At 70.4% G+C, this 42,706-nt stretch carries 37 protein-coding genes and 1 pseudogene; 14 read left to right on the top strand and 24 right to left on the bottom strand.

Features of this window, described 5'->3' with window-relative positions:
* Both D7X99_RS44540 and D7X99_RS31110 read right to left on the bottom strand, forming a co-directional pair.
* A pseudogene (locus D7X99_RS44540) lies at positions 1-4,532 on the bottom strand (DUF4388 domain-containing protein); the annotation flags it as partial.
* A 34-nt stretch (positions 4,533-4,566) separates the two neighbouring features.
* Positions 4,567-5,070 carry a tRNA (cytidine(34)-2'-O)-methyltransferase gene (locus tag D7X99_RS31110; RefSeq protein WP_120600063.1) on the bottom strand — a complete coding sequence of 168 codons (504 nt, stop codon included), beginning with the start codon at positions 5,068-5,070 and terminating at the stop codon, positions 4,567-4,569.
* Between the two features lie 17 nt (positions 5,071-5,087).
* On the opposite strand from D7X99_RS31110, the gene D7X99_RS31105 reads away from it, so the two are divergent.
* Entirely contained in the window at positions 5,088-5,456 is a 369-nt protein-coding gene (locus tag D7X99_RS31105) for a DUF192 domain-containing protein (RefSeq protein ID WP_121780940.1), read from the top strand.
* Positions 5,457-5,600: 144 nt separating this feature from the next.
* A complete protein-coding gene (locus D7X99_RS31100) occupies positions 5,601-6,365 on the top strand; it encodes a Stp1/IreP family PP2C-type Ser/Thr phosphatase (protein ID WP_120566850.1) in 765 nt (254 codons plus the stop codon).
* 78 nt (positions 6,366-6,443) lie between these two features.
* Here D7X99_RS31100 and D7X99_RS31095 read toward each other — a convergent pair whose 3' ends face one another.
* On the bottom strand, positions 6,444-7,472 hold the full coding sequence (locus D7X99_RS31095) for an NDP-sugar synthase (protein WP_121780939.1): 1,029 nt from the start codon (positions 7,470-7,472) through the stop codon (positions 6,444-6,446).
* A gap of 4 nt (positions 7,473-7,476) precedes the next feature.
* Positions 7,477-8,517, bottom strand: coding sequence for an aminoglycoside phosphotransferase family protein (locus D7X99_RS31090; RefSeq protein ID WP_121780938.1), 1,041 nt, complete (start codon positions 8,515-8,517; stop codon positions 7,477-7,479).
* 295 nt (positions 8,518-8,812) lie between these two features.
* Between D7X99_RS31090 and D7X99_RS31085 the strand changes: the two genes are divergently transcribed.
* Complete coding sequence (locus tag D7X99_RS31085) at positions 8,813-10,180, top strand: pyridoxal-phosphate dependent enzyme (RefSeq protein WP_121780937.1); 1,368 nt, start codon at positions 8,813-8,815, stop codon at positions 10,178-10,180.
* A 98-nt stretch (positions 10,181-10,278) separates the two neighbouring features.
* On the opposite strand, the gene D7X99_RS31080 is transcribed toward D7X99_RS31085, so the two are convergent.
* The 7 genes from D7X99_RS31080 to D7X99_RS31050 all read right to left on the bottom strand — a co-directional run bounded on the left by D7X99_RS31080 (position 10,279) and on the right by D7X99_RS31050 (position 16,214).
* Positions 10,279-10,680: a hypothetical protein gene (locus D7X99_RS31080; protein WP_121780936.1), complete on the bottom strand. Its 402-nt coding sequence runs from the start codon at positions 10,678-10,680 to the stop codon at positions 10,279-10,281.
* Between the two features lie 3 nt (positions 10,681-10,683).
* Positions 10,684-11,082 (bottom strand): hypothetical protein, encoded by a 399-nt coding sequence (locus D7X99_RS31075; protein WP_120578606.1) that lies wholly within the window; start codon positions 11,080-11,082, stop codon positions 10,684-10,686.
* A 151-nt stretch (positions 11,083-11,233) separates the two neighbouring features.
* Positions 11,234-11,692, bottom strand: coding sequence for a hypothetical protein (locus D7X99_RS31070; protein WP_121780935.1), 459 nt, complete (start codon positions 11,690-11,692; stop codon positions 11,234-11,236).
* A gap of 115 nt (positions 11,693-11,807) precedes the next feature.
* The gene (locus D7X99_RS31065) at positions 11,808-12,257 is read right to left on the bottom strand and encodes a MaoC family dehydratase (RefSeq protein WP_121780934.1); all 450 of its coding nucleotides are present in this window, start codon (positions 12,255-12,257) and stop codon (positions 11,808-11,810) included.
* A 70-nt stretch (positions 12,258-12,327) separates the two neighbouring features.
* Positions 12,328-14,157 (bottom strand): discoidin domain-containing protein, encoded by a 1,830-nt coding sequence (locus tag D7X99_RS31060; protein WP_121780933.1) that lies wholly within the window; start codon positions 14,155-14,157, stop codon positions 12,328-12,330.
* Positions 14,158-14,243: 86 nt separating this feature from the next.
* Entirely contained in the window at positions 14,244-15,389 is a 1,146-nt protein-coding gene (locus tag D7X99_RS31055) for a cystathionine gamma-synthase (protein WP_120578610.1), read from the bottom strand.
* 63 nt (positions 15,390-15,452) lie between these two features.
* Entirely contained in the window at positions 15,453-16,214 is a 762-nt protein-coding gene (locus D7X99_RS31050; RefSeq protein WP_121780932.1) for a crotonase/enoyl-CoA hydratase family protein, read from the bottom strand.
* A 51-nt stretch (positions 16,215-16,265) separates the two neighbouring features.
* Between D7X99_RS31050 and D7X99_RS31045 the strand changes: the two genes are divergently transcribed.
* On the top strand, positions 16,266-17,252 hold the full coding sequence (locus D7X99_RS31045; protein ID WP_121780931.1) for a class I SAM-dependent methyltransferase: 987 nt from the start codon (positions 16,266-16,268) through the stop codon (positions 17,250-17,252).
* A 17-nt stretch (positions 17,253-17,269) separates the two neighbouring features.
* On the opposite strand, the gene D7X99_RS31040 is transcribed toward D7X99_RS31045, so the two are convergent.
* On the bottom strand, positions 17,270-18,478 hold the full coding sequence (locus D7X99_RS31040) for a Dickkopf N-terminal cysteine-rich domain-containing protein (protein WP_121780930.1): 1,209 nt from the start codon (positions 18,476-18,478) through the stop codon (positions 17,270-17,272).
* Between the two features lie 235 nt (positions 18,479-18,713).
* On the opposite strand from D7X99_RS31040, the gene D7X99_RS31035 reads away from it, so the two are divergent.
* Positions 18,714-19,382, top strand: coding sequence for an RNA polymerase sigma factor (locus tag D7X99_RS31035; protein ID WP_120578614.1), 669 nt, complete (start codon positions 18,714-18,716; stop codon positions 19,380-19,382).
* Positions 19,369-21,285 carry a FecR family protein gene (locus D7X99_RS31030; protein ID WP_121780929.1) on the top strand — a complete coding sequence of 639 codons (1,917 nt, stop codon included), beginning with the start codon at positions 19,369-19,371 and terminating at the stop codon, positions 21,283-21,285. The genes D7X99_RS31035 and D7X99_RS31030 overlap by 14 nt, the downstream gene beginning before the upstream one ends.
* Here the strand turns inward: D7X99_RS31030 and D7X99_RS31025 are convergent.
* Together D7X99_RS31025 and D7X99_RS31020 are read right to left on the bottom strand one after the other, a co-directional pair.
* A complete protein-coding gene (locus tag D7X99_RS31025) occupies positions 21,257-21,823 on the bottom strand; it encodes an FxsA family protein (protein WP_121780928.1) in 567 nt (188 codons plus the stop codon). The genes D7X99_RS31030 and D7X99_RS31025 overlap by 29 nt on opposite strands.
* 92 nt (positions 21,824-21,915) lie before the next feature.
* Positions 21,916-22,416 (bottom strand): hypothetical protein, encoded by a 501-nt coding sequence (locus D7X99_RS31020; protein ID WP_147476307.1) that lies wholly within the window; start codon positions 22,414-22,416, stop codon positions 21,916-21,918.
* 110 nt (positions 22,417-22,526) lie between these two features.
* Here D7X99_RS31020 and D7X99_RS31015 point away from each other — a divergent pair, with 110 nt between their 5' ends.
* From D7X99_RS31015 to D7X99_RS31005, 3 genes are all read left to right on the top strand, one after another.
* The gene (locus tag D7X99_RS31015) at positions 22,527-23,861 is read left to right on the top strand and encodes a class I SAM-dependent rRNA methyltransferase (protein WP_199756386.1); all 1,335 of its coding nucleotides are present in this window, start codon (positions 22,527-22,529) and stop codon (positions 23,859-23,861) included.
* Positions 23,862-23,925: 64 nt separating this feature from the next.
* On the top strand, positions 23,926-24,420 hold the full coding sequence (locus D7X99_RS31010; protein ID WP_120597968.1) for a YkgJ family cysteine cluster protein: 495 nt from the start codon (positions 23,926-23,928) through the stop codon (positions 24,418-24,420).
* An 82-nt stretch (positions 24,421-24,502) separates the two neighbouring features.
* Complete coding sequence (locus D7X99_RS31005; RefSeq protein WP_121780926.1) at positions 24,503-25,618, top strand: glycerate kinase; 1,116 nt, start codon at positions 24,503-24,505, stop codon at positions 25,616-25,618.
* A gap of 18 nt (positions 25,619-25,636) precedes the next feature.
* Here D7X99_RS31005 and D7X99_RS31000 read toward each other — a convergent pair whose 3' ends face one another.
* Together D7X99_RS31000 and D7X99_RS30995 are read right to left on the bottom strand one after the other, a co-directional pair.
* On the bottom strand, positions 25,637-26,605 hold the full coding sequence (locus D7X99_RS31000) for a nicotinamidase (RefSeq protein ID WP_121780925.1): 969 nt from the start codon (positions 26,603-26,605) through the stop codon (positions 25,637-25,639).
* A gap of 42 nt (positions 26,606-26,647) precedes the next feature.
* Positions 26,648-28,093, bottom strand: a complete 1,446-nt coding sequence (locus D7X99_RS30995; protein WP_121780924.1) for a nicotinate phosphoribosyltransferase — start codon at positions 28,091-28,093, stop codon at positions 26,648-26,650.
* A 199-nt stretch (positions 28,094-28,292) separates the two neighbouring features.
* Between D7X99_RS30995 and D7X99_RS30990 the strand changes: the two genes are divergently transcribed.
* Positions 28,293-28,955: an MmcQ/YjbR family DNA-binding protein gene (locus D7X99_RS30990; protein WP_121780923.1), complete on the top strand. Its 663-nt coding sequence runs from the start codon at positions 28,293-28,295 to the stop codon at positions 28,953-28,955.
* Between the two features lie 83 nt (positions 28,956-29,038).
* Here the strand turns inward: D7X99_RS30990 and D7X99_RS30985 are convergent, their stop codons facing one another.
* From D7X99_RS30985 to epmA, 3 genes are read right to left on the bottom strand one after another with little or no spacing between them, the layout of a single operon-like run.
* Entirely contained in the window at positions 29,039-29,773 is a 735-nt protein-coding gene (locus tag D7X99_RS30985) for an inorganic pyrophosphatase (RefSeq protein ID WP_121780922.1), read from the bottom strand.
* Entirely contained in the window at positions 29,770-30,507 is a 738-nt protein-coding gene (locus D7X99_RS30980) for a 1-acyl-sn-glycerol-3-phosphate acyltransferase (RefSeq protein WP_233597283.1), read from the bottom strand. The genes D7X99_RS30985 and D7X99_RS30980 overlap by 4 nt, the downstream gene beginning before the upstream one ends.
* Positions 30,507-31,520: an EF-P lysine aminoacylase EpmA gene (gene epmA / locus D7X99_RS30975; RefSeq protein WP_121780921.1), complete on the bottom strand. Its 1,014-nt coding sequence runs from the start codon at positions 31,518-31,520 to the stop codon at positions 30,507-30,509. The genes D7X99_RS30980 and epmA overlap by 1 nt, the downstream gene beginning before the upstream one ends.
* Before the next feature lie 29 nt (positions 31,521-31,549).
* Between epmA and D7X99_RS30970 the strand changes: the two genes are divergently transcribed.
* On the top strand, positions 31,550-33,283 hold the full coding sequence (locus D7X99_RS30970) for a chromosome segregation protein SMC (RefSeq protein ID WP_121780920.1): 1,734 nt from the start codon (positions 31,550-31,552) through the stop codon (positions 33,281-33,283).
* A gap of 64 nt (positions 33,284-33,347) precedes the next feature.
* Positions 33,348-33,890 carry an FHA domain-containing protein gene (locus D7X99_RS30965; protein WP_120597959.1) on the top strand — a complete coding sequence of 181 codons (543 nt, stop codon included), beginning with the start codon at positions 33,348-33,350 and terminating at the stop codon, positions 33,888-33,890.
* Between the two features lie 68 nt (positions 33,891-33,958).
* On the opposite strand, the gene D7X99_RS30960 is transcribed toward D7X99_RS30965, so the two are convergent.
* From D7X99_RS30960 to D7X99_RS30945, 4 genes are all read right to left on the bottom strand, one after another.
* Entirely contained in the window at positions 33,959-35,005 is a 1,047-nt protein-coding gene (locus tag D7X99_RS30960; RefSeq protein ID WP_121755252.1) for an SPFH domain-containing protein, read from the bottom strand.
* Between the two features lie 195 nt (positions 35,006-35,200).
* Complete coding sequence (locus D7X99_RS30955; RefSeq protein WP_120579436.1) at positions 35,201-36,001, bottom strand: ABC transporter permease subunit; 801 nt, start codon at positions 35,999-36,001, stop codon at positions 35,201-35,203.
* Positions 36,002-36,003: 2 nt separating this feature from the next.
* A complete protein-coding gene (locus tag D7X99_RS30950) occupies positions 36,004-36,963 on the bottom strand; it encodes an ABC transporter ATP-binding protein (RefSeq protein ID WP_121780919.1) in 960 nt (319 codons plus the stop codon).
* The gene (locus D7X99_RS30945) at positions 36,960-39,272 is read right to left on the bottom strand and encodes a glycosyltransferase family 39 protein (RefSeq protein WP_121780918.1); all 2,313 of its coding nucleotides are present in this window, start codon (positions 39,270-39,272) and stop codon (positions 36,960-36,962) included. Before D7X99_RS30945 ends, D7X99_RS30950 begins: the two co-directional genes overlap by 4 nt.
* Positions 39,273-39,569: 297 nt before the next feature.
* Here D7X99_RS30945 and D7X99_RS30940 point away from each other — a divergent pair, with 297 nt between their 5' ends.
* The gene (locus D7X99_RS30940) at positions 39,570-40,865 is read left to right on the top strand and encodes a hypothetical protein (protein WP_121780917.1); all 1,296 of its coding nucleotides are present in this window, start codon (positions 39,570-39,572) and stop codon (positions 40,863-40,865) included.
* Between the two features lie 7 nt (positions 40,866-40,872).
* Positions 40,873-41,730 carry a hypothetical protein gene (locus D7X99_RS30935; RefSeq protein WP_121780916.1) on the top strand — a complete coding sequence of 286 codons (858 nt, stop codon included), beginning with the start codon at positions 40,873-40,875 and terminating at the stop codon, positions 41,728-41,730.
* A gap of 9 nt (positions 41,731-41,739) precedes the next feature.
* Here D7X99_RS30935 and D7X99_RS30930 read toward each other — a convergent pair.
* Positions 41,740-42,706 (bottom strand): tetratricopeptide repeat protein (locus D7X99_RS30930; protein WP_368667810.1); only part of this gene is annotated, 967 nt, incomplete at its 5' end.

The following is a 42,706-nucleotide window of genomic DNA, read 5'->3' as shown; positions in this document are numbered from 1 at the left end:
CGCCGGGGGAGTGAGGGCGGATGGGCGGGCTTGCCCTGTTCGGACAGGCGCTGGGCTTCGGCGGCACGGGCCTCTTCGGCGAGGCGGGCGGCTTCGGCGAGGCGCTGGGCTTCGGCTTCGGCGCGAACGCGAGCTTCTTCGGCAAGCCGGGCGGCTTCGATTCGAGCGGCCTCTTCGGCAAGGAGGGCTTGCTCCTCTGCGCGAAGGCGGGCCTCTTCGACCAAGCGGGACTCTTCCGCGAGCCGAGCCTCTTCCTCCGCACGCAGGCGCGCTTCTTCGGCCAGACGCGCTTCCTCAGCGAGTCGAGCCTCTTCCGCGAGCCGGGCCTCTTCCGCGAGGCGGGCCTCTTCGACCAGTCGCGCCTCTTCCGCGAGACGGGCCTCTTCCTCCGCACGAAGGCGGGCTTCTTCCGCGAGCCGAGCCACTTCCGCGAGGCGGGCGGCTTCGGCCAGTCGCGCCTCTTCGGCTAGGCGAGCCTCCTCCGCGAGCCGTGCCTCTACCGCCGCACGAAGACGAGCTTCCTCTGCAAGCCGAGCCTCTTCTTCAGCACGAAGGCGAGCTTCCTCGGCGAGGCGAACTTCCTCGGCGAGGCGAGCTTCCTCGGCGAGGCGAGCTTCCTCGGCGAGGCGAGCTTCCTCGGCAAGCCGAGCCTCTTCTTCAGCACGAAGGCGAGCTTCCTCGGCGAGCCGAACTTCCTCGGCGAGGCGAGCTTCCTCTGCAAGCCGAGCCTCTTCTTCCGCACGAAGGCGAGCTTCCTCGGCGAGGCGAGCTTCCTCTGCAAGCCGAGCCTCTTCTTCAGCACGAAGGCGAGCTTCCTCGGCGAGGCGAACTTCCTCGGCGAGGCGAGCTTCCTCGGCAAGCCGAGCCTCTTCGGCGAGGCGAGCTTCCTCCGCCGCACGCAGGCGCGCTTCTTCAGCCAGACGCGCTTCCTCAGCGAGTCGAGCCTCTTCAATCGCGCGAAGCCGAGCCTCTTCGGCCAAGCGCGCTTCTTCCGCCAGCCGGGCCTCTTCCTCTGCACGGAGTCGGGATTCCTCCTCCGCGCGAAGCCGCGCTTCCTCCAAGAGGCGCGCCTCTTCATCTGCACGGAGTCGAGCCTCTTCGGCGAGTCGGGCCTCTTCCTCTGCGCGCAGGCGCGCCTCTTCTGCCAGGCGAGCTTCTTCCGCGAGCCGGGCCTCTTCGGCCAAACGCGCCTCTTCTACAGCACGAAGCCGAGCCTCTTCCGCGAGCCGAGCCTCTTCTTCCGCACGCAGCCGAGCCTCTTCGGCCAGCCGAGCCTCTTCCGCGAGCCGAGCCTCTTCTTCCGCACGCAGCCGAGCCTCTTCCGCGAGGCGGGTCTCTTCGGCGAGACGTGCCTCCTCGGCAAGGCGAGCCTCTTCCTCCGCCCGAAGCCGGGCCTCTTCGGCCAGACGCGCCTCTTCGGCCAGACGCGCCTCTTCGGCGAGTCGTGCCTCTTCGGCACGAAGCCGTGCCTCCTCCGCGAGCCGAGCCTCTTCCGCGAGGCGGGCCTCTTCCTCTGCACGCAGGCGGGCTTCTTCCGCGAGACGAGCCTCTTCGGCTAGGCGAGCCTCCTCCGCAAGCCGAGCCTCTTCTTCCGCACGAAGGCGAGACTCCTCTGCGAGTCGAGCCTCCTCCGCAAGCCGAGCCTCTTCGGCGAGGCGAGCCTCTTCCTCAGCACGAAGGCGAGCCTCCTCTGCGAGCCGAGCCTCTTCCTCCGCGAGAAGGCGGGCCTCCTCCGCCAAGCGAGCTTCTTCTTCGGCACGAAGCCGGGCCTCTTCGGCGAGCCGAGCCTCTTCGGCCAGACGTGCCTCTTCTTCACGAAGGCGCGCTTCCTCGGCGAGGCGGGCCTCCTCGGCGAGCCGGGCCTCCTCTTCGGCGCGTAGGCGCGCCTCTTCCGCGAGCCGGGCCTCCTCTTCCGCACGCAGCCGAGCTTCTTCGGCCAGACGCGCCTCTTCTGCCAGACGCGCTTCCTCCTCAGCGCGAAGACGGGCCTCTTCCGCGAGCCGGGCCTCCTCTTCCGCACGCAGCCGAGCTTCTTCGGCCAGACGGGCCTCTTCCGCAAGCCGCGCCTCTTCAGCGAGTCGCTCTGCCTCAATGCGTGCCAGCTCCGCGAGCCGGGCTTCTTCCTCTGCTCGCAGCCGGACTTCCTCGGCGAGGCGTGCTTCCTCTGCCTGTCGAGCCTCTTCAGCAAGGCGCGCTGCTTCGATTCGAGCGGCTTCCTCGGCAAGGAGGGCCTCTTCGGCGAGCCGTGCCTCCTCTTCCGCAAGCAGCCGAGCCTCTTCCGCGAGCCGAGCCTCTTCTTCCGCACGCAACCGCGCCTCTTCCGCGAGCCGGGCCTCCTCGATCGCGCGAAGGCGAGCCTCTTCTGCGAGCCGCGCCTCTTCCTCAGCACGAAGGCGGGCTTCCTCCGCGAGGCGTGCCTCTTCGGCAAGGCGTGCCTCTTCGGCAAGGCGTGCCTCTTCGGCCAGACGTGCTTCCTCTTCCGCACGAAGACGCGCCTCTTCCGCGAGCCGAGCCTCCTCTTCCGCACGCAGCCGCGCCTCTTCGGCCAGACGCGCCTCTTCCGCCAGACGAGCTTCCTCCTCCGCGCGGAGTCGAGCCTCTTCCGCGAGTCGGGCCTCCTCCGCAATGCGGGCTTCCTCTATCGCCCGGAGACGTGCCTCTTCCGCGAGTCGGGCCTCTTCCTCAGCACGAAGCCGTGCCTCCTCCGCGAACTGGGCCTCTTCTGCAAGGCGGGCTTCCTCCTCTGCACGAAGGCGTGCTTCTTCGGCCAGCCGAGCCTCTTCCGCGAGCCGCTCTGCTTCGAGCCGCGCCTCCTCCGCGAGCCGAGCCTCCTCCGCGAGTCGCTCTGCTTCGAGCCGCGCCTCCTCCGCGAGCCGGGCCTCCTCCGCGAGTCGCTCTGCTTCGAGCCGCGCCTCCTCCGCGAGTCGCTCTGCTTCAACGCGAGAAAGCTCCGCGAGCCGAGCTTCTTCGGCCAGACGTTCAGCTTCAATGCGCGCCAGTTCAGCCAACCGCGCCTCTTCGGCGAGTCGCTCGGCTTCAATGCGCGCCTCTTCGGCGAGTCGAGCCTCCTCCGCGAGTCGCTCGGCTTCAATGCGCGCCAGTTCCGCAAGCCGAGCCTCTTCGGCGAGTCGCTCCGCTTCGAGCCGAGCAAGCTCTGCCAACCGGGCCTCTTCCGCGAGCCGCTCCGCTTCATTGCGCGCCAGCTCCGCGAGCCGGGCCTCTTCCGCGAGCCGAGCCTCCTCCGCCAGCCGCTCCGCCTCCAGCCGTTCCGCTTCAATGCGCGCCAGCTCCGCAAGCCGGGCCTCTTCCGCGAGCCGAGCCTCCTCCGCCAGCCGCTCCGCCTCCAGCAGCTCCGCTTCGATGCGCGCCAGCTCAGCAAGCCGGGCCTCTTCCGCGAGCCGAGCCTCCTCCGCCAGCCGCTCCGCCTCCAGCAGCTCCGCTTCGATGCGCGCCAGCTCAGCAAGCCGGGCCTCTTCGGCGAGCCGCTCCGCCTCCAGCCGAGCCAGCTCCGCCAGCCGGGCCTCTTCGGCGAGCCGCTCCGCTTCAATGCGCGCCAGTTCCGCGAGCCGGGCCTCCTCCGCCAGCCGCTCCGCCTCCAGCCGCGCTTCCTCCTCCGCCCGAAGCCGTGCCTCCTCCGCCAGCCGTGCCTCTTCCAGCGCCTGGAGCCGAGCCTCTTCCTCCAGCCGCTCCGCCTCAATGCGCGCAAGCTCCGCGAGCCGGGCCTCTTCCGCGAGCCGAGCCTCCTCCGCCAGCCGCTCCGCCTCCAGCCGCGCCAGCTCCGCGAGCCTCGCCTCCTCCGCGAGCCGCTCCGCCTCCTCGCGCCGGCGCGCCTCCTCGATGGCCCAGGCCTCCTCCTCCGCCTGCCGCAGCGCCTCCTCGCGCCGCAGCCGCTCGCGCTCCTCCCACTCCTCCACCGACAGGGCCTCGATGCGGCCCTCGCGCTCCAGCACCCGCAGCAGCGCCTGCTGTGCCCCCGTCAGCGACTCCGGCCTTCGGAACGCCCCCAGCGTCTCCAACAGGCTCCGCTCCGACGCATCCGTCAGCCACGGCTCGCACGCCGCCACCTCCGGGCAGCGGTAGACCCTCGCGGGCACGGGCTCACTGGGCGCCGGCTCCAGCGCCGCCCGCACCACCCGCACCCCCGCGATGGGCGCGAAATCCCCCACCGCGTCCACCGACTCCGCCTCGAAGTCCGCGCGCTCCGCGAGCTCGCTCAGCCGCCGCACCTGCGCCAGCACCTGCTGCTCGTGCACCACCGCGGGCCGCAGCCCGCTGTCCTCCAGCAGCTCCTCGTCCGGCGCCGCCGCCCCACCCCGCGCCCACAGCGCGTCCAGGGCGTCCACTCCCAGCAACCCGTTCTGGAAGAGCGCCTGCGCCGGCGTCTGATAGCCGAAGCCCAGCTTCGCGCCCACCAGGTCGCCCTCGCGCAGCCACAGCGCGGACTCGCGTCCACCGGCGTGCAGCGTCAGCCGGCCGGTGGCTCGGGACTTGTGGGCGGCATACAGCGCTTCGGCGACCTGCGAGGCGGACATTCGGCCACGGAGTGTAGCCCGTCCCGCTCGCCCCTCAATTCGACGGCGGTGCCTGCCTGGCCGCCATCCCCAGCTGCACCTGCCGCAGCGCCTCGTAGGCGCCAATCCCCACCGAGGTCGAAAGATTCAAGCTCCGGCGCTCCGGCAGCATCGGGATGGTCACCGGCGTCCCCGTCCCCCCCTCCATCACCTCCGGCAACAGCCCCGTCACCTCCGAGCCGAACACCAGGTGGTCCCCCGGCTCGAACCGCGCCGCGTACAGCGACGTCTCCGCCCGGGCGGAGAACAGCCACCGCCGGGCCTGGGGGTACTCCGCGACATAGGCGTCGTAGGTCGGGTACAGCTTCAGGAACACCTTGTCCCAGTAGTCCAGCCCCGCCCGCTTCAGGTTCCGGTCGTCGATGGAGAACCCCAGGGGCTCCACCAAAATGAGCCGGCACCCCGTCACCGCGCACAGCCGGGCCACGTTGCCGGTGTTGGGCGGAATCTGAGGGGAGACGAGGACCAGGTGCAGGGGGGACGCCAGGGGCTCAAGCATGGGATAGAACACCGGACATGCACTGGAGGGTGACCAACGAAACGCGGCAGCGGCTGCTCGCGGACCGCGCCGAACGCGCCGAGTCCTTCGTCCAGCGCTTCCAGGGGCTCATGGGCCGCGCCTCGCTGCCCATGGGGGGCGGGATGCACATCGAGCCCTGCAACTCCATCCACACCTTCTTCATGCGCATCCCCATCGACGTCGCCTTCCTGGACGCGGAAGGGCGCATCGTCAAGCAACTGTCCGCCATGCCTCCCTGGCGGACCTCGTCCATCTACTTCAAGGCCCGCTCCGTCCTGGAATTGCCCGCCGGGGTCCTCCTGGCCAGCGGCACCCAGGAGGGCGACCGCCTGCTCTTTGCCCCGGGAGAGCCCCCGGGCGCCTAGGGGGCCAGGGGCCCGTGCCTTCCCACCCACCCGTACCCGCAGGGGGGAATGCTGGGACAGACGAGAGGTTTTTGACCCCTTTTGGAGCGCTTTGTTAACGTCGCGCCCCGATTTTCACGCCTCTCCCCGGAAGAGTCCCTTCGCATGCGCATCGAGGTCGCCGGCAGCACCCACGTCGGGATGAAGCGGAACCACAACGAGGACAACTACCTCGTGCTCCCCGAGGAGAACCTCATGGTCGTGGCGGACGGCATGGGCGGTCACTCGTCCGGGGAGATCGCCAGCCGCATCGCGGTAGACGAGCTGGGTGAGTTCTTCCGCCTCACGTCCAAGGACCAGGACGCCACCTGGCCCTTCAAGATGGACAAGCAGCGCAACTACGACGAGAACCGCCTGGCCACCGGCATCAAGCTGGCGAACGCGCGCATCTTCGAGCGCGCCACGGTGGACACCAAGTACAAGGGCATGGGCACCACCATCGTGTCCGTGCACTTCGCGGAGAACGGCGTCTACGTGGGCCACGTGGGCGACAGCCGCGTGTACTTCTTCCGCGGCGGCATCCTCCAGCAGGTGACGGAGGACCACTCGCTGCTCAACGACTACCTCAAGGCGAAGAAGCTCACGCCGGAGGAGATCGAGAACTTCCCCCACAAGAACGTCATCGTCCGGGCTCTGGGGATGAAGGAGCAGGTGCAGGTGGACGTCACCCGCGTGGATCCGCTGGAGAACGACGTCTTCCTGCTGTGCTCGGACGGACTGAGCGGCATGATCACCGACGCGCAGATGCAGGACATCCTGTCGCGCACGCCGGAGCTGGAGAAGGCGTGCGGCCAGCTCATCGACCTGGCCAACGCGGCGGGCGGCAACGACAACGTCACCTGCGTGCTCGCGCGCTACCACGCCGCCTGAGGCACCCGTCCCTTCCGGACGCGTGAAGGCCCGTGCTCCCCAAGGAGCGCGGACCTTCAGGCGTGCGTGGGGCCGGGCTCAGCGACCCGCGAGCGGCGCGGGCACCCGGTGCGGGCCCCACGCGAGCACCTCGGTGAGCGACTCACCGGGTGACACCTGCGTCTCCTCGAACACGGCGCAGCGCTCCAGCTTCGCGCCCTGCCCCACCCGCGCTCCCGGGCCCACCGACACGCCCGGGCCCACGGTGGCTCCCGCGTCCACCACGCTGCCCGCGCCCACGTACACGGGCCCGCGCACCGTTCCCGCGATGCGGGCCTCCGGGTGCACCCAGGCGCTGTCCGCCCCGGCCTTCAGCCCCGCGAGCGGTGAGTCCTTCCCCAGCGCCTGCAACGGCACGCGCCCTTCGAGCACGTCCCGCACCGTGGCCAGATAGCGCGACGGCATGCCCAGGTCGGACCAGTACGCCTCCACCGCGTGGCCACGCACCTGGAGCCCCGCCTGCATCACCCGCACGTAGACCTCGCGGTTGATGTCCTCGGGGCCTTCCGCCGTCATGAAGTCGAACACGCTGGGGGACATCACGTGCACGCCCGTGAAGTGCCACGGCTTCAGGCCATCGCCGCCCGGTCCGTACCCCGCGATGCGGCGCACCTGCCCGCCCGCGTCCGCCTCCACCGCCGCGTACTTCTCCCCCTCCGGCATGGGCAGCAGCACCATCGTCGCCACCGCGCCGGACTCGCGGTGCGCCGCGACCACCGGCTTCAGGTCCACCGGGAAGAGGATGTCCCCGTTGAACACGAGGAAGTCCTCTCCGGAGAGGAAGTCGCGCAGGCCGCGGATGCCTCCGCCCGTGCGTTGGATGACGGGCTCGTGCACCACATGCAGCGGCAGCCCCGCGCGCTCACACTCCTCGCGAGCCACCGCCGCCATCGTGTCCGGCAGGTGGTGCGTGTTGATGCCCACCGCCGTCACGCCCGCCGCCTTCAACACCGCCAGGTGGTAGCGCAGCAGCGGCTGCCCGAGGAACGGCATGGCCGGCTTGGGCCAGCGCTCCGTGAGCGGGCGCAGGCGCGTGCCCAGGCCCGCGCAGAGGACCATCGCTTTCATGTCTTCAGGCCGCCAGCTCGGGCACGTACTTCGCCACCAGCTTCTGCAGCGGCGCCAGCTCCGGCCGGCGCGCGAACGCGGCCTTCACGTAGCGCAGCGACGCCGGGATGGACACCAGGAAGCCCGGGTTGCCCTTCACGCGGTTGATGAACTCGAAGCGGCCCGCGTCCTTCAGCTTGCGCTGGATGGTGAGCAGGTCGAAGAACGCCTTGAACTCCCTGGCGTCGATCTTCTCCCCGCTCTCCTGCTCGAACGTGGCGATGTAGCGATCCAGCATCGTGTCCACGAAGTCGCGGTCCAGCTCCACGTAGCTGTCGCGCAGGAGCGCCACCAGGTCGTACTGGCGCGGCCCCTGGAGCGCGTCCTGGAAGTCGATGACGACGAGCTCGCCCTCCTTCACCATGATGTTGCGGCTCTGGTAGTCGCGGTGCGTGAAGCCTCGCGGCGCGGCGGCCAGCTGCTTCGCGATGTCCCGGAACGTGGCGTCCAGCTCCGCGCGCTCCGCGTCCGTGGGCAGCTTTCCGCTCCAGGCCTCCAGGCCCCACTCGCGGAAGTGGTGCAGCTCCCAGTCGTACAGGTCCTCGTCGAAGGCGCGCGTGAAGGCCAGGCACTCCGGGTCGCGCTGCTTCTCCGCCTGTACGCGCAGCTTCGCCAGCAGGTCCACCGCGCGCGTGTAGAGCGCCTGGTTGTGGCGGCCCCCCTCCAGCGCGGACTCGAAGGTGATGTCGCTCAGGTCCTCCAGCACCATGATGCCGGCGGGCTCGTCGTAGCGGAGGATTCGCGGCACGCGCACGCCCAGCTTCTCCAGGTAGCGGTGGACGTTGACGAAGGGCAGCTCCTTCGGGGGCTCGCCCTTGGTGGCCTCCTCGCTCGTCTTCGTCGCGTCCGGCGGCATCACCATCAGCACCCAGCTCTCCGGGGGCGTGCCGACGCGGTAGTAGGAGCGGTTGCTCGCGTCGCCCTTAAACTTCTTGATGGGGGCATCGGGGACGGGACGGCCAATGGCCTGTCCCACCTGGTCGCGAAGGGCGGCCTCAAGTTCCATGGGGGGCGGGTACTCCAGAGGGGGAAGGGAAAGACGCCCGCGAGTATCGGAGGCACGGCGCGACGGGTCAAAGCCCGCGTGGGCCACACGCCCGGCGGACGCCTGCCCTGTCGCCTACGCGACGAGGAGCCTCGCCCCTACATCCAAGGGGACCTGCCCTGGAGAGGCCGGGGAAACGCCCACCCGGTCGCGGCATCCTGCGTCAGGAAGGGGCCCGCCTTCGGGCATGTTCCCCCTGACAGGGCGGAGAACATATAAGGCCCCGACCCTCACTTTTTTCGGGAAGCCACGCACGATGGACATCCAACAGAACATCCTCACCGCCATTGGCCACACGCCGCTGGTGAAGCTCAACAAGCTCGTCGGTCCGAACGACGCCACCGTGCTCGTGAAGTGCGAGTTCATGAACCCCGGCGCGTCCATCAAGGACCGCATGGCGCTCTACATCATCGAAAAGGCCGAGCGGGAGGGGAAGCTCAAGCCCGGCGGCACCATCGTGGAGAACACGTCCGGCAACACCGGCATGGGCGTGGCGCTGGCCGCGGCGGTGAAGGGCTACAAGTGCATCTTCACCATGCCGGACAAGATGTCCCTGGAGAAGATCAACCGCCTGAAGGCCATGGGCGCCCAGGTCGTCGTCACGCCGACGAACGTTCCGGCGGAGGACCCTCGCAGCTACTACGAGACGTCCAAGCGCCTGGCCAAGGAGACGCCGGGCGCGTTCATGCTGAACCAGTACCACAACCCGGACAACATCGAGGCGCACTACCACACGACGGGTCCGGAGATCTTCCAGCAGACCGAAGGCAAGTTCGACTACTTCGTGTCCGGCCTGGGCACCGGCGGCACCATGAGCGGCGCCGGCAAGTACCTCAAGGAGAAGATCCCCGGCCTGAAGAACGTCGGCGTGGATCCGGAAGGCTCCGTCTACGAGGGCTACTTCAAGACGGGCAAGCTCACCGAGCCGCACGTCTACAAGGTCGAGGGCATTGGCGAGGACATGCTCTGCGGCGCCATGGACTTCAAGGTCGTGGACGACGTGCGCCAGGTGGATGACCGCATGTGCTTCAACGCCGCTCGCCGCCTCGCGCGCGAAGAGGGCATCTTCGCGGGCGGCTCGTCCGGCGCGGCGGTGCACGTGGCGGTGCAGCTGGCGAAGGAGGTCGGCAAGGGGAAGACCATCGTGGTCGTCCTGCCGGACTCTGGCAGCAGCTACATCAGCAAGTTCCACTCCGACGAGTGGATGCGCGACAACGGCTTCATGCAGGAGAAGGGCGCCGGCACGGTGCGCGACATCATCGGTGCGAAGCCCCGCGACCTGAAGACGGCCCAGCGCGGTGACCGCGTGGACCGCGTGGTGGAGACCATGCGCAGCCACGGCATCAGCCAGATGCCCGTGGTGTCCGACGACGGGCGCGCAGTGGGCATGGTGCACGAGTACGACCTGCTCAACGCCCTGGTCGCCAACAAGGTGAAGTTCCAGGACGCCATCGACCCCATCGTCGCCCCGCTCCAGGGCGCCGTGTCCGCCGACGCCAGCATCGACCGGCTGCGTGAAATCTTCGCGCGCGACAACGTGGCCGTGGTGAAGGACGGCGAGACCGTCATCGCCATCGTCACGAAGATCGACCTCATCGACCACCTGCACCGCACGGCCTCTTAAGGCCGCGGGCGCGAGCGCCTGAAACACCGCGGGCCCGGAAGGAGGAGGACATCCTCCCTTCGGGCCCGTCGTGTTTCTTGAGCGGTGCTGCGGGTTCTTCAGAGTCCCGCGGGGTCCGGCTTCGTCAGGTCCAGGGCCACCATGTGGTAGCCCGGCCCCACGTGCATGAAGCCGAAGCGCTCCGCGCGGTTCTTGATGGCGTCCAGCTGCGAGTAGCCCAGCAGCAGCTTGAAGCCCTGTTTCCGGGCCTCGTCGCGGACGGCGGCGACGATGGCGTTGACGGCTTCGTTGCGGTCCTCCTTGGTCAGCCCGGGCGCGGCGATGATGCCTTCAATCAGCGCCACCGAGCTGTCCGTGCGGTACAGGAAGCCCGCCGCCTTCTCCGGCACCACGAAGCCGTATTCCGGCAGGGCCTCCGGCGTCATCGTCTCATCCCACGGCTTGCGCCACAGGTTGAGCAGTTCGTGGTGGACCTTGGGGTCGAAGCGGACGGCCTTCATGGACTAGGAGAGGAACGTGGACATCTTCTGGGCGGCGAGCTCGGTCGCGTTGTTCATGCCCAGGTTGGTGAGCGGGTTGCTCTTGGTGGCCTTGAACAGGTCGCCGACGATGTCGGTGACCTTGCTCTTGCCCTTCGCCAGGTTCAGCGCGCCGGACAGCAGGCTGTTGCCGCCCGCGCCATCCATCAGGCCGGAGCCGGCGAAGGCCCCCAGCGCGTTCTTGAGCACGCCGCCGCCCGGGATGAGGTCGGTGGCCGCGCCCAGCAGCGCCTGGAGGGGGTTCTTGCCCTGCATCAGACCGCTGGCGAAGCCCATCGCCGCGCCGAGCAGCGGGTTCACCGCCGACACGAACGGCTTGACGATGTCCATCACCTTGCCGAGAGCCTTGCCGATGCCACCCATGGTCTGATCCTTTTCGTGGAGGGCCGCGCGGGCCCTCGAAGTGAGACTGACAGTGGGATTCTCGGAGGAACGCCGGAGAAGTTGCCGGTTCCGGGATTATCCGAGTGACCCACCCCAAAGCCCTGTGATTCCAGGGCCTTGGAAGTACGGCTCAGCCCCGGATGGGGCCCTTCTTGGCCTCCGCCGGATCCACGGCGGCCCCAGGCTTGGGGGCCACGGTCTGGCCGGGCTTGGCGGTGGCGCCCAGCGCGGCGCTGTAGCGCTGCTCGTGGCTCTTGTCGCTGCTGAAGCCGTCGCGCTGCTGGGCGGGGCTGATGGAGATCTCCCCGTCGATGATCTTCTGCAGGTGGGTGCCAATCTCATCCACCGTGGGGATCTTCGGGTCGCGCGCCTTCAGCTCCTCGTCGGGGATGATCTCCAGCTGGGGCGGCTTGTCCGGGTGGATGGCGTAGTCGAGGATCTTCTCCACGTACTGCGCGACGGGGATCTTCAGCATCTCCGCCTGCTGCTGCACGTCGGCATCCGCCAGCAGCTCCGCGCGCACCACTTCCACGGGGCGCTTCAGCCGGCTGGGCGCCGGAGGAGGAACGACCTCATTGGTATTGGACATGGGCTTCTCCTTTGGGCGTATTGGTAACCCAGGTCAGCCCCGGAACTCAAAATGGCCGCCACGATTCTCGAAGCCCGCTGTGTCGCGGACCGCACCGTGAAGGTGGACTGAACCGTCAGGGGGACGGCGGGCGGCGGGCGAAGAGGGCGTTGGCCACCTCCGTCATCACCACCTCGCCATTCTGGTTCACGACCTCCAGGCGCAGCTTGAGCGCGCCGCGGTCCGGCTTGCTCGTGGAGGGCCTCGCCTCCAGCGTCTCGATGCGGATCCGGAGCGAGTCACCGGGACGCACCGGCTTCTTCCAGCGCAGTTCGTCCAGGCCCGGTGAACCCATGCCGGCGGCCTGGCCCAGCAGGCCCTCCACCATGAGCTTGTGGCAGATGGCGGCGGTGTGCCACCCGCTGGCGATGATGCCGCCGTAGATGCTCTTGCCGGCGGCGTCCTCGTCGATGTGGAAGGGCTGGGGGTCGAACTGGCGCGCGAACGCGATGATCTCCTCGCGCGTCACCACGTACGGCCCCCGCTCCATGATTTCGCCGACGGGGAAGTCCTCGAAGTAGCGCATGGTGTCCCTTCCGTTGGTGCCGGGCCCGCCGGCGGTTCAGCCCTTCCCTACCCTCCGGCGGGTCTCGCGGCTACTGCGGAAGCGGCTCTTCAGGGTCGGCCACGGACTCCGGCGTGTCCGCGGGAGGAACGGGGCCACGCAAGGCCGGCTCCGCGCGGTCGTCCGTGGGGCCCGGCGGCGTGTCGTGCGCCTCCTCCGCCGCGGCTTCATCCGCCTCCAGCGCGCTGGCCTGGACACCGCGGACCGAAGCCTTGGCCAACGTCTTCTTGAGCGTCAGCGTGTCGCGCACGGTGTTGCTGGAGGTGATCAGCCGCGCGGTGAGCGTGCCGCCGTCCACCGTCACGTCCAGGAAGCCGTAGGCCTGGTTGTCGCGCAGCGCGGTCCACGCGGGCTGGCTGGTGGCGAAGGGACGCAGCGTGGCGCCACCGCTGCCCACCACGAGGTACGGGATGCCGCGCTGGGTGCTGGAGGCCACGTTGTCGCCGTACATGGGCTTGCTGCGCTCGTAGTCGTGGTCATGTCCGGTGAGCACCAGATCCACGCCGTACTTCTCGAACAGCGGGCCGAACTGTCGGCGCATGGTGAGCTGCGAACCGTGCTCACCGCTGGACCACGACGGGTGGTGGAAGAAGGCCACCGTCCACGGACGCGTGTTCGCGGCCAGGTCCGACTCCGCCCACGCCTTCTGCGCCGCGAGCGTGCACCGGTCCGCCGACGCCAGACCCACCGCGCAGTTGGAGTCCAGGGAGATGAAGTGCACCGGGCCCCAGTCGAAGGAGTAATAGCGCTCGGAGCCCTGCGGGTTGTTGGCCGGCAGGTACATGTTGTCCAGGTAGGGCTGCGCCTGGTTCGTCACGTACTCGTGGTTGCCGGGCGTGGCGAACATGGGCACTTCGCGCAGGAGGCCCGCCATGGGCTTGAAGAGGTGCTCCTGGAACTCCGCGTCCGTGCCGTTCGGGTACGCGTTGTCGCCCAGGGCCAGCAGCAGCTCCGAGCGCCACTGCGGCGTGTTCATCACCGCCATCACCTTCGCCTGCATACTGCCGCCGGTGCCGAAGTCACCCATCGCGGTGAAGTGCGCCCTGGTGGCCGAGGACGTCGTGGACGTCTGGAACCCGCGCAGACCCGTCTTGCTGCCGCAGGCCTCCACCACGTAGCCGTAGGTGCGGCCCGCGGACAGGCCGTCCAGCTTCACCGCGTGGCGCGTGCCGGACATGCCCGCGCTGACGGAGGACGTGAGGCTGGTGCCCTCGCCGTAGCGCACCGTGGGGTTGCAGGTGCTCGCGGTGCGGAAGGCCACGATGGCGGACGTCTGCTTCACGCTCTGGAGGTATGGCAGGCGAGGCAGCGTGGGGCCGGAGTCGCTGGAGGACGGCGGCGCACTGGCAGCGCACGCACGGACCTCCGCGATGGAGTTCCAGTCGTTCACCGTGTTGCCGTTGACGGTGATGCGCACGTAGCGCGCGCTGCGCGAGGAGAACGCCACCGTCTGCGCGGACGCGTTGAGCGCGCTGTCACCCGCGTACGCATGGGTGAAGGTGCCGCCGTCGGTGGACGTGGAGACGACGAAGTGGTTCTGGCGCTCGTTGCCCCGGTGCCACGCGATGGTGGTGCCCGTGAGCGTCTGCGCCGAGCCCAGGTCCATCTGGAGCCAGACGCCCGTCCCCTGCGCGCTCCAGCGCGTGGCGAGGTCGTCGTCCTGCGTGTTGCCGGCAACGTTGCCGTCGTCGCCGCTGGCCGTCACGGCCTTCGCGGTGAGCTGGTTGCAGTTGGACGCGGAGAGCGACTCCGGCAGCGCGGCCGGAGGAACGTCGGAGTCAGTGGGAGCGGGCGGTGACTCGCAGCCAGTCGCGAGCCACGCGCCCAGGAGGCAGGTGGGGCCAAGCAGTCGGTTACGCATCGCGCCGGAAACGTTGTGTTCCAACCAACATTCCCCCTGCCCCGGAGGGCAGGCCAGGCCGCCTGGAGCGCGAGCGAGCGCGCCGACTACTTCACGCGGTCGAGCGCCTGCGCGAGGTCGTCGATGAGGTCCTGCGCGTCCTCGATGCCGACGGACAGGCGGATGAAGCCGTCCAGGATGCCCAGCTTCTCCCGCATCTCCTTGGGGACGGAGGCGTGGGTCATGATGGCGGGGTGCTCGATGAGGGACTCGACGCCGCCCAGGGACTCGGCGCAGGCGAAGACCTTCACCGTCTTGAGGAAGGTGCGCGCCGCCTCCAGGCCGCCGTGGATGTCGAACGTCAGCATGCCGCCGAAGCCGGTCATCTGCTGCTTCGCGAGCGCGTACTGCGGATGCGTCTCCAGGCCCGGGTAGGTGACCTTCTTCACCTGCTTGTGCGTGGACAGGTACTGGGCCACCTTCATCGCGTTCTGCGCGTGGCGGTCCATGCGCACGTGCAGCGTCTTCACGCCGCGCAGCACGAGGAAGCTGTCGAAGGCGCCGGACACGCCGCCCACCGCGTTCTGCAGGAAGTACATCCGCTCCGCGATGTCATCGCGGCTGGTGCAGACGAAGCCGCCCACCACGTCGCTGTGGCCGTTCAGGTACTTCGTCGTGGAGTGCGCCACGACGTCGAAGCCCAGGTCGAGCGGCTTCTGGAAGTACGGCGTCATGAACGTGTTGTCCGCGACGGAGATGATGCCGCGCTTCTTGGCGACCTCGGCGATGCGCGCCAGGTCGATGAGCTTGAGCATCGGGTTCGTCGGCGTCTCCACCCAGACCATCTTCGTCTTCGGGGTGATGGCCGCCTCGAAGTTCTCCGGCTTGGAGAGGTCCACGAAGGAGAAGTTCAGGCCGGAGCGCTTGAACACCTTGTCGAAGATGCGGAAGGTGCCGCCGTACACGTCGTCGGAGACGATGACGTGGTCACCGGCCTCCAGCATGTGCATCAGCATGTCCGTGCCGGCCAGGCCGGACGCGAACGCGGCGCCGTACTTCGCGCCTTCCAGCGCGGCCAGGCAGTCCTGCAGCGCCTTGCGCGTGGGGTTCTGCGTGCGGCTGTACTCGTAGCCCTTGTGCTCCCCCGGCCCGTCCTGGACGTAGGTGGAGGTCAGGTACACGGGCGTCATGATGGCGCCGGTGGTGGGATCCGGCTCCTGGCCGGCGTGGATGGCGAGCGTGTCGAAGCGCATGGCTTCGCGAACTAACACAGTCCCACCGGCCGCGCAGCGTCCCCGGCCTGTCCCGGAGTCGTCCTACTCGAAGCGGCCGTGCCGGCCCGCCCCTTTCGCGAAGCGCGTGGCCCCGGGGATGGACTCCGACTGGAGCACCTTCATCCCGCCCCCGAACTCCTGGCGCATCGCGTCTTCGAAGGCCAGGTCGCCCTGGGCGTAGGCGGAGGCACGGTCCGCGTTCATGCAGGCCTGGGGGAAGGCGGCAATCTGGGCGGCCAGCGCTTCCGCGGCGCTCCGGGCCTCGCCCTTCGGCACCACGCGGTTGACCAGGCCCATGCCCAGCGCCTCGGCAGACGACACGGGGCAGCCGGTGAGGATGAGGTCCAGGGCGCGAGACAGGCCAATCAGCCGGGGCAGGCGCACGGTGCCTCCGTCGATGAGGGGCACGCCCCAGCGGCGGCAGAAGACGCCCAGCACCGCGTCCTCCTCCGCCACGCGCAGGTCGCACCACAGCGCCAGCTCCAGGCCGCCCGCCACCGCGTGGCCGCTGATGGCCGCCACCACCGGCTTGGACAGCCGCATGCGCGAAGGCCCCATGGGCCCGTCGCCATCCGGCTCCAGACGCAACAGGCGCCCTTCCGACACGGCCTTCAGGTCCGCGCCCGCGCAGAAGGTGCCCGCGTCGCCGTACAGCACGCCCACGCGCGCGTCGGGGTCCGCGTCGAAGGCACGGAAGGCGTCCGCCAGCTCGCGCGCCGTGTCGGCATCCACCGCGTTGCGGACCTCCGGCCGGTGGAGGATGACGGTAGTGACGGGGCCGTTCTTCTCGACGCGCACGCTCATGGGCCATGGTTTTCCCCCGCCCCCGGGGCGGCCTGCAATATGAGGGGAGCCATGGCGGACGAAGGCAATCAGGAGACGCAGGGCGCGGGCATGTTCGAGAACCGCCTGCGCAAGAACGCGAAGCGCCTGCGCAAGTGGGCTCGCGCGCAGGGGCTCACCGCCTTCCGCGTCTACGACAGGGACATCCCCGAGTACTCCTACGCCGTGGACCTCTACGGCGACCACGCCCACGTGGTGGAGTTCCCGCGCCGCAAGGCCCACGCGAAGGGCGCGAACGCGGACGCGGACCGCGCGGAAGTGCTCGCCGCCGTCACCGCAGTGCTAGGCGTGCCGCCCGAGCGCACATCCGTGAAGACGCACACGCCCCAGCCCTGGGGCCGCTCACAGTACGGCCGCGTGGGAGAGGGCAGCGAACGGCTGGTGGTGGAGGAGCAGGGCCTCAAGTTCTGGGTGAACCTGGGCGACTACCTGGACACCGGCCTCTTCATGGACCACCGCAACACCCGCGCTCGCGTGCGCAGCGAAGCCAAGGGGAAGCACTTCCTCAACCTCTTCGCCTACACCGGCGCGTTCACCGTGTACGCGGCGGCCGGCGGCGCGGCGGGCAGCGTGAGCGTGGACCTGTCCAACACGTACCTGGATTGGGCGGAGGACAACCTGGTCCTCAACGGCCTGGCGGACCCGCGCCACGTGCTCATCCGCGCGGACGCGAAGGCGTGGCTGGAGGACCAGGCGAAGCACGGGGACGACAAGTACGACCTCATCGTCTGCGACCCGCCGTCGTTCTCCACGTCGAAGAAGATGTCGGGGAACTTCGACGTGCAGCGCGACCACGTGCGGATGATGGAACACCTCCGGGCGCTCATGGCCCCCGGAGGCGTCCTCTACTTCTCCACCAACTTCCTGGGCTTCGAACTGAAGGACTCCGCCACCCGGGACATGGCGCAGGTGGAGGAAATCACCCCCCGCTCCATCCCCGAGGACTTCCACCGCAAGGAGATCCACCGATGCTGGCGCATGGTGGCCCCCTCGCGGTGAGCTTCAGCCGCTGACGGCTACAGCCAGCAGACGTTGTCCTGGCAGCGCTCGCCGGACGGGCACTCGCAGTTGGCCTGGCAGACCTTGCCGGAGCCGTGGTTCACCGGCTTGCACTGGCCGCTGTTGCAGGCCTGGCCCGCCGGGCACTCGCAGTTGGCGCGGCACACGGTGCCGGACGTCCCCGCGTCGTTCGACGGCTGCGGCGGAGGCAGCTTGCACTTGCCGCTGGTGCAGACCTCACCGGACGGGCACTCGCAGTTCACCGTGCAGGACCAGTTGCTGCCCGAGCCCGCGTCCGGCACCGGCGCCTTGCAGTAACCGCTCGTGCACACCTGGCCGGAGGGGCAGTCGCAGTTGGCGAGGCACGCCTGGCCCGGGTCCGGCTGCGGCGACTTGCACTGGCCGCTGTTGCAGACCTGGCCCGCCGGGCACTCGCAGTTGGCCTTGCACTGGCCGCCGGACGGAATGGGCAGGCAGTAGCCCACCTCGCACTTGGTGTCCGCCGAGCACTCCGTCGTGGAGGAGCAGGGCGCGCGGCACTGGCCGTTCACGCAGTCGCGGCCCGAGGGGCACTGGGCCTCCGTGGTGCACGCGTTCGGGTCCGTCGGCGGCTTCTGGCACAGGCCCTGGACGCACAGGCCACCCGGGCCGCACTTGTCGTCCCTGTCGCACTGCTGACGGCACGCGCCGTTGATGCAGTAGTGGTCCGCGCCGCAGTCAGAGTTGACCCGGCAGACCGCGGTGCCGGCGTCGGAGCCCGCGTCCGGCTTGGTGCCGCCGTCCGTGCCCGCGTCCGGCTTGGTGCCGCCGTCCGTGCCCGCGTCCGGCTTGGTGCCGGCATCCGGCTTGGTGCCGCCGTCCGTGGTGCCCGCGTCCGGCTTGGTGCCGGAGGAGGTACAGAAGTTGTCCTTGCAGCGGCCGTTCGCGCCACATTCCGAGTCGCGGTAGCACGACTGGGCGCACCAGCCGTTGATGCACATCTGCGTGCCGGGACACTCGCTGGAGTAGACGCAGTTCTTGGAGTCGGAGTTCAGGTCCCAGCAGCTACCGGAGTGACAGTACTGGTTCGAGCCGCAGTCGGACGTGGTGGAGCAGCCGTAGCTGGAGTCGTAGTCGTCGTCGGGCCAGTACCCGCCGCCGTTCGTCTCCAGGATGCAACCCGACAGCAGGCCTAACAGCGCAAGGAACGGCACGACCAATGTGCCGCGAAGCGTGATGTTCCTCATGAGTGGGGGCTCCAAAGAAGGGGATGGGTCCGGACCGGCCACCGGGGGGGTCATCCGATTTCGAGAGCCTTCGACGCAAGAGGCGGCCAGATTGATCAAATAATTTTGATCTTTTTTCGTCTCTCCGGAGACCCAGGGGCACGGAGGCAGTGTGCTCGTCTGGACCACCGACACAGACTGGAGGGCGTTCCTGGAGAAAGGGGACGTCCGGCGTCGCCCTGAAGGAGAAGGCCTGGTGTTCAGCCGAGGAGCGCGCACGTGGGCGTCCGCGGTCCCGCCGGAGTCCGGCGTGGACGTGGCGGACGCGCGTGGCCCGGCTTCCGCGGACGAGGCCCGCCTGCGGCTCCTGGTCCAGCGCGTCCAACAGGGGGACCTGACCGCCTTCGAGCAGCTCTACGAGGCCACGAAGCTGGACGCGGCGCGTACCCTGCGCCACCTGGTGGGCAACCGCGTGGAGGTGGACGACCTCCTTCAGGAGACGTACCTGCGGCTGCTCACGGCGGTGAAGGGCTTCCGGGGGGAGTCCCGCTTCAAGACGTTCCTCTATCGGGTGTGCGCCAACGTGGCGCTCAGCCATCTGAGGTGGAAGCGGCGCCGGCCAGAGGACTCCTTCGCGGACCCGCCGGAGATGGTGGCGACGGGGGAGGACCCGGAGCGTGCCGCGGAGCGTCGTCAGGCCGCCCGGCTGGTGGAGGCGGCGCTGGAGAAGCTCAAGCCCAAGAAGCGCATCGTCTTCGTCTACGCCGAGCTGTGCGGCATGAGCCCGGACGAGATTGCCCTCGCCGTGGGAAGCTCTCCGAACACCGTGCGCAGCCGCCTGCACCACGCGAGATTGGAGTTCACCGAAGCCATGCAGCGTCTGGTCGTCGCCCGGCCGATGGGAGGTTCCCATGGCCGGTCATGAGACACAGGCCCTGTGGGCGCTGGCCGCGGGGGAGCTGGATGCCGCCGGCAAGGCCCGCGTGGAGACGCATGTGGCGGAGTGCGCCGCGTGCGCGGCGGAGTGGAAGCGCGTGGTGGAGGCCCGGGCGCTGCTGCACACGGCGCGCTCCGTGGAGCCCTCCGTGCGGTGGGAGGAGACGGGGGCGAAGCTGAAGGCGGCCGCGGCGAAGCGGATGGCGGTGCCCGAGCGGCGGTTCCTGTCGCCGTGGGCGATGACGCTCGCGGGGGCCTGCGCCGTCGCGCTGGTGGTGTGGCTGGGTGGGGGGCGCTGGAAGCAGGAGGGGAACACGACGCCCGTCGCGGTGCGGACGCCTCCTTCGGAGGCGGTTGCTGGCACGGGGGCTTCCCACGCGCCGACGGAGGAAGCGGTCCCGGCCCGTCCAGAGGTGGCGCCCGCGAAGCAGGAAGCGGTCGCGGCTCATTCGGAGGCTGCGTCCACCACGGAGGCGGAGCGTGTCACCGGCGCGGTGGTGCGAGAGGCCACCGGTGCGGAACATGCGCTGGCGGCCGGGATGCGGCTGCGCTCGGGCATGGCGGTGCGGACGCCTCCGAAGGCGTCGGCCGTGCTGCGGCTTCCGGATGAGAGCCGCGTGCGTCTGTCGGCGGGCTCGGACGTGGTGTTCGCCCGCGCCGAGTCGAACGCCGTGCACCTGACCGTCCAGCAGGGACGGCTGTCCGTGAATGCCTCGCATGCGCGGCGCGACGCGTTCCTCGTGGAGTCCGCGGGCCTGCGGGTGTCCGTCGTGGGGACGGTCTTCTCCGTGGAGCGCACGGCGGCTGGAGCCGCGGTGGCGGTGCTCGAAGGGCGCGTGCGCGTGGACGCGGAGGGTCAGCCTCCGCGCTTCGTGGACGCGGGCGAACGCGTGGAGCTCGCGGGCACGGGTGAAACCTTGAAGCCTCGCGCGCTCTCCGCCGGAGACCGGCAGGCGTTCCGAGACCTGCGGGCCGCGGAGCCCGGTGCCGTGGTCGCGAGCGTCGTGCCCGCGAAGAAGGGACCGGCGCGCGTCGAAGTGAGCCCGTCCGTTGCCACCCACTCCGCGCCCTCGGAGGCGATCAAGCCGGCTCCCGGCTCCTCGCCCGGGGAGAACAACTCAGCGCCGTCGCAGGCCGTCGCCCAGAAGACGCCCGGCACCCAGCCCGTGGAGAACAACGCCGCGCCGTCGCAGGCCGTCGCCCAGAAGGCGCCTGATGCTCCGGCTCCCGAGGCGCCTCGCACCGCCGTCGCCCAGGCCCCTGCGGTGCCCTCGCCAGGCGAGGCCCTGGCCCAGGCGCACGCTCCCAACACGGAGATTCCCCAGGCCGTGCCTCCGCGCGAGCCCACCCCGTCCGACGACTTCGCGCCCTACCCTGGCGCTTCAGCGGGTTCGCTCGCGTCCTCCGCGCCCGTGCCGGGCGCCGTGCAGGCTCCCTCCATGGCTCCGGCCACGCCCGCGGAGCCGCGCAAGCGCAAGACGCTGGGGGCGCTCGTTCCGGGCGGACTGATGTCGGACGACTCCGACGAGCGCTTCCTCGGCTACGCCAAGGTCCAGACGGCCCCCACCACGTGCGGGCAGTTCCTCGTGGGACTGGGGGAGATCGCCGCCGCCAGCCCTCGCACGAGCCACCGTGAACAGGCCCGCATCCTGCGCGGCCGCTGCCTCAACAGGCAGCACCTGCCCGCGGACGCGGAGGACGAGTTCCGCCAGTACCTCCGCGAGTTCCCCAACGGCCGCTACGCCACCGAGGCCCGCATCGCCCTGGGCATGTCCGCCGAACCCGAGCCCGGTGCCCCCGCGCCCATGCCGGCTCCCGCGCCCGTGACACCTCGCTGGAACGGCTCGCCCCAGCGCGTACCCGTCAGCCCCGGGGTTCCTCGTCGCTGGTGAACTCCGCGTCCACCTCGCCCCCTTCGCTCCGGGGGCGGCGGAAGGTGGAGGGGCCTTCTTCCGAGGGCGAGGGCTCCACCTTCGCGGGCGTCTCCTGCGCGTCGAAGCGCCGGGCGTCCTCGAACGGATCCACGCCCGGAACAGGCCCGACCTGCGTGAACCGCACGGTGCCCGACCGCAGCGTCTTCTCCAGCGAGCGCCGTACCCGCGCCGTCACCCAGCGGCGCACCGGCGGCACCATCAGCGAGAGCCCCATCAGGTCCGAGATGAACCCAGGCGCGATGAGCAGCGCGCCGCCCACCATCACCAGCACACCGTTGAGCAGGCCCTCCTCGGGCACGCCGCCGCCCGCCATGGCCTCGCGCCAGTTGCGGAACACCTTCTCGCCCTGCCTCCGGGCGATGAGGCTCCCCAGCACGGCGGAGACCGCCAGCAGCGCGAGCGTGGACCCCAACCCGATGTGATGCCCCAGGGTGATCAGCAGGTACAGCTCCGCCAGGGGCAACAGGATGCAGACGATGACGAGGGCCTTGAGCACGCTGGCACGTTAACGCCAGATTCACTCCAGCGCTCATTGCTGGACGGACACGTCGTGTCTTCCGCCCTCCAGGGTCCCCGGCGCCCCCCGGCTCACTCCCCGTTGAGCTTCTCCATCAGGAAGCGCATCACGAAGAAGAGGAGGGCGAAGCCGCCCACCGCGAAGAGCACCAGCCGCGACGACAGCGACATGCGCTCGGACGGCAGGCCCAGCGACTGCACCCGCTCGGCCCGGTCCATTGTCTCCGCCAGGCCGGGGGTAATCTCCATGGGCTTCGCGGTGCGCCGGTAGTGCTCCGTGCGCAGGTACTGCTCGACCACCCGCTCCGTGGCGGAGCCCGTGAGGACCTCTCCCAGCTGAGGGTCGAACAGCCGGAGCTGAGCCTGGTGGGCCAGCCCGGCGGCCTCCGTCAGGACTTCGCGGATGAGCTCTTCATCGTCCACCAGCGGCACGCGCAGCTCCGCGCCCACCACCCGCTTGCCGTCGCGCAGGGGTAGTACCTCCACGGTGCCTACTCCCAGGTCCCACTCGCGCACACCGTCCGAGCGGTCGGTCCCCGGGCGTGCCGCCAGCAGGGCGTCCACCCGGGCCATGTCGAAGGGGGCGCCTTGGGTCCGCGCCTGAAGGACCAACTCGTAACTCACGTGGGTTGCGAGTATACGCCGCGCGGTTGCTCCCGCCTCTTTCCCCCCGAGACGCCTCGATGAAGCCCACCTCTCCCCCCCGCTCTGGCCGGCCCGGCTCCCCTCCCCCCGGACGCGGCGGCAAGCCCGGCCAGCGCCCGGAGAAGCACGGCCAGCGCCCGGAGAAGCACGGCCATCGCCCCGAGAAGCTCCGGCCGGACCGCACGTCGCCAGAGCTGGGCCCGGACGGCACGCCCCAGGTGATGCTCCTGCGCCGCGGCTCCGACCGCTGGCTCGCGGGCCCGCCGTGGATCTACCGCGCGGACCTCAACGGCGACCCCGGCCTCCAGGGCGGTGAAGTCGTCCGCGTGGTGGATGGCCGCGGCTGGTTCATGGGCAAGGCCTTCTATTCGAAGCAGTCCAAGATTTCGCTGCGCTGGCTCACCAACGACGACGTCGCGGTGGACGTGGACTTCTTCCGTCAGCGCCTCCAGTCCGCCGAAGCGCTGCGCAAGCTGGCGCTGCCCGGCGAGACGACGTACCGGCTGGTGCACGGCGAGGCGGACGGCCTGCCCGGGCTCGTGGTGGACCGCTACGGCGACTACCTGAGCGTGCAGTTCCTGGTCCCCGCCATGGAGCAGCGCAAGGCGCTCATCGCGGACCTGCTGGAGGAGCAGTTCCACCCGAAGGGCATGGTCAACCGCTCCGACGTGAGCGTGCGCCACCTGGAGGGCCTCCTCCCGGAGAAGGGCCTGCTGCGCGGTGCGCTGCCGCCGGGCCCCGTGTCCTTCGACGAGGGCCTGGTGCGCATGCGCGCGGACCTGCTGGAGGGCCAGAAGACGGGCGCGTTCCTGGACCAGCGTGAGAACCACGTGATGGCGGCGCACTACGCCTTCGGCGAGGCGCTGGACTGCTTCAGCTACGTGGGCGGGTTCGCGCTCCAGCTGGCCACGCGCGCCAAGCACGTCACGGCGGTGGAGATTTCGGAGTCCGCCTCCGCGCAGCTGCGCGACAACGCCCAGTCCAACAAGCTCTCCAACCTGGAGGTCGTGACGGCCAACGCGTTCGACTTCCTGCGCGACGCGGTGGACGAGGGCAAGCGCTACGACACCATCGTGTTGGATCCGCCCTCCTTCGCGAAGAACAAGGACGCGATTCCAGCGGCGTTGCGCGGCTACAAGGAGCTCAACCTGCGCGCCTTCCAGCTCCTGCGCCCCGGCGGCATCCTGGTGACCGCGAGCTGCACGTATCACGTGGATGAGCAGGGCTTCGAGGAGATGCTCGCCTCAGCGGCGTCGGACGCGAAGCGCCGGGTGCAGATCATCGAGCGCCGCGGCGCCGGCCGCGACCACCCCGTCCTCCTCAACCTGCGCGAGACGCGCTACCTCAAATGTTTCGTCCTGCGCATGCTGTGAGTTAGGGTAGGACCCATCCAAGGGGTCCATTGAGCGGACCCCGACGTGCGGGAACGGTTCAGTCATGGCGCGCCGGGATTGGGACGACGCAGACGACGAGACCCCCGCGTCCGGGACGCGGGCGTTGGAGCGCGCCCTCCAGGAGACACGCACCGTCTACCGCCAGGCGGACGAGGCGTATGCCCCGTATTCGTGTCCCGCGAGCGGTGAGTGCTGCCAGCTGGCCGTCACGAAGCGCCAGCCCTGGCTGTGGCTCCCGGAGTGGGAGCTGCTCAAGCGCAGCAAGCCCCTTCCTTCCCCGCGCGCCGACGGCGCCTGCCCCTACCTGGACGCCGCGGGCCTGCGCTGCACCGTGTACGCGGACCGGCCGTTCGGGTGCCGCACGTTCTTCTGTCAGCGCATCCAGGGACCCGCCCGGCAGCCGTCGGACGAGGTGTCCAAGCTCCTCCTGCGGTTGGAGCGGATTTCACAACGCGTGATGCCGTCGCTCCAGGGGCCACGTCCCCTCCTGGAATGGTATGCCGGGGTCAGTACCGCCCCGGCCCGGGAGGAACGATGACGTCCATGCCGCAGACGCGGTGGCGGAGCGCCCACCGGAGTCCCCCCGTGTCCGCGCGGTCCAAGCCCGTAGGTGCCCGAGCATGATCCCCCCACGCTGGCTGCTTGCGCCCCAGGAGTTCAAGGGCACCTTGAGCGCGGCCGAAGCCGCGGACGCCATGGCGGAGGGGCTGCGGCAGGCCTCGCTGGACGTGGTGCTGGACGTGGCGCCGCTCGCGGACGGAGGCCCGGGCACGCTGGACGCGCTGCTCGCGGGCACGCCGCGGGCCGAGCGCCGCAGGCTCATCGTGCGCGGCCCCATGGGCGCTCCGGTGGACGCCTGCTGGGCGTGGCTGGATGACGGGCGCACGGCGGTGGTGGAGATGGCGCAGGCCTCGGGGCTCGCGCTGGTGCCGCCGAGCCAACGGGACGCGCGGGCCGCGTGCACGCACGGCACGGGGGAGCTCATGCGCGCGGCGCTGGGCTCGGGGTGCGAGCGGCTCATCGTCGGCCTGGGCGGCAGCGCCACCACGGACGGCGGCAAGGGGGCGCTGGAGGCGCTGGGCTTCCGCTTCCTGGACGCGGACGGGGCGCCGCTGCCGCCGGGGGGCGCGAGCCTCGCCAGGCTCTCGCGCGTGGACGCGAGCGGCAAGCACCCGCGCCTGGAGCAGGTGGAGCTGCTCATCGCCACGGACGTGACGACGCCGCTCCTGGGCGCGGACGGCTCCGCGCGCCTCTTCGGTCCGCAGAAGGGCGCGGACGCGGCGGCGGTGGAGGAGCTGGAGACGGCGCTGGCCACGTTCTGCCGCATCGTGGACGAGGACGCCGCGAACCTCCCGGGCGCGGGCGCGGCGGGCGGCCTGGGCTACGGGCTCGCGGCGCTCGGAGGCGGGAAGCTCACGTCCGGGTATGACCTGGTGGCGCGGGCGCTGGGGATGGAGCGGCGCGTGCTGCTCGCGGACCTGGTGCTCACGGGCGAGGGGCGCTTCGACCGTCAGACGTCCATGGGCAAGGGCCCCGTGGCGCTCGCGAGGCTGGCGCGCGCGCAGGGCACGCACGTGGTGCTCTTCGCGGGCGTCGTGCAGCGGGACAACGGACCGGAGCTGTCCCTCTTCCGCGAGGTGGTGGAGCTGAACGGACAGGCCCGCCCCGGCGCCACCGCCAGGGAGACGCTGCGCGACGCCACCGCGAAGTGGGCGCTCGCGCACCTGGGCCGGTAACGGCAGCGCCGCGCGTCCCTACGGAATTGGATCCGTCGTCCGCACCACCTGCATCCCGGCGGCCTTGAAGGCCGCCAGCGCTTCCTTCGCCAGGCGAGGGAAGTCCAGCGCCGCGGGCAGTGGCTCCAACGGAGGCGCGGGCACGGGGCTCATCGCGTCCTCCAGGATGTAGATGTTCCCCAGCTTCGAGCGGTCCGTGCGCTCCAGGTACTGCTGCAGGTCGCGCAGCGTGGACAGCACGCAGTGCGAGCTGGCCTGCCCGAAGACGTACACGCGGTCGAACGTCAGCAGGTGTTCCATCAGCCGCGCGTTGAACTCACCCACGCGCTGGCCCTTCACCTCCGTCACCTCCGGCGCCATCACGGAGTAGTTCTCCGTCAGCGGATGCTCGCCCTTCAGCTCGAAGTGCGTGGGCGTGTCCCGCACCAGCGCGTGGAAGAGGCTCGCCTCGTACATCGCGGGCACCAGCGCGTGGCTCTGTCCGCCCAGCAGCGCGTGGTACGGCCAGATGGTCAGCACGTACCGGCCGCTCGCCTCCAGCCCCTCGCAGTACGCCAGGCTCTCTTCCGGATGGCGCGTCGCACGCCAGCGGCCCTCCCGCACGTCCTTCGCGGTGATGACCGTCATGGGCGCGGGCGGACGCCCCTCCGCGTCCTTCCACCAGGCCGGATGGAAGATTTGAAAGGCCCGGTGCGTGTCCAGCGAGAACACCAGCCCCGTCAGCCGGTCCAGGTGCGCGTACAGCCAGCGCAGCGTGCGCTGCGTGTCCTCCACCGCGCCCGGGACGAAGAGGCTCGCGCCCGGCGTGCAGAAGGCCACCTGCGCGTCGATGCCGAACGCGGCGATGCGGACCTTGTCTTCTCGGGCCGGACGCACGCGGTGCTCGGCGGCGTAGCGGTGGGCCTCCTGGGAGACCTCCGCCACGCGCTCCAGGTAGAGCTGGCCGACACGTGCGTCGTCGTGGAACCGGGGAAGCGGCAGCGGCATGACGTGCTCTCCAGTCCCGTCAGCGCCGCCGCGACAATGGCGTCAGCGGCCCTGCGGGAAGTGGCGCCGGGTGATGGACTCCACCAGCGCCTGCGTGGTGGCAGTGTAGCCGATGCGCTGCTCCTCCGGCGTCAGGCCTTCGGTCCCCACCAGCGTCGGCATGGACGGGGCCGACTCCATCAGCGGGAAGTAGCCCTGGGGCGTCGCCTCCCCCGCCTGCCCCACCAGTCCCAGCGGCCCCGTGCCCGTGCGGCGGCGGAAGATGATGGGCGTCCCCGGCACGCTCTGCTTGCCCTCCGCCAGCTCATTGCCGAACTTCATCACCGGCGTCGCGCCCGAGCACGACAGCTTGTAGATGGCCGCCACCCGGTCGCGCGTCAGCGCATGGGACATGGTGCGCGCCACGATGTGGCCGCCGTAGCCGTAGAACTGCGTCGTCGGCTCCCAGCCCACCTGCTTGCGCAGCTCCTCGAACTCGCGCGTCATCTGCGCGTCCAGGCCGTCCTCCAGGATGATGACCGGCTTGATGCCCAGGTCGCGCGCGCGTGTCACCGCGTACAGGTACTGGAGCTTCTTGTTCCCAGAGTCGAACCGGATGGAGTCCCCGCCCTGCGGCTCCTCCGCGATGAGCTTGAACGCCGCGGGGATGCCCGACGTCAGCGTGTCGAAGGTGTCCAGCAGGTAGCTGGAGCGCTGCGGCCGGCGCTCATGCATCGCGCGGTAGGCCGCGTCGTCGGAGCCGTAGCGCTGCACGTGCTCGTGGCCCATGGTGCCCACGGGAATCATGCCCAGCACACGTGCGCCCTCCACGTTGCTCGTGCGCTGCACGCCCGCCTCCTGGCACGCGCGCAGGGCCAGCTCGTGCTGCTCCAGACAGGTCGCCGCGCGCAGGCCCACCTCGAAGATGCGCGAAGGGTCCTCGACGATGTCCACCAGTTCCTGCACCTGCGCCCGCACCCGCCGCACGTAACCTTCCGGGTCCACCTGGATGGACACGGCCCGCACACCCACCTGGTCCAGCGTCTCCAGGGCGATGCGCTTCTCCTCCTCGCACGTCACCGTGGCCAGCGCCCGGGCCAGCGCCTCGCGGTCCTGCAGCGCCTGCGTGGCCACCTGGACGCGGTAGTTGAGCTGCAACAGCATCGGCTCCAGCCAGGACACCAGCGCGGAGGGCCCCGTGAGGGTGAGGATGGGCTCGCGCGGCAGGAACAGCGCGCCCCGCGGAATGGCTCGCACGGACAGCTGCGCCTTGCGCAGGATGGCCGCCTTGAAGCCCACGCCCATCTCGTAGTCGTGGCGGGCGAGGAACGCGTAGTCGTCCGGCTGCGGCTCCGGCAGGAGGTTCTTCACCCAGGCCGCCAGGTCCAGCGGCATCACCTGGGGCCCGCCCTTGCGGTGCGAGTAGTAGAACGTTTCCTTCCGCAGAGGCCAGCCGGCCTCCGCCATGCTGAACTTGTAGCCATCCGTGGCGAGCAGAGACTGGGGCATCGGGAAGCGACTCCTTATCGTTGACCCCGAGACTATGCGTGCCCCCCACCCCGTACCTAGGACCCAGGGCTCCGACGGATGCGGGAAACCACGGGTGACCCGTCACCTGTCTTTCCGTCAGCAACCGACACATTGGGGAATACGCTGGATGAGACAGGTGCGGTTAAGCTGTCACGACCCACAACGAAGCCAGGTGCCCATGCCCGCAGAGAACGAGACGCAGAAGGTCGAAGCGGTACTGCGCGAACATGCGATGAGCTACCCCGGCGCCCACGAGGACTTCCCCTGGGGCCACCGCGCGATGAAGGTCAATGACAAGACCTTCCTCTTCATGACCGTCGACGGCGAGAAGCTGAACCTCTCCGCCAAGCTGCCCGACTCCAAGGACGCCGCGCTCACGCTGCCCTTCACCGAGCCCACCGAGTACGGCCTGGGAAAGAGCGGCTGGGTGACCGCCCACTTCGACGAGGCCTCGCAGGTGCCGGTGCCCGTCATCAAGGCGTGGATCGACGAGAGCTACCGCGCCATCGCGCCGAAGAAGCTCGTGGACCAGCTCCCCGCCCGGGGCACCGCCGTCCCCGGCCCCGCCGCGAAGCCGGCCAAGAAGGCCGCCGCGGGCAAGAAGCCCTCCGTACGCCGGGCCGTGGCCCCGGCGAAGAAGGCCGCGAAGAAAGTAGTGAGCAAGGTGAAGGCCGTGGCCAAGAAGGCCGCCGCCCGCGTGAAGACCGTGGCGAAGAAGGCCTCCAAGAAGGTGGCGAAGACGGCCTCCGCCGCCAAGGCCAAGACGGCTCGCAAGGCCCCCGCTCCGGCCCGGGGCAAGCGCGCCGCCAGCTCCGCGCCCAAGCGCGCCCGCCGCTCGTAGGCACAGGCCCGCTCAACGCGTGAAAGGAAGCGGGGCCCATCTGGGGCCCTGCCCTTCCCGCGCGTCGTGACGTCAGGAAGCGGCTACTTCCCGCTCCGGTTGCCGCGGCCCATGGGGCCCTTGGCCGCCGCCTTCGCCACGGACGTCTTGCGGCGCGCGGCCGGCGCGGACTTCTTCGCGGGCTTCGCTTCCGGCTCCACGAAGAGCTTGTCGTAGTCGCGCATGCTGCGGCGGATGACCTCCAGCGCCTCCTGCCGGTCGTAGACCTCCGCGATTTCGACGCTGCGCTTTCCCTCGCCCGGAATCTGCTTGTAGGTGAGGAAGTAGTGCTTCAGGCGGTCCAGCAGCGGGCGCGGCAGCTGCGCGATGTACTGGAGCTCGCCGTACACGAGGTCCGACTCCAGCACCGCGATGATCTTGTCGTCGGCTTCGTTGCCGTCGACCATCCGGAAGCCGCCCACGGGCACCGCGTGCACCAGCAGGTTGCCGTTGGAGACGACCTTCTCCGTCAGCACGCAGATGTCGATGGGGTCCCCGTCGCCGTGGATGTCCTTGTGGCCGGTGCGCTCCGCGCAGCGCTTCGCCACCTGCTCGCCGCAGTACGTGCGCGGGATGAAGCCGTAGAGCGTGGGGCACTGGCTGCTGAAGCGCTGGGGCCGGTCCAGCATCAGGATGCCGGACTCCTTGTCCATCTCGTACTTCACGGCGTCCGTGGGGACGATCTCGATGTACGCGGTGACGACTTCAGGAGCCTCCGGCCCGGGCGAGATGCCATGCCAGGGGTGGGCCTGCGACTGGGTCTGGGTGCTCTTCTTCATGAAAGGTCTCCCGAGCGCTCGCGCGCCTCGGCGTACAGCCCTGCCACCGCCTCTTCCAGGCGGCGGGTAAGGGTATCCCGGTCATCCAACGTCAGCCCTTCGGTGGGCACGGGCTTGCCCACCACCAACGCGACCCGCTGGCCCCACTGGATGGCCCGCCCGCCCTTGGGGAGGATGAGCCGGGTGCCGGCGACGGCCATGGGGACGACGGGGACCTGCGCCTGGATGGCCAGCGTGGCGGCGCCCTTCTTGAAGGGCCTCAGCTCGCCATCCGGGCTGCGCGTGCCCTCCGCGTAGAACAGCACGCTGACCCGCTCGCGCAGCGCCGTCACGGCCTCCTGGAGGCGGGCCCGGTCATTCGCGCCGCCGGTGCGCTGCACGGGGATGTTGCCCGCGACGCGCAAGGCCCGGCCGAACACCGGCACCTTGAAGAGCTCCGCCTTGGCGACGTAGCGCGTGTGCTTGTCGATGTGCGCGAAGTTCACCATCGCGTCGAAGTGCGACTGGTGGTTGCTCACGAAGACGACGTTGCCTTCCCGGGGCACGTTCTCCAGGCCGAAGGCTTCATGCCGCACCCCCGCGGACGCCAGCCCCGAGAGGGCCCACGCGCGCAGCACCTTGTCCGCCGCCGGGTGCTGATCCAACCCGGACAGCAGCGTCACCGCCGCGGACGTCACGCCCGTGAGGCCCACCGTGGCCGTGCCAGCGAACACCGTCTGGAGCACCTTGAGCATCAGACGAACCCGTGTGCGGGGAACAGGAGGACGTCCTCGATGCGCTGGACCCCGAGCAGCAGCATCAGGATTCGGTCGAGCCCCACGGCGATGCCCGCGGCAGGGGGCATGCGGCCCACCGCCTCCAGGAAGCGCTCGTCCAGGGGATACACGGCGCGGCCCAGCTTGCGGCGCAGCTCCTGCTCCTCCACCAGCCGCGCGCGCTGCTCCACCGCGTCCGTCAATTCGGAGAAGCCGTTCGCCAGCTCCAGCCCCTTCGCGTACAGCTCCACCCGCTCCGCCACGCAGCCGTCGCCGGGCTTCAGCCGGGACAGCGCCGCCATGGACGCGGGGTACTCGATGAGGAACGTGGGCCGCTCGTGGCCCAGCCCCCGCTCCACCCGCTCCAGGAAGAGGTGGAAGAAGACGTCGTCGAAGGACGTGGAGCTCCCGGTGTGCACGCCCACCGCGTCCGCGGCCCGCTTGAGCGATGCGCCGTCCGAATGCACGTGGATGTCCACGCCCGTGGCGCGCAGCACCGCGTCCCGCACCGTCACGCGCTCGTACGGCGTGCGCGTGAAGAAGGCGGGGTCCGCGCCAGGGTCACCCTCCTTCGCGTCCGCCGCCACCCGGCCCGCCGCCGCCAGCGCGCCCTCCAGGTCGTCCATGATGGCGTGGTAGTCCGCGTGCGGCCGGTAGAACTCCAGCAGCGTGAACTCAGGGTTGTGCGTCTGGGATACCTCGCCGTTCCGGAACACCTTGCAGATCTGGAACAGCGGCCCCGCGCCCTGCGCGAGCAGGCGCTTCATCGCGTACTCGGGGCTGGTGTGCAGGTAGAGCGTGCGGGCCTTGCCCAGGTCCGTCTCCGGGACGAAGGGCGTCTCGAAGGCGGAGATGTACGGCTCCATGCCGGGCGTGGGCACGAGCAGCGGCGTCTCCACTTCCAGGTAACCCTGGCCAGCGAAGAACTGTCGCAGGGCGGAGTAGAGGCCCTGGCGCCCTCGGGCCGCTCGCCATGGGTTTACGTTGGGCATCGGCGGGTCGGAAGTAACATGGGCGGCCCATGTCCCCAAGGATTCCGTCCCTCCTCGCCGCCGCCATGTGTTTGCTGAGCGCCTGTCACAAGGCGCCGCCCCCGGTGGTGGTCCCCCCTCCCAGCGAGGAAGAACTGCTGACCGGCGAAGTGAACGCCCTGTCCACGGAGGCCGCCCTCCTCCTGGAGGAGCAGCACCGGCTCGTCTGGGACTTCTGGACGGAGGGCAAACCGGTGGACATCGCCGCCACCTACAGCGGCAAGCAGGCGCTCTTCAGCCTGGAGAACCTGCGGCGCATCGACCGGCTGCGGCACCTGACCAAGGACCCGCGCGAGCTGCGCGCCCTCACCGCGCTCCACGGTCACTTCGCCGGTGAGTTCCTGTCGCGCGAGCTGGCCGAGCACAACGACGCCTCCGCCAACCTGGAGGCGTCCCTCAAGATGAACGTGGACGGGCGCGAGGTGCGCTACCACGACCTGGAGCGGCTGCTCGCCAACGAGAAGAGCGCCCTCAGGCGCAAGGCGCTCTACGCGGCGGCCACGCCCGCGCTCACCCGCCTCAACCAGACGCTCCTGCGCCGCGAGTCACGCACCCGCGAGCTGGTGCAGCAGATGGGCTTCGAGTCCTACGAGGCCTTCGGCAGCGAGCTGCGGCAGGCGGACCTGGAGCGGCTGGCGCAGCTGGCGGAAGAAGTGCTCCAGGCCACCCAGGAGCCGTACCGGCTGGTGATGGAGCGGCTCTCCCAGCGCGAGCTGGGGCTGCCCTTCGCGCAAATCACCCGCGCGGACATCCCGCGCCTGTTCCGCTCGCGCGAGGTGGAGGACGCGTTCCCCAAGGGCGAGTCGCTGGCGAAGGCGCAGGCCACGGTGGCGGGGCTGGGCATCGACCTGAACGCGCTGCCCAACGTGAAGGTGGACGCGCGCGACCTGCCGCGGAAGAACCCGCGCCCGCTGGCGCTGTCGGTGAAGGTGCCGTCCGACGTGAGGCTGTCCTTCAAGCCGGGCACGGGAGTGCTGCACCAGGGCCGCGTGCTGCATGAGGTGGGGCACCTCTTGCACATGGCCTTCACGCAGGAGCAGCGCTTCGAACTGGCGCGGCTGGGCAACCCCACCGTGGGCGAGGCGTACTCCGCGCTCTTCGAGGACCTGATGGAGGACCCGGTGTGGCTGGAGGAGAACGCGGGAGTGCTGGGGGATGCCGACAAGCGCGCCCAGTACCTGGCGACCTCCAGCGCGCACAAGCTGTACCTCATCCGCCACGCGGCGGGCCGGCTGCTCTACCAGTTGGAGCTGCACCGCCGCACGGACGTGGACCCGCGCGAGCTGTACCGCGCGCTGATGGCGCGCACGGGCGCCATGCCCATGACCGCGGACGACGTGGAGCGCTACCTCGTGGACCAGGAGGACTTCTACCAGTCCGCCGACAGCTTCCGGGCGTGGTTCCTGGCGGGGCAGCTCCAGGGGCAGCTGAAGGCGCGCTTCGGCCCGGCGTGGTGGCACGCGCCGGAGGCGGGCGCGTTCCTCAAGGAGCTCTGGGCCCGAGGCACCGCGCCCTCCGCGCGCGAGGTGACGCAGGCGATTGGTGAGAACGGCCTCGCGCCGGACGTGCTGCTCTTGCGGCTGAGCACCACGCTCCAGGTGCCCATGAAGCTGGACCTGCGCCGGTTGGACGACACGCCCACGCAGCCGTCCCCACCGCCGGCACCGGCGCCGGCCCCGGTGCCCCAGATGCCCCGGGCCCAGGCCACGCCGCTGGCCTCGTAGGCAGGGCCTCCGCGCCCCACCGGGCCCTTCCCGTCCCCGCCGGTTGCACGTAGGGTCCCGAGCCATGGTGTCCGTGAATCAGCTCCGTCCCTTCGCGGGCGCCTCGCTGGAGTCCTTCCGGGCCGCGTCCGGCGCTATCGCCCTCATCCAGCAGCCCGTGGACGCCGCCTTCAAGGCCGTGGTGGCCCCGGGCATGGTGGGCATGCGCACGGTGGGGATGGCGCACCGCTCGCGCATGGAGGAGCGGCTGCTCGCCATGCTGCGCGACTTCGACAACCTGGAGGTGCACTTCCTCCAGCCGAACCAGGACGGCGAGGAGTTCACCGTGGGCCGCACCGACGCGTGCGACCTCGTGGTGCCGGAGCCCTCCGTCTCCCAGCACCACGCCACCCTGCGCTGGAACGCGGGCGCCGGGGACTTCTCCGTGCGCGACGCCCAGTCCATGAACGGCACCTTCATCAACGGCGCACCCTTGGGCTTCAAGGCCCAGGTGATGCTCCACGACGGCGCCACGCTGGCCTTCGGCGACGTGCAGTTCCTCTACCTGCGCGCGGAGACGCTGCACGAACAGCTGCGCCTCGCCGTGCCGGGCACGCCCGCCCCCTGAAACGCGCGAAGGCCCCGCCTCCCAAGCAGGAGACAGGGCCCTCATGCGTCAGCGCGAAAGCAGCGGGACTACAGCAGCTTCATCAACTCCGCGCGCTTGGCGGCGTACTCCTCGTCGGAGAGCACACCCGCGTCCTTCAGCTCCTTGATCTCCTTGAGCCGCTGCGCCGGGCTGCGCGTGTCCGCGGGAGCGGCCGCCTGCGCGGGCTCCGCGGGGCGCTGCTGCTGCGGGTTGTTCTGCTGGTTGGCGAACATCTGCGCCATGCCGAACCCCATGCCCATGCCCATGCCCTGCATGGCGCCGTCAGAGCCGCCACCGCCCTTGGCCATGCCCTCGGACGCGCCGAGCATCGCCTGGCCTTGGGCGTACTGCTGGAAGCCGCCCGCCAGCCGCGAGTACGCGACGTCCTTGGACAGCTTCTTCAGGGTGACTTCGTCCTCGGGCTTGATGCTGACGACGAAGTTGCCCATGCGGACGATGGTGAGGCCGTAGGAGTCCACGTGCGGCTTCAGGCCGGCGAGGATCTCCTGCTCCATCTCCTCCACGTAGGCGCCGCTCGTCACGTCCAGCAGCGGCCACTTCTTCTTCACCAGCAGCTCGGCGGTGCGGTCGCGCGTCACCTTGAGCACCTGGCCCTTGAACCAGCCCAGGAACTCCTCGTTGGTGGCGCGGCCCATGCCGACCAGGCCCACCACGAGCTTCTCCGGCTCCGTCACGCGGATGGAGAAGTCGCCGTACACCATGGTGCCGATGCCCAGGCCCGTCTCCGGGTCGCGCACGTCGCCAATGGGGCCGCCGAACTTCACGCCCGTGTGCTCACGGTTGGAGACGAAGAAGATCTCCGCCATGAACATGTTGCCGCCGGTGAAGCTCTCCAGCAGGCGCGACAGGAACGGGATGTTGTTGGTGTCCAGGGTGTGGCGGCCGGGCCCCAGCTTCCCCTCCACCTTGCCGTCCTTGACGAACAGCGCCACCTCATCCGCGTCCACGGTGAGCTGCGTCTTCATCCGGACGTTCTTCTCCGGATACTTGTAGACGATCTCACCCTTCGCGCTGTCCGCGCGGGCGATGAAGTTCCGCTGCGCCTCGCCCTTGATGCTGTCGAAGATCCCCATGTCTGTTCAGCGCCTCCGTGGCCGCCTGGGCGGCAGGTCTTCAAAGCTTCGTAACCCCATCCCCTAAATGCGGGGCCGCCGACGCGAAAGCGCCAGTGCGCTTCCCCCGGCATCCTGCCCGGAACATAACAGCTTCACGGGCGCCTGCCCGTCCGGCCGGCCCCCTGGCAGTCCACTCTCCAACCCGCCAGTGACTCAACCCCAGCGGCTGACCAGACGTTCCCGGTCCAGGAACCGGATGCTGGCCGCCAGCAGGATGAAGTCCAGCACCAGCACCACCGCGCCCTGGATGGCGTAGTACCCCGGGCCCGCCTTGAGCACGCCGGCCACCTGGCCTCCCACCAGCCCCACCAGCGGCAGCACCACCAGCGCGGCCAGCTGCTGCGCCATGCGCGCCTCGCTCACCCGGGCGGAGATGAGCACCGCGACGCCGTTGCCGAAGAAGGCGAACAGCGGCGCGAGCACGAACACGCCGAAGCCCCACAGCGCATTGGGCATCAGCGGCGCGCCCACCAGCGGCCACGCCACCCAGTCCACGCCCACGCAGAACAGCGCGAAGGCGACCCAGGTCAGCACCACCGCGGGCACCAGCGCGGCCAGGCACTTGCCCGCCACCAGCTCCGCCGCGGACACGGGCGACGCGAGCAGCGGCTCCAGCGTGCGGCGCTCCTTCTCCCCCGCCACGCTCTGGGACGCGATGAGGATGGGGATGAAGACGGGCATCACCAGGAACATGCCGAACCAGTCGGTGAGCGACTTGTCGACGAGGAAGCGCGCCGCGCTCGCGCCCAGGGGCAGCGTGGGGTCGTAGAAGAGCGCCACCGTGCGCAGGTCCGAGTGGTCCGGCTGCCGCACGTACGTCCACACCACGCCGATGGGCACCGTCACCATCACCAGCGGCAGCACCGCCATGGACACGAGCAGGCCCACGTTCTTGCGCAGGTCCAGCCAGTCCTTCCAGAACACCGCCAACGCGCGTCGCGGCCGGAAGGCCATGCTCACGTCCCCTCTTCCCGCAGCAGGTCCAGGTACACCTCTTCCAACGGCCGCTGCGCGGGCACCACGCTGTGCACGCGAGCCCCCGCACGCACCAGGCACGCCACCACGTCCGGCGCCTGGGACTCATCCGCCAGCATCACCCGCAGGCGGCCGCCCTCCACCAGCACGTTGGGCCGGAAGGGCAGCGCCACCAGCGCGGTGACGAAGCCTTGCGCGTCGCCCTCCACGCGCACGTCCAGCGACTGGCCCGCGCGGCGCATTTCACGCACCGGGCCCAGCGCCAGCAGGCGGCGGCGCACCACGGCCACGCGCTCGCACAGCCGCTCCACCTCCGCCAGGTTGTGCGAGCACAGCACGATGGTGCGCCCCTCGGAGGCCAGCTCCGCCACCGCGTCGCGCACGGTGCGCGCGGACTCCGGGTCCAGGCCGCTGGTGGGCTCGTCCAGGAAGATGACGCGCGGGTCGTGCACCAGCGTGCGCACGATGGCCAGCTTCTGCCGCATGCCCTTGCTGAAGCCGCCGCACGGGTCGTCCTCGCGGCCGCCCAGCCCGAAGCGATCCAGGTAGTGCTTCGCCCGGGGCCACGCGACGGACTCGTCCAGCTCATGCAGCTTCATGAAGAAGCGCAGGTTCTCCCGGGCGGTGAGCCGGTCGTAGAGCCCGGGCTGTTCAGTGAGCAGCCCCACCACCTTGCGCAGCGACTCGCCGTCGCGCGTGACGGAGTGGCCCCACACCTCCGCGTCGCCGCTGGAGGGCCTGAGCAGCCCCGTCAGCATGCGCACCGTCGTCGTCTTGCCCGCGCCGTTGGGACCCAGCAGACCGAACACCTCGCCGGGCCGCACGTCGAAGGTGAGGTCCTCCACGGCGGTGCGCTCGCCGAAGCGCTTCGCCAGACCGCGGACGCGCAGGCCTCCCTTCGCGGGGGCCTCCGCGAGCGGGGGCGGGACGAGGATGCTCACTCGATGGTCACCAGGACGAACTTGTTGTTGATGTCGCGGTCCACGAGGGTGACGGTCTTGTCGGAGCCCACCGCGGTGCGCAGCAGGTTCACGCGGTTGTGCTCCACCAGCGCCCACTCGCGGCCGGGCCGCGCCGCGTACTGGCGCATGCGCGTGTTGGCGTCGTTGGCGCGGAACTGCTCCACGGTGTTGCGCGAGTAGAACGTCTCGCCGCGCCAGTTCATCATGTACGCGGCGATGGGCTCACCCGGCTTGCGCTGGTCGTAGTAGCGCCAGAACAGGTCGCGCTGCGTCCAGTGGTGGGACAGGTCCACCCAGTGGCCCCAGTTGAACCAGAGCGCGAACGCCGCGGCCAGGCCCCAGAAGGTGCTGAACAGCAACACGCGCGAGCGCTGCAGCGCGGCCACCGCCGCCAGCACGCCGGCCACGCCGAACGCGAAGCCCATGCCCACCTTCACGTTGATGGTGCCGGACAGGGCCTTGAACAGCGCGTCCGACGCGGGCGGCCCCTTGAAGCCGCGCACCGCCAGCGCCACGCCCACCAGCGCCAGGCCGAAGCCCACCGCCTGGAGCACCGTGCGCCCCGGCGCCTCCTCCGGCCGCGACGCCTGCCAGATGAGGAAGCCCGCGAGCGCCACCAGCGCCACGCCCCACAGCCCCATCGCGGACACCTGCCCCTGCGTGGCCACCGCGGCCAGCGTGGCCCCGCCGGTGAGCAGCAGGCCCAGCGCCACCGCGCGCGCGGCGGCCGGGCGCTCCAGCTTCGCCTTGGAGGAGAACGCGTCGAAGGCCAGGTACACGCCGAAGGCCAGCAGCACCAGCGTCACCAGGTCGCCCATCCACAGCGGACGCGAGGAGAAGAACGCGATGGGCTTGGTGACCAGGTCCTGCGGATAGGGCCGGTCGTAGTTGTAGACGAACAGGTCGGTGAAGTCCTTGGGGTTCTCCGCCAGGTCCTTGCCCACCAGGATGAAGAGGATCAGGCCGAAGATGAGGCTCACGGCGTGCTCGGAGACGCCGTCCTTCCACAGCCGGTCCACGAACAGCGAGATGAGGATGGCCAGGCCCGGCAGCACCGGGAACACGTAGTGGTGGAACTTCGTCGCGCTGGAGGCCAGCAGGTAGAACGCGAACGCCACCCACAGCACGGCGATGAGCGCCAGGTGGTCCGCCTTGTCCCGCGAGCGCAGCTTGAGTCGCGACACGACCGCGAACGCGCCGGGCAGCAGCGCCACCCACGGGAAGATGGCGAAGCCGCCCTGTTCGATGAAGTAGGTGAACGACCCGCCCGGCGTGGTGGTGTGCACGCCCGCGGTGAGGCGGTTCAGGTGGTCGTGGATGAAGAAGCGGTACCAGAAGAGCTTGCCCTCGTCGTCCACGCCATCGAAGAGGCACAGCGTCAGGTACCAGGGCACCGCCACCGCCGCGAACACGAGGATGCCCGTGCCCAGCTTCATCCGGTACATCTGCGCCCACAGCACGGGCATGGCCCGCGTGCCCGCGCGCACCTGGGCGCGGACCTCGCCGCTGGCCAGCCAGCGCAGGTGCGCCTCCAGGCTCTCGCGGTTCCACGGGATGACGCCAGCGGCCGCGTACAGCACCAGGATGACCGCGGGCAGGCCCACGCCCAGCAGGCCCTTGGCCAGCGTGGCCAGGCCCGCGAAGACGTAGAACGCGTACCACCAGCCAGCGCGGTGCTTCGTGGTGTCATCCAACTGCCCGATGAGCGCGCACGCCATGGCGCACACGAAGGTGGTGACGAAGGGCGTGTCGGTGACGGTCTGCCGGGTGAGCAGGAAGTACAGCGGCATGGTGGCCAGCACGAAGCCCGTGGCCAGGCCCGCGCGCATGTTCACGATGCGCGCCACCGCCAGCGACAGGAGCGCCACGGCGGTGATGCTCAGGAGCGCGAAGGGCATGCGCATGCCCCACTCCGTGTAGAGGCCCATGGCGCCGTCGCCCCGGAGCGCGCCGACGATGTTCATCCCCAGCGCCTGCATCCACATGGTGAGCGGCGGCTTGGAGAAGAACCACGCGTTCTCCCAGAAGGGATAGACGTAGTCGGCGCGCTGGATCATCTGCCGGCCCACTTCGCCGTAGTGCGTCTCCCAGGGGTCCCACAGGCCGACCGCGCCCAGGTAGGGCACGAAGAGCAGCGCCGCGAAGCCCGCGGTCGCCAGGACCACTCGCGCGCTGAAGGACAGGGCCAGCCACCGCCGCCCCCATGAAGACGTCAGGGTGTCATCACCGAGGATGGCCTGGGTGAAGGTGGAATCCCCCTGCGAGTTCTTTTCGACGTCGCTTGCCACGCGCGCGTGCTCCTTCGTCGTCCGGGACGGGCCACCGTGAACCCCATGGGGCCGGGGGGCTTATATCCCCGCCACCCCCGCCGGTCGACCGACCTGGTAGGGGGTGCGTCGTTCTCGCGCCAGCGCACGCGCTTCCGCGTGCACAGGGGCTGTGCAGGCGCCTGCACAGCCGCACGGGCAAGTCCGCGAAAGCCCGTGCTCCAGCCAGGGGCACGGGCCTTGTAAGGGCCCCCCATCACCAAGCCTGACCGCGTGGCCGGAACGCGAAGGGCCGCTCAACTTCGACGAGGAGCAGTGATGCTGGTTTCAGCGGTGACCCTGGGATGTGCCCTCCTGCTGGGGCAGGTGGAGGAGGCGGCACCAGAGGAAAAGCAGCCGGAAGCACCGGCGGAGGCCACGCAGCCCGCGGCGCCCGAACCGCCCGCGGCGCTGGAGTCGTGGGACTTCCAGATGGCCGTCCCGAACGCGTCGTCTCCCCAGCAGCCCTACGACGGGCAGGTGCGGTGCCTCGCCCTGCCGCCCACGCCCGACGTTCCTTCTGGAGCGTGGCGCGCCCGCTGCGATGACGTGAAGAGGGAGTGCCTGGTGTCGCCCGCCTATGAGTTGGACTCGGAGGGGCATGAGAAGGACCAGCCCCTGCAGCGGGTGGACTGGTGCGTGCCGAACCTGATGCCCACGGAGATGGTGCGCCAGTACCGCCTGGTGCCCGCCATCGCTGAGGCGCCGCCGGGTTGGTACCGCGACGAGCGCGGGCGGGTGCTCCAGTACAACTTCGACCTGCACCGGCGCGTCTACGTGGGCGGGGCCTGGGCGCCGCGCTGGATGCGCGAGACGGACCGCCTGGAGGAACGCGTGCGGGTGGACTTCGGCGTGGACCTGGAGTGGCCGGGGGACTCGGACCGGCTGCACCGGATGACCCTGCTGGAGACGGAGCTGTACCTGGGGGACGCGCCCTCCTACGAGGCCACGCTCCTGCGCTACGACTTCCGCAGCCAGAACGACGCGCCGCTCTTCCGGGTGACGACCTTCTACGGCAGCCCCCGGCGCTTCGACATCTACGCCAACCTGGGCTTCTGGATGGAGGTGCTCCACGGCGAACAGGTGCGCCGCGAGAACGTGCACGCGGACTTCCTCACCGTGGCCGCGACAGACGTGACGCTGGACCTGTGGCACTCGAGCGACCTCGTGTCCTACGTGCGCCTGCGGGCCGGTCCCGCCCTGGAGCGCGACCGGACAAACGGCTTCTTCACGCTCGTTCCCGCGGCGGCGCTGGAGGGGGACCTCACCCTGGACCGGGACGGCTTCCACCACGTGCGCTTCGGCGCCGAGGCCCAGAAGGTGCTGCTCGCGCAAGCCGTGGAGGGCCGGCCCCTGCGTCCGGAGCGGCTGCGGCTGCGCGCGAGCTATGAGGTCATCGCCCTGGCCATCAACGACCAGCCCGTGAGCGTGACGCTGGATGGACGCGGGACGTGGCGCGACGACCTGGCGAACGCGCCCGCCGGCTGGGAGTGGTCCGCGCAAGCGGGCCTGCGCTTCTCCCTGTGGGCACCGGCCAGGAGGTCCGCGCCGACGTCCTCTCCTGGAAAGGGCTAGGCCCGGGATGGTGGCGCTCGCGCTGGCATTGCTCCTGGGCACCGCGCCCGGCCTGTCCTGTCAGGGCCAGACGGCGGCCGGGGAGACGTTCCCCACCTGCTTCGACCCCGGCACCGGCTGGGTGCTGGGCACCGCGCTGCGCGTGCAGGACGACGCGGAGGCCCTCGCCGTGCGCACGGGGTTGCTCGTCCGCACGGTGCGCTCGAGCGACAGCAAGGCGGACTCGCTGTGGATCAACTCGCACCGGCTGCTCATGACGGAGGCATGGAGCGGCGAGCAGAAGGGGCTGACCTTCACCGCGTACGACGGCCTGCTGCGCAGGCACGTGGAGGAAGGCTCCCTGCTCGTCACCATCGGTCGGCCCCGGCACATCCCCTTCCCGTTCGACGTGGCCCTCGCCCTGCGCGCGGCGCACCTGGAGCGGCGCGTCTGGGAGGGCCCGGGCTGGACCCTGGAGACGGGCCGCGTGGGACTGATGCTGGATCCACTCCGCACGAACACGGAGTGGGGCTGGCTGGCCGTGGGGCCCGCCGCGAGCCATGCGCTGCGACATTCACCGGAGGGCACCCGGAACGAAGTGTCCCCCTTCACGTCCCTGCTGCTCGACGCGGGCTGGGAGACGCGGGATGGCAGGTGGGCCCTGCGCGCGACGGGGCTCGCCGGCTGGAGCTTCGACTTCGACGGCGGCTCCCACTTCCGGGCGCGGGGCGAGGTCGCGCTGGAGCACGTGCTCCTCGCGGTCAACGACGCGCCGGTGTTCGCGCGGCTCACGGCCACGGGCGTGCGGAACGACGCGGGCCTCTTTCGGCGCGACGAGGGGATGCTGGGCGCGGGGCTCGCGGTGCGCCCGTTCGGCGAGCGCTGAATTTCCGCGTCACCGCCGCTGGGGAGCCGGCCCCGGCGCCTCGACCGCCGCCTTCAAGGCGCCCTCGGCCGCGCGCAGGCGTGCATCCCGAGGGTCCACGCGGCGGGCCTCTTCCAGGCGCAGCAGGGCCTCGGCCGTATCCCCCTGCGCCAGCGCGCAGCGCACGCCCGCCTCCAGCGCGCCCGTGTCGGAAGGTCCGTACACCCGGGCCTCCGCCGCCGAGTGACACCCCGCCTCCACCTGCCCGGACTCGAAATACGCTCGGGCCAACTCCACGCGCGTGTCCACCTGGGTCGGCGCCAGCCGCACCGCCGACGCCAGGGGCTCCACGGCATCCGCCGGCAGCCCCCACCGCCGCAGCGCATGCCCCAGCTCCCGCAGCGGTCCCGCCACGCCCGGCACCAGCAACGCCCGGGCCCGGGCGACCCGCAGGCTCGCGGGTTCCTCGAAGCGCACGTCCGCCGTCATCCGCTCCGCCACCCGCGCGTATGCCGGATAGGCCTGTGGCCAGGTGAAGACGAGCCGGTACACCCACTCTCCACGGGGCACGAACCACGCCACCAGGTGCGTCCGTCCCCCCACCCCATCCAGCTCCGCGCGGATCCGCTGCGCGCGCCGGCCGCCCAGCGACGCGGGCTCGACCACGCCCGCGGACACCGTGTGCCCCTCCGGTCCCGCCCGCCCCGGCACCAGCGACGCATCCAGGAAGTGCTGGGCCTGCGCCGAGCCGTCCCCGGGCTCACCCGCCTCGATGACCTCCGCCGTGAGCGTGGCCCGCCCCAGGCCCTTCAGGCCATTGGAGAAGGCCCTCCGCTCCTGGCCGTCCTCCTCGCGGCGCCAGCCGTCCGGCAACAACACCGACACCCCGAAGCCGTCGTCGTGCTCCACCCGCCACCGCGACCGCTCCGTCACCACCACCGCCGCGCCCAGCCCCGCGAGCCCCACCAGCGCCACCGCCCGGAAGCCTCCCGGCCCC

The organism is Corallococcus sp. AB032C, assembly GCF_003668935.1.
In the GTDB taxonomy this organism is placed as follows: Bacteria; Myxococcota; Myxococcia; order Myxococcales; family Myxococcaceae; genus Corallococcus; species Corallococcus exiguus.
The sequence above is the reverse complement of the archived record's forward strand: the minus strand, read 5'-3'. Positions and strand labels throughout refer to the sequence as shown.

Excerpts from the sequence above, each read along its gene's own strand:
- D7X99_RS31110 (WP_120600063.1), bottom strand. The coding sequence starts at position 5,070 with ATGCTTGAGCCCCTGGCGTCCCCCCTGCACCTGGTCCTCGTCTCCCCT.
- D7X99_RS31105 (WP_121780940.1), top strand. The coding sequence starts at position 5,088 with ATGCACTGGAGGGTGACCAACGAAACGCGGCAGCGGCTGCTCGCGGAC.
- D7X99_RS31100 (WP_120566850.1), top strand. The coding sequence starts at position 5,601 with ATGCGCATCGAGGTCGCCGGCAGCACCCACGTCGGGATGAAGCGGAAC.
- D7X99_RS31095 (WP_121780939.1), bottom strand. The coding sequence starts at position 7,472 with ATGAAAGCGATGGTCCTCTGCGCGGGCCTGGGCACGCGCCTGCGCCCG.
- D7X99_RS31090 (WP_121780938.1), bottom strand. The coding sequence starts at position 8,517 with ATGGAACTTGAGGCCGCCCTTCGCGACCAGGTGGGACAGGCCATTGGC.
- D7X99_RS31085 (WP_121780937.1), top strand. The coding sequence starts at position 8,813 with ATGGACATCCAACAGAACATCCTCACCGCCATTGGCCACACGCCGCTG.
- D7X99_RS31080 (WP_121780936.1), bottom strand. The coding sequence starts at position 10,680 with ATGAAGGCCGTCCGCTTCGACCCCAAGGTCCACCACGAACTGCTCAAC.
- D7X99_RS31075 (WP_120578606.1), bottom strand. The coding sequence starts at position 11,082 with ATGGGTGGCATCGGCAAGGCTCTCGGCAAGGTGATGGACATCGTCAAG.
- D7X99_RS31070 (WP_121780935.1), bottom strand. The coding sequence starts at position 11,692 with ATGTCCAATACCAATGAGGTCGTTCCTCCTCCGGCGCCCAGCCGGCTG.
- D7X99_RS31065 (WP_121780934.1), bottom strand. The coding sequence starts at position 12,257 with ATGCGCTACTTCGAGGACTTCCCCGTCGGCGAAATCATGGAGCGGGGG.
- D7X99_RS31060 (WP_121780933.1), bottom strand. The coding sequence starts at position 14,157 with ATGCGTAACCGACTGCTTGGCCCCACCTGCCTCCTGGGCGCGTGGCTC.
- D7X99_RS31055 (WP_120578610.1), bottom strand. The coding sequence starts at position 15,389 with ATGCGCTTCGACACGCTCGCCATCCACGCCGGCCAGGAGCCGGATCCC.
- D7X99_RS31050 (WP_121780932.1), bottom strand. The coding sequence starts at position 16,214 with ATGAGCGTGCGCGTCGAGAAGAACGGCCCCGTCACTACCGTCATCCTC.
- D7X99_RS31045 (WP_121780931.1), top strand. The coding sequence starts at position 16,266 with ATGGCGGACGAAGGCAATCAGGAGACGCAGGGCGCGGGCATGTTCGAG.
- D7X99_RS31040 (WP_121780930.1), bottom strand. The coding sequence starts at position 18,478 with ATGAGGAACATCACGCTTCGCGGCACATTGGTCGTGCCGTTCCTTGCG.
- D7X99_RS31030 (WP_121780929.1), top strand. The coding sequence starts at position 19,369 with ATGGCCGGTCATGAGACACAGGCCCTGTGGGCGCTGGCCGCGGGGGAG.
- D7X99_RS31020 (WP_147476307.1), bottom strand. The coding sequence starts at position 22,416 with ATGGCCCGGGTGGACGCCCTGCTGGCGGCACGCCCGGGGACCGACCGC.
- D7X99_RS31015 (WP_199756386.1), top strand. The coding sequence starts at position 22,527 with ATGAAGCCCACCTCTCCCCCCCGCTCTGGCCGGCCCGGCTCCCCTCCC.
- D7X99_RS31010 (WP_120597968.1), top strand. The coding sequence starts at position 23,926 with ATGGCGCGCCGGGATTGGGACGACGCAGACGACGAGACCCCCGCGTCC.
- D7X99_RS31005 (WP_121780926.1), top strand. The coding sequence starts at position 24,503 with ATGATCCCCCCACGCTGGCTGCTTGCGCCCCAGGAGTTCAAGGGCACC.
- D7X99_RS31000 (WP_121780925.1), bottom strand. The coding sequence starts at position 26,605 with ATGCCGCTGCCGCTTCCCCGGTTCCACGACGACGCACGTGTCGGCCAG.
- D7X99_RS30995 (WP_121780924.1), bottom strand. The coding sequence starts at position 28,093 with ATGCCCCAGTCTCTGCTCGCCACGGATGGCTACAAGTTCAGCATGGCG.
- D7X99_RS30990 (WP_121780923.1), top strand. The coding sequence starts at position 28,293 with ATGCCCGCAGAGAACGAGACGCAGAAGGTCGAAGCGGTACTGCGCGAA.
- D7X99_RS30985 (WP_121780922.1), bottom strand. The coding sequence starts at position 29,773 with ATGAAGAAGAGCACCCAGACCCAGTCGCAGGCCCACCCCTGGCATGGC.
- D7X99_RS30980 (WP_233597283.1), bottom strand. The coding sequence starts at position 30,507 with ATGCTCAAGGTGCTCCAGACGGTGTTCGCTGGCACGGCCACGGTGGGC.
- epmA (WP_121780921.1), bottom strand. The coding sequence starts at position 31,520 with ATGCCCAACGTAAACCCATGGCGAGCGGCCCGAGGGCGCCAGGGCCTC.
- D7X99_RS30970 (WP_121780920.1), top strand. The coding sequence starts at position 31,550 with ATGTCCCCAAGGATTCCGTCCCTCCTCGCCGCCGCCATGTGTTTGCTG.
- D7X99_RS30965 (WP_120597959.1), top strand. The coding sequence starts at position 33,348 with ATGGTGTCCGTGAATCAGCTCCGTCCCTTCGCGGGCGCCTCGCTGGAG.
- D7X99_RS30960 (WP_121755252.1), bottom strand. The coding sequence starts at position 35,005 with ATGGGGATCTTCGACAGCATCAAGGGCGAGGCGCAGCGGAACTTCATC.
- D7X99_RS30955 (WP_120579436.1), bottom strand. The coding sequence starts at position 36,001 with ATGGCCTTCCGGCCGCGACGCGCGTTGGCGGTGTTCTGGAAGGACTGG.
- D7X99_RS30940 (WP_121780917.1), top strand. The coding sequence starts at position 39,570 with ATGCTGGTTTCAGCGGTGACCCTGGGATGTGCCCTCCTGCTGGGGCAG.
- D7X99_RS30935 (WP_121780916.1), top strand. The coding sequence starts at position 40,873 with ATGGTGGCGCTCGCGCTGGCATTGCTCCTGGGCACCGCGCCCGGCCTG.